Source organism: Pseudomonas sp. R2-60-08W, assembly GCF_003852335.1.
GTDB lineage: Bacteria > Pseudomonadota > Gammaproteobacteria > Pseudomonadales > Pseudomonadaceae > Aquipseudomonas.
The window spans coordinates 1378830-1435838 of sequence record NZ_CP027731.1; the positions used below are offsets into that span (position 1 = coordinate 1378830).

The following is a 57009-nucleotide window of genomic DNA, read 5'->3' on the forward strand; positions in this document are numbered from 1 at the left end:
GCCCAGGCCCTGGCGCTGCAGATGGACCAACTGGAACGCAAGCTGCGGCTCAAGGGGCTGCGTGCGCAGCGGTTGGAGTTGTATCGTTTGAGTCGCCAACATCAAATTGGCGATGATGTATTGCGCGAAGTCCTGGCGGATCTGGATATGAGTGAAGCGAACTTGGGCAGCATCAAGTAGTTTGGGCGTTGATCATTACGCGGATGCCGGTACTGAGCAGTTTGCCGAGCAGTGTTTTATCCTCCGGGTACAGTGACTGCACAAAGCTTTTATCGCCTTCCGATAGTTTGAAGTTGCGCGGGACGGGTTTTCCACTGTTCAGGCGTGAGGTGCGCACCTCATAGTGCATGATGGATTTGTCGTCATAGTTTGAAGTCTTTACCTGCCTGCGCGAAAAGGGTCGGAGGATATCGTTGTGGGCCTTATACGAGGGTTCTCCTCTCGATGCATATTCCTCATAGATGTTCTGCCTGTTCAGGTCCAACGTCCGATCAGGGTGCTGATGCTCATGCTTGAGGCCGAGGGCGTGGCCGAATTCATGCTGGATCGTTGCGGCGACGCTGTCTGGCGAGCGTGTGAAGTCAATGCCCATGGTCGGTTTGGATAAAGGCACCTTCTTTGCGCCGGTGCCCACGTTTGACCATCCCGATCCGTTGTCAGCGTCCGCAGTGATGCGGATATCGCCATTGGGGCTGTTGGTGAACTTGAAGTAGAGATTGGTATGCGGCGCCCATGCGTTGATGTTGTGCTTTACCAACGCTTTTTGTTCTGGGGTCATGTTCAGCAGGGAGATAGTCAGCACCGAATGCTGAGGCCATAGTTTGTCGGGCATGGCGACGCCGCGCTTACTTCTATTGAGCGGCGCGGTGACGCAATGAGCAGAAGGCGAAGTGGGCGAAATCGTGAGAGTCATGGGGTTCACCTAAGTGTTTATATAAACTTAGGTGTAAGGTTTGCGTGTTTCTGTTCCCTCTCAATAGTTGCAAGAAACAACGCTGGAGGCCGCCCCGTTGGGAGCGGCTTGTGTCTCAACCGCGGCGCTGGATGAAATCGCGAATCCGCCCAGCCGCTTCGACACATTCGGCCAGCGGTGCAACCAATGCCAGGCGCACACGCCCGGCGCCTGGGTTGAAGCCATCCACTTCGCGGGACAGGTAAGAGCCCGGTACCACCGTCACATGTTCCTCCACGAACAAATCACGGCAGAAAGCAGCATCGTCCCCGTTCACATTCGGCCACAAATAAAAGCCACCGTCCGGGCTTTGCACGTCCAGCACCGGTTTGAGGATCGCCAGCACTGCGTCGAACTTCTCGCGATACAGGTCACGGTTGGCCTGTACGTGCGCTTCGTCCTGCCAGGCGGCGATGCTGGCCAGTTGGGTTTGCACCGGCATTGCGCAGCCGTGATAGGTGCGATACAGCAGGAAAGCCTTGAGAATCTCAGCATCGCCAGCGACAAAGCCCGAACGCAGGCCCGGCAGGTTGGAGCGCTTGGACAGGCTGTGGAACACCACGCAACGCTTGAAGTCCTGGCGACCCAGTTCGACACAGGCGCTCAGCAGGCCTGGCGGCGGGGTTTGCTCATCGAAGTATAGCTCGCTGTAGCACTCGTCGGCGGCGATCACGAAATCGTATTCATCGGCCAGGGCGATCAGCTTTTTCAGGGTGTCTACCGGAATCAGCGCGCCGGTCGGGTTGCCCGGGGAGCACAGGAACAGGATCTGGCAACGTTTCCAGATGTCCGGCGACACGGCATCGAAGTCCGGGTTGAACCCATTGGTGTCCAGGCACGCCAGGTAATGCGGCTTGGCACCGGCGAGGAACGCGGCGCCTTCGTAGATCTGGTAGAACGGGTTCGGGCTCACCACCAGCGCGTCGTCACCGCGATTGACCACGGCTTGGGTAAAGGCGAACAGCGCCTCGCGTGTGCCGTTGACCGGCAGGATATTGCGCGCCGGGTCCAGCCAGCCTGCAGGTACGTTGAAGCGGCGCTCGCACCAGGCGCCAATGGCCTCGCGTAATGCGGGGATGCCCAGTGTGGTCGGGTACACCGCCATCTGGTCCAGGTTGTTGCTCAGCGCCTCGGCCACGAAACTCGGTGATGTGTGCTTGGGCTCGCCAATCGACAGGGCAATCGGGCGTTTGGCCGGGTTGGGGGTGACACTGCCGAGCAGGGCGCGCAGTTTCTCGAATGGGTAAGGCTGCAGCTGGTTCAGGGCGTTGTTCATCGCAAGTCTCGTCAATTCAGTTGTCGGCACGCGGTCTGGTTGCCGGCGAAAATTCAATGTGGGAGGGGGCTTGCTCCCGATTGCGTTGTGTCAGTCAGCTGATCTTTATCTGATCCAATGCTATCGGGAGTAAGCCCCTCCCACATACGCCGGTGTTCATAGGGTCAGGCGCGTCAGCGCGACGCCGGGTTCCTGGGTCACGCTCAATTGCTCCACGATCGCATCCTGCAAACGGCGGCACAGCTCAGGGTCGGACAGCGGCTGGTTATCGGCGTCGGTGATGAAGAACACGTCTTCCACGCGCTCGCCGAGGGTCGCAATCTTGGCGTTCTGCAGCGACAGATCGAACTCCAGGAAAATCCCGCCGATGCGTGCCAGCAGGCCGGGGCGATCCGGCGCGCTGAGCTCCAGCACGGTTACCGGGCGCTGGGCGTCGTTGGAGATCGTCACCTGCGGCGCAAAGGCAAAGTGCTTGAGCTGGCGCGGTACCCGGCGCTGGATGATGGTCGGGTAATCATCCGGGTTGCGCAGGGCTTCGGTCAGGCCTTCGCGGATCTTCTTCACACGCACCGGATTGTCGCCAATCGAGTCGCCTTCGGTGTCGAGCACAATATAGGTGTCGAGGGTGAACTGGCTGCTGGAGGTGATCACCCGGGCGTCATGAATGTTCAGGTTGAGCTGGTCCATGGCCGCCACGGTTACGGCGAAGAAGTCATGTTGGTCCGGCGCGTAGATAAAAATCTGCGTGCCGCCTTCGAATTCGCGCTGGGTGGTTTCCTTGATCAGGACCAGCGGGCCGCCATCGGCCGGCTGTTGAAGGATGGCGTCGGTGTGCCAGGCGACATCGCCGGCGGTGTGACGCAGGAAATAGTCGTCACCCAGTTGCGACCACAGTTGTTCAACATCGTCCGGGTCGTTGCCGCCGCGCACCAGGATATCCAGGGCCGCGCTTTGGGTGCGGCGGATCTGCTCTTCGCGGTCTACCGGGTTTTCCAGGCCGCGGCGCAGGGCGCGCTTGGTCTCGGTGTACAACTGGCGCAACAGGCTGGCGCGCCAGGAGTTCCATAACGTCGGGTTGGTGGCGTTGATGTCGGAGACGGTCAGCACGTAGAGGTAGTCGAGGCGGGTTTCATCGCCGACGATCTGCGCGAAGTCGTGGATCACTTGCGGGTCGGACAAGTCCTTGCGCTGGGCGGTGGTCGACATCACCAGGTGGTTCTGCACCAGCCAGACGATCAGGCGGCTGTCCCACAACGGCAATTGGTGGCGTTGGCAGAACGCTTCGGCATCCACCGCGCCGATCTCCGAATGGTCGCCATGCCGGCCCTTGCCGATGTCGTGGTACAGGCCGGCCAGGTAGATCAGCTCTGGCTTGGGCAGCTTGGCCATGAGCTTACTGGCCAGTGGGAATTTCTCTGACACCTGGGTGTACTGCAACTTACGCAAGTGCTTGATCAGGTTCAGCGTGTGGGCGTCCACGGTATAGATGTGGAACAGGTCGTGCTGCATCTGCCCGACGATAAAGCCGAACTCCGGCAGGTAGCGCCCGAGGATGCCGTAGCGGTTCATGCGCCGCAGGTTGCGGTGGATGCCGATCTTGCACTTGAACAGTTCGATAAACAGGCTGGTGTTGCGGATGTCATGACGAAACTCATCGTCGATCAGATGACGGTTTTCCCGCAGCAGGCGAATGGTATCGGCGCGCACGCCTTTGATTTCCGGCTGCTGGGCCATCAGCACGAAGATTTCCAGCATGGCGAACGGCGTGCGGCGGAATACGTTGTCGTTGCGCGCCTCGATGTAACCGTCGTGCAGTTGGAAGCGCGAATTGATCGGTTGCGGCGGCGCTTCGTCTTCGGGTGCCAGGATCACTTCTTCGAAGTGCTGGATGATCAGGTCGCTGAGCTGGGCAATGCTCATCACTACCCGGTAGTACTGCTGCATGAAGCTTTCGATGCTGGTCTTCGCGTCTTCGCCTTCAAAACCCAATAGGGTCGCGATGGAGCGCTGGTGGTCGAACAGCAGGCGGTCTTCCGAGCGCCCGGCAAGCATGTGCAGGGCGTAGCGCACTTTCCACAGGAACTCCTGGGACGAGGCCAGCAGCGCGTTTTCGCTCTCCACCAGAAAGCCCTCGCCGGCCAGGGCGCGCAGGTTCAGGGTGCCGTACTGGCGACGGGCCACCCACAAAATCGTCTGGATATCCCGCAGCCCGCCCGGCGAGCCTTTGACGTTGGGTTCCAGGTTGTATTCGGTGTCGTTGTATTTGTGGTGCCGCGCCTTTTGCTCGGCACGCTTGGCCAGGAAAAAATCCTTGCTCGGCCACATGTGTGCGGTGTTGGTGACTTCGAGCATGCGTTGGCGCAGGCGCTCGGGGCCGGCGATGGTGCGGCTTTCCATCAGGTTGGTGATGACGGTCAGGTCGGCGCGAGCCTCTTCGGCGCATTCGTCCACCGAGCGTACGCTCTGGCCGACTTCCAGGCCGATGTCCCACAACAGCGTCAGAAACCGCTCGATGGAATCGCGAAAAATCTCATGGTCGGCGCTGTCCAGGAGAATCAGCAGGTCGATGTCGGAGTAGGGGTGCAACTCACCACGGCCGTAGCCGCCGACCGCGACCAGGGCGATATCCGCCTCGCTGCTCCAGCTGAACTGTTCCCAGGCTTTTTGCAGGATATTGTCGACGAACCAGGCGCGGTCCTCGATCAGCCGGCGTATGTCGCGGCCGCTGCGAAAGCGCTCATCGAGCACCTCGCGGGCCTGGCGGATCGCCTTCTTGAACGCGGCGATAGGGCTCGCCTTCAGCGCCAGTTCGGCCTGGAACTGGCCACGGTCGAAGAGTTCGGGATCCACCTGGGGCATCGATCGGCTTTCCTTTCTATACTATCAGTCATTCACAACATGCTATGGGGAAACCTGGGCAAGCTGTCAGGCCGAAACGCGTGGAATCGTGTCGTCGGCGCGCAGGGTGAAAATCTCGTAGCCGGTTTCGGTGACCAGCAGGGTGTGCTCCCACTGGGCCGAGAGTTTGCGGTCCTTGGTGATGGCGGTCCAGCCGTCGCCCAGCACCTTGGTATCGGCCTTGCCTTGGTTGATCATCGGTTCGATGGTAAAGGTCATGCCGGCCTTGAGTTCCATGCCGGTGCCGGCGCGGCCGTAATGCAGGATCTGCGGCTCTTCATGGAACACGGTACCGATGCCATGGCCGCAGAACTCGCGCACCACCGAGAAGCCATTCTTTTCGGCGTGCTTCTGGATCACTTCACCGATATCGCCCAGGCGGCAGCCTGGCTTGACGATCTCGATGGCCTTGTACATGCATTCCTGAGTCACCTGGGACAGGCGCTCGGCCCAGACCGGCACGTTGCCGACGTGGAACATGCGGCTGGTGTCGCCGAAGTAGCGGTCCTTGATCACGGTGACGTCGATGTTCAGGGTGTCGCCGTCCTTCAACGGCTTGTCCCCCGGGATCCCGTGGCAGACCACGTGGTTGACCGAGGTGCAGATCGACTTGGGAAAGCCTTTGTAGTTCAGTGGGGCTGGGATGGCCTTTTGCACATTGACGATATAGTCATGGCAGATCTGGTTCAGTTCTTCGGTGGTGACGCCGGGCTTGACGTGTTCGGCGATCATTTCCAGCACGTCGGCGGCCAGTTTGCCGGCGATGCGCATGCCGGCGATGTCTTCGGCGGTTTTCAAACTAACGGTCATACAGGCTCTCTCTAGCGCGACGCGCTGAAATCAATACGGTTCACGGGCGTGCGACACTTCGCACACGCCACAAAAAAACGCGATTCTAACAGACGCGGGCGACAAACCATGAGCCCCTGACGATCGCTTCTCTCTATAGAGTGGGGGTATGTCGGCCCCATTCAAAGGGTTGGCGCAAGGAAGCTTGCGGCAAATGTGATTGCGGGTTCCGTTTTCGCCCTTGCTGTGGTATAAAATGCGCCGCTTTCCGGGGATGCCCCGCAGAGCTTAAATCCACACACGTGTCGACACGATGACCTGGGTGCCGGAGGCCTTGAAGCCGCTGGTTGGTCATTGGGATACGTGGAGGCCAAACCCGACTTATTAAGGAACTATCATGTCCCAAGTCAACATGCGCGATATGCTGAAGGCCGGTGTGCACTTCGGTCACCAGACCCGTTACTGGAACCCGAAAATGGGTAAGTACATTTTCGGCGCGCGTAACAAGATTCACATTATCAACCTTGAAAAAACCCTGCCAATGTTCAACGAAGCTTTGACTTTCGTAGAGCGCCTGGCCCAGGGCAAAAACAAGATCCTGTTCGTCGGCACCAAGCGTTCCGCTGGCAAGATCGTTGCTGAAGAAGCGGCACGTTGCGGTTCGCCGTACGTCGATCACCGCTGGTTGGGCGGCATGCTGACCAACTTCAAAACCATCCGTGCTTCCATCAAGCGTCTGCGTGACCTTGAAGTGCAAGCCGAAGACGGTACTTTCGCCAAGCTGACCAAGAAAGAGGCGCTGATGCGCACTCGCGACCTGGAAAAGCTCGATCGTTCCCTGGGTGGTATCAAGGACATGGGCGGTCTGCCTGACGCACTGTTCGTTATCGACGTTGATCACGAGCGCATCGCGATCACCGAAGCCAACAAGCTGGGCATCCCTGTTATCGGCGTAGTCGATACCAACAGCAGCCCGGATGGCGTTGACTACATCATCCCAGGCAACGATGACGCAATCCGCGCTATCCAGCTGTACATGGGTTCGATGGCTGACGCTGTAATCCGTGGTCGCAACCACGTTGCTGGCGGTACCGAGCAGTTCGTTGAAGAAGCTCCGGTAGCCGCAGCTGAGTAATTGACGCCCTGGCGTTGACTCAGTAAGCAAAAAGGGGGCTTGGCCCCCTTTTTGCCACCTCGAAAACCATTTGTTGGCGCCCACTTGTGGCGGCGCATCGTTGCTCTGTAACGTGCAGCAGCCTACAACGGATATTCGGGAAGAATTGATCCCCCGTTCGATCGGGTGGAATGGTTGAAAACCTATCCAAGAGGAATTTGAAAATGGCAGCAATTACTGCAGCGTTGGTTAAAGAACTGCGTGAGCGTACCGGCGAAGGCATGATGGATTGCAAGAAGGCCCTGGAAAAGGCCGACGGCGACATCGAAAAAGCCATTGACGACATGCGTGCTTCCGGCGCCATCAAGGCCGCCAAGAAAGCAGGCAACGTGGCTGCTGAAGGCGCCATCGCTCTGAAAGAAGACGGCAAGTCCGCGGTACTGCTGGAAGTGAACTCGCAGACCGACTTCCTGGCTCTGCAGGACGACTTCAAGGCATTTGTTGCCGCCAGCGTTGAAAAAGCGTTCGCCGACAAACTGACTGACGCCGCTCCGCTGATCGAAGCTCAAGAAGCAGATCGCCTGGTACTGGTCGGCAAGGTTGGCGAAAACGTCAACATCCGTCGCCTGGTGCGCGTTGAAGGTGACGTGGTAGGTGGTTACCTGCACGGCAACAAGATCGGTGTTGCAGTTGTCCTGAAAGGCGGCAACGTTGAACTGGCCAAAGACATCGCTATGCACGTAGCGGCCAGCAACCCTGAGTTCCTGTTGCCTTCGGAAGTTTCTGCCGAAGCGATCGAGCGTGAAAAAGCTGTGTTCCTGCAGTTGAACGAAGAAAAAATCAAAGGCAAGCCAGAAAACATTGTTGAGAACATGGTCAAAGGCCGTATCAGCAAGTTCCTGGCTGAAGCAAGCCTGGTTGAGCAGGCGTTCGTCAAGAACCCTGAAATCAAGGTTGGCGAACTGGCCAAGAAAGCCGGTGCTGAAATCGTTTCCTTCACTTACTTCAAAGTAGGCGACGGTATCGAGAAGCCGGTCGACAACTTCGCTGAAGAAGTTGCTGCCCAGCTGGCTGCCGCCAAGCAATAAGACAGTTTTGAACTGTCGCCCGAAAGAGGCTGCCCGCTCACGCGCGCAGCCTCTTTTCAAATGGGAAGGCGAATTTATTTGGCTTCCCCTCGGAACTGGCTTACAAAGCCGTGTTCCGATGGCGCTGTGATGGCGTCCAGCTAGAGTGAACGCAAGCCGTAAACGGCTCGCCAAGAATTTTTTAAAAAATACGCCGCAGGAGAGATTCGCAATGGCTCAGCAGGGCAGTGGTTATCAGGCTCGCTATAAACGCATTCTACTCAAGCTCAGCGGCGAGGCCCTGATGGGCTCGGAAGAGTTCGGGATCGACCCCAAGGTACTTGACCGCATGGCGCTCGAAGTCGGCCAACTGGTCGGTATCGGTGTTCAGGTGGGCCTGGTGATCGGTGGTGGCAACCTGTTCCGCGGCGCGGCACTGAGTGCTGCCGGCATGGATCGGGTCACTGGCGACCACATGGGCATGCTGGCCACTGTGATGAACGCCCTGGCCATGCGTGACGCCCTGGAGCGTGCCAATATCTCGGCCATCGTGATGTCGGCTATTTCCATGGTCGGTGTGACCGATCACTACGATCGCCGCAAAGCCATGCGCCACCTGAACGCCAAGGAAGTGGTGATCTTTGCCGCGGGCACCGGTAACCCATTCTTCACCACCGATTCGGCCGCATGCCTGCGTGCTATCGAAATCGACGCAGACGTGGTGTTGAAGGCGACCAAGGTGGATGGCGTATACACTGCAGATCCATTCAAAGACCCGCATGCCGAGAAGTTCGATCATCTGACCTACGATGAAGTGCTGGATCGCAAGCTGGGTGTGATGGACCTGACGGCTATCTGTCTGTGCCGCGACCACAAGATGCCGCTGCGCGTATTTAACATGAACAAACCCGGCGCCCTGCTGAATATCGTACACGGCGGCGCAGAAGGGACTCTGATCGAGGAAGGCCAACAATGATCAACGAAATCAAGAAAGACGCCCAAGCGCGTATGCACAAATCCCTGGAGTCTCTGAGCCACGCATTCGGCCAGATTCGTACCGGCAAGGCTCACCCAAGCATCCTGGGCAGCGTGATGGTGCCCTACTACGGTACGGACACCTCCATTACCCAGGTGGCCAACATCACCGTAAAAGACTCGCGCACCCTGCAGGTCGTGGCCTTCGAGCGCAACATGCTCGGGGCGGTCGACAAAGCTATCCAGAGTGCCGGCTTGAACCTCAACCCGACCAACCTGGGCGAATTGTTGTTGATTTCCATGCCTGCCCTGACCGAAGAGACCCGCAAGGGCTTCACCAAGCAGGCGCGCAGCGCGGCAGAAGATGCACGGGTTGCCGTGCGCAACATCCGTCGCGATGCCTTGGGTGACCTGAAGAAGCTGGTCAAGGACAAGGAAATCAGCGAAGACGAAGAGCGCCGTGCCGTTGCCGATATCGATAAGCTGACCAAGGATGCGGAGGCCCAGATCACCAGGGCCACCGAAGAAAAAGAAAAGGACCTGATGGCCGTATAAGGGGTCAGGACGCCTTCATGGAAAAGACCAAGCAGACTGTGCCCTCTGTGGTGCCGCGCCATGTCGCGATCATCATGGATGGGAATAATCGCTGGGCGAAAAAACGCTTTATGCCCGGTGTTGCCGGGCATAAAGCGGGTGTCGATGCGGTGCGCGCTGTCATCGAAGTGTGCGCCGAGGCCAAGGTCGAAGTGCTGACGCTGTTTGCCTTTTCCAGTGAGAACTGGCAACGGCCCGCCGAAGAAGTGAGTGCCTTGATGGACCTGTTCTTCAAGGCGCTGCGGCGCGAGGCCAAGCGCCTCAATGACAACGGCATCAGCCTGCGCATCATTGGTGACCGTTCCCGGTTCCACCCGGAGCTGCAGGCAGCCATGCGTGAAGCCGAGGCTATCACGGCCGGCAGCAACCGTTTCGTGCTGCAAATCGCGGCCAACTACGGCGGCCAATGGGATATCGCCCAGGCTGCGCAACGACTGGCCCGCGAAGTGCAGGCCGGTCATCTGCGGCCCGACGACATCACGCCCGAACTGCTGCAAACCTGCCTGGTGACTGGCGACCTGCCGTTGCCAGACTTGTGCATCCGTACCGGTGGTGAGCACCGCATCAGCAATTTCCTGCTGTGGCAGCTAGCCTATACCGAGTTGTATTTCTCCGACCTGTTCTGGCCGGACTTCAAACACGATGCCATGCGCAATGCGCTGGCCGATTTCGCTTCCCGTCAGCGTCGCTTCGGTAAAACGAGCGAGCAGATCGAAGCTGGAGCCCGGGTTTAAATGCTTAAACAACGAATCATCACAGCACTGATCCTGCTGCCGATTGCCTTGTGTGGTTTTTTCCTGCTCGAGGGTTCCGGCTTTGCACTGTTCATCGGCCTGGTGGTAACCCTCGGCGCATGGGAATGGGCGCGTCTGGCGGGCTTCAGCGATCAATTGCCACGCGTGGCGTACGCCGCGATCGTCGCGCTGTTGCTGTTCCTGATGTACATCCTGCCCGATATCGCGCCCTGGGTGCTGGGGGCGTCGGTACTGTGGTGGGCATTGGCGACGTTCCTGGTGCTGACCTATCCACGCACCAGCGGTCAATGGTCCAGTGTGGCCTGCAAGTTGGTGATTGGCTTGCTGATCCTGCTGCCGGCCTGGCAAGGCTTGGTGGAAATCAAGCGTTTCCCGAATGGCAACGAATTGATCCTGGCGGTCATGGTGCTGGTCTGGGGCGCTGACATTGGTGCCTACTTTTCAGGCCGTGCCTTTGGCAAGCGCAAGCTGGCGCCGGCCGTCAGCCCAGGCAAGAGCTGGGAAGGCGTATACGGCGGGCTGGCCTTGACGCTGCTGATTGCGCTGGCGGTCGGTGTGTGGCGCGACTGGTCGGTGAAAGAGATTGTCCTCGCCCTGTTGGGGACCGCCGTGGTGGTATTCATTTCGGTGGTGGGCGACCTCACCGAGAGCATGTTCAAGCGCCAGGCCGGGATCAAGGACAGCAGCAATCTGCTGCCAGGTCACGGTGGTGTGCTGGACCGTATCGACAGCCTCACCGCCGCGTTGCCGATCTTTGCCGTGTTGCTGTGGATGATCGCTTCGTGAGCCGTCTGCAGCAGGTCACCGTGCTTGGAGCGACGGGCTCGGTCGGGCTGAGCAGCCTGGATGTCATCGCCCGTCACCCCGATCGTTACCAGGTTTTCGCCCTGACTGGCTTTACACGCATGAATGAACTGCTGGCGTTATGCGTGCGTCATTCGCCGCGCTTTGCCGTGGTGCCGCAGGCCGCTGCCGCGCGAAGCCTGCAGGATGATCTGCGGGCCGCCGGCCTTGCCACCCAGGTGCTGGTGGGCGAGGAGGGGCTGTGCCAGGTGTCTGCGGACGCCGAAGTGGATACTGTCGTGGCAGCTATTGTCGGCGCAGCGGGTTTGCGCCCCACACTGGCTGCCGTCGATGCGGGCAAGAAAATCCTGCTGGCCAATAAAGAAGCCCTGGTCATGTCCGGCGCGCTCTTTATGCAGGCCGTGCGCAAGAGTGGGGCGGTCCTGTTGCCCCTGGACAGCGAGCACAACGCGATCTTCCAGTGCATGCCCGCTGATTTTGCCCGCGGCCTGGGCCAGGTCGGCGTGCGCCGGATTTTACTGACGGCGTCCGGTGGTCCCTTCCGGCAGACTCCGGTGGATGAGCTGGAGCATGTGTCGCCCGACCAGGCGTGCGCGCACCCGAACTGGTCCATGGGGCGCAAAATCTCCGTGGATTCGGCGAGCATGATGAATAAAGGGCTGGAACTGATCGAGGCGTGCTGGTTGTTCGATGCGCGGCCTGATCAGGTGGAGGTGGTGATTCACCCGCAAAGTGTGATTCATTCCCTGGTGGATTACGTGGACGGCTCGGTACTGGCGCAATTGGGCAACCCGGATATGCGCACGCCGATCGCCAATGCCCTGGCTTGGCCGGAGCGGATTGATTCCGGTGTGGCGCCATTGGACCTGTTTGCCATCGCGCGCCTGGATTTCCAGGCGCCGGACGAACAGCGCTTCCCGTGCCTGCGTCTGGCCCGGCAAGCAGCTGAGGCGGGCAACAGTGCGCCAGCCATGCTCAATGCAGCCAATGAAGTGGCCGTGGCGGCGTTTCTCGAACGGCGCATCCGCTTTCCGCAGATCGCGAGTATCATCGAGGACGTTCTGGATTCTGAGCCGGTTGTGGCTGTGGATGACCTGGGGGCCGTGTTCGAGGCGGATACAAAGGCTCGGGCCCTGGCCGAGCAATGGCTGGACCGCAACGCGCGTCAGGCTGTAGGCGGGTAAGCGCCTTCAGGCATTGGATTGAAATGCGGAGAAATTAGATGAGTGCGCTCTACATGATTGTCGGCACCCTGGTTGCTCTGGGTGTGCTGGTTACCTTCCACGAATTCGGCCACTTCTGGGTGGCGCGTCGTTGCGGCGTCAAGGTATTGCGCTTTTCCGTCGGTTTCGGCATGCCGCTGGTTCGCTGGCATGATCGTCAGGGTACCGAGTTCGTGATTGCAGCCATCCCGCTGGGTGGCTATGTGAAGATGCTCGATGAGCGCGAAGGCGAAGTGCCTGCGGACCAGTTGGATCAATCCTTCAACCGCAAGACCGTTCGTCAGCGCATCGCCATCGTCGCTGCCGGCCCGATTGCCAATTTCCTGTTGGCGATGGTGTTCTTCTGGGTCCTTGCCATGCTGGGCAGCCAGCAAGTGCGTCCGGTCATCGGCGCGGTCGAGACGGGCAGTATGGCGGCCAAGGCCGGGCTGGTGGCAGGCCAGGAAATTGTTTCCATTGATGGCGAGCCCACCACGGGTTGGGGCGCGGTCAATTTGCAGTTGGTGCGGCGGCTGGGTGAGAGCGGCAGCGTCAATGTGGTGGTGCGCGAGCCGGATTCCAGTGCCGAAAGCCCGCGTGAGCTGGCCTTGGACCATTGGCTTCAAGGCGCTGACGAGCCGGATCCGATCAAGTCCCTGGGCATTCGTCCATGGCGTCCGGCGTTGCCGCCGGTACTCGCCGAACTGGACCCTAAAGGCCCGGCCCAGGCCGCAGGCCTGAAAACCGGCGACCGGTTGTTGGCCCTTGACGGCCAGGCGCTGGGCGACTGGCAGCAAGTGGTCGACCTGGTACGTGTACGCCCTGATACGAAAATTGTGCTGAAAGTTGAGCGCGAAGGTGCTCAAATCGACGTCCCTGTGACCTTGTCGGTGCGTGGTGAGGCTAAGGCTGCCGGGGGTTACCTGGGTGCCGGGGTCAAAGGTGTCGAATGGCCGCCATCGATGGTGCGAGAGATCAGCTTCGGGCCGTTGGCAGCGATTGGCGAGGGTGCTAAACGCACTTGGACCATGAGCGTGCTGACCCTCGAATCCCTGAAGAAAATGTTGTTCGGCGAGCTCTCGGTAAAAAACTTGAGTGGACCGATAACCATTGCTAAAGTGGCGGGCGCTTCTGCCCAGTCGGGTGTCGCGGATTTCCTGAATTTCCTGGCTTATCTGAGTATCAGCCTTGGAGTTCTGAATTTGCTGCCCATTCCAGTGTTGGATGGGGGGCATCTGCTGTTTTATCTGGTCGAGTGGGTGCGTGGTCGCCCCTTGTCGGATCGGGTGCAGGGTTGGGGGATACAGATCGGTATCAGTTTGGTGGTCGGAGTGATGTTGTTAGCTCTGGTCAACGATCTGGGACGACTGTAACGCTTCGCTGAATTGCGAATCTGCCGCATTTTGCGGCAGTTTGTTTATTGCCAGTTGGAATAAGAAAGGACTTCATGAAACGTCTGCTGCTAACTGCGGTTCTCACCGTATTGATGATCGCCGAAGTTCACGCCGAGTCCTTCACCATCTCCGATATTCGCGTCAACGGCCTCCAGCGGGTTTCCGCGGGTAGCGTCTTTGGTGCCTTGCCGTTGAACGTCGGGGAACAGGCTGATGATCGTCGCCTGGTGGAATCCACTCGTGCGCTGTTCAAAACCGGGTTCTTTCAAGATATCCAACTGGGTCGCGAAGGCAACGTCCTGGTTATCACCGTCGTCGAGCGGCCTTCCGTCGCGAGCATCACGATCGAAGGTAACAAGGCTATCTCCACTGAAGACCTGATGAAGGGGTTGAAGCAGTCGGGCCTGGCCGAGGGCGAGATCTTCCAGCGCGCCACCCTTGAAGGTGTGCGTAACGAGCTGCAACGCCAGTACGTTGCCCAGGGCCGCTACTCGGCAAGCGTGGAGACGGAAGTCATCCCACAGCCGCGTAACCGCGTAGGCCTGAAGGTCAATATCAACGAAGGCACCGTGGCGGCCATCCAGCACATCAACGTGGTGGGCAATACCAAGTTCGCGGATGAGGACCTGATCGACCTGTTCGAACTCAAGACCACCAACTGGTTGTCGTTCTTCAAGAACGATGACAAGTACGCCCGTGAAAAACTGTCCGGTGACCTGGAACGCCTGCGCTCCTACTACCTGGACCGTGGCTACATCAACATGGACATCGCTTCGACCCAGGTGTCCATCACCCCGGACAAGAAGCACGTCTACATTACCGTCAACGTCAACGAAGGCGAGAAGTACAAGGTTCGTGACGTCAAGCTCAGCGGTGACTTGAAAGTGCCTGAAGATCAGGTCAAGTCCCTGTTGCTGGTCCAGAAAGACCAGGTGTTCTCGCGCAAGCTGATGACCACCACCTCGGAGCTGATTACCCGTCGCCTGGGTAACGAAGGCTATACCTTCGCCAACGTCAACGGCGTGCCGACCCCGAACGATGAAGACCACACCGTGGACATCACCTTCGTCGTCGATCCGGGCAAGCGTGCCTACGTCAACCGCATCAACTTCCGTGGCAACACCAAGTCCTCGGACGAAGTGCTGCGCCGTGAAATGCGCCAGATGGAAGGCGGTTGGGCGTCGACTTACCTGATCGACCAATCCAAGACCCGTCTTGAGCGCCTGGGCTTCTTCAAGGAAGTCAACGTCGAAACCCCGGCCGTACCGGGTGTGGATGACCAGGTCGACGTGAACTACGCCGTCGAAGAGCAAGCCTCGGGTTCGATCACCGCCAGCGTCGGTTTCGCACAGAGCGCGGGTTTGATCCTGGGCGGTTCCATCACCCAGAACAACTTCCTCGGCACCGGTAACCGTGTATCCATCGGCCTGACCCGAAGCGAATACCAGAGCCGATACAACTTCGGCTACACCGACCCCTACTGGACTGCAGACGGTGTGAGCCTGGGCTACAACGCCTTCTACCGCACCACCGACTACAAAGACCTCGACGTCGACGTTGCAAGCTATGCGATCGACAGCCTTGGTGCCGGCGTCAACGTGGGTTATCCGATCAGTGAGACCTCGCGCCTGACCTTCGGCCTGACTGCGCAGCAGGATGAGATCAAGACCGGTGTGTACACCGTGGATGAAATTTTCGACTTCACCCGTCGTGAAGGCGACAAGTTCCTGAACTTCAAGGCGTCTGCCGGCTGGTCCGAGTCGACCCTGAACAAAGGCGTACTGGCGACCCGTGGCCATTCCCAGAGCCTGACTGCGGAAGTCACCACGCCGGGCAGCGACCTGTCGTTCTTCAAGCTCGACTACCGTGGCCAGTTGTTCCAGCCGTTGAGCGATAACTACACCATGCGCCTGCACACCGAGCTGGGCTATGGCGACGGTTATGGTTCGACCAATGGCTTGCCGTTCTATGAGAACTACTATGCGGGCGGTTTCAACTCGGTACGTGGCTTCAAGGACAGCACCTTGGGTCCTCGTGGTACGCCGAGTCGTGGTCAAGCGTTTACTGGTAACCAGGGCACGGAACCTGACTCGGACAACGACCCGCTTCCGTTCGGTGGTAACGTGCTGATCCAGGGTGGTGCGGAGATTCTGTTCCCGCTGCCGTTCGTCAAGGACCAGCGTTCCCTGCGCACCTCGGTCTTCTGGGACGTGGGTAACGTGTTCGACTCCAAGTGCGAGCAGATCAAGAACCCAAGTGGCTTGAAGTCCAACACCCAGTGCAACGATGTGAGCCTGAGCAATATGGCCAGCTCCGTCGGTGTGGGTGTGACCTGGGTGACTGCGTTGGGCCCGTTGAGCTTTGCTCTGGCCATGCCGATCAAGAAACCGGATAACGCTGAAACCCAGATTTTCCAATTCTCCCTTGGCCAGACGTTCTAAGCGTCTGACCTAAGATAACGACAACGGATTCTGTAGGAGTACATCGTGCGTAAGTTGACTCAATTGGTCCTGCTGGCCACTGTGCTGGTAACCACCCCGGCCTTCGCCGAAATGAAAATCGCCGTGCTGAACTATCAGATGGCCCTGCTGGAATCTGACGCGGCCAAGAAGTACGCCGTGGATGCAGAAAAGAAATTCGGTCCGCAACTGACCAAGCTCAAAACTCTGGAAAGCAGTGCCAAAGGCATCCAGGACCGTCTCGTTGCCGGTGGTGACAAGATGCAGCAAGGCGAGCGCGAGCGTCTGGAGCTTGAATTCAAGCAAAAGGCCCGTGACTACCAGTTCCAATCCAAGGAACTGAACGAAGCCAAAGCAGTTGCTGACCGCGAAATGCTCAAGCAGCTCAAGCCGAAACTCGACAGCGCTGTGGAAGAAGTCATCAAGAAGGGTGCCTTTGACCTAGTGTTCGAGCGTGGCGCCGTGATTGACGTCAAGCCTCAATACGACATCACCCGCCAGGTGATCGAGCGCATGAATCAGCTGAAGTAAACCATGACCGCGACCATCAAGCTCGGCGAGTTGGCCGAGTTCCTGGGGGCCACCTTGCGTGGTTCCCCGGAGAGAGACATTACTGGGCTAGCCACCTTGCAGGAGGCTGGCCCAGCTCAGTTGAGCTTCCTCGCAAATCCTCAATACCGTAAATACCTGGTCGATTGCCAAGCCGCAGCCGTGTTGCTGAAGGCCGCGGACGCCGAAGGGTTTATCGGGGATGCGCTGGTAGTGGACGACCCCTACCTGTGCTACGCGAAAGCATCGCACCTGTTCGATCCCAAGCCTAAGGCGGCTGGCGGTATTCACCCGACAGCAGTGATCGCCGAGGATGCCCAGGTCGACCCTGCGGCCAGCATTGGCGCCTTTGCCGTGATCGAGAGTGGCGCCCGTATTGGTGCTGGCGTCACCGTCGGCGCGCATTGCTTTATCGGCGCGCGTTGTGTAATCGGTGCCGACGGCTGGCTGGCTCCTCGCGTTACCCTTTACCACGATGTGCGTATTGGGCAGCGGGTGGTCATTCAGTCCGGCGCGGTGATCGGCGGTGAAGGCTTCGGCTTTGCCAACGCCAAGGGTGTCTGGCACAAGATCGCCCAGGTGGGCGGCGTGCTGATCGGCGACGACGTAGAGATCGGTGTCAACACTGCTGTCGATCGCGGGGCCCTGGCCGATACCGTGATTGGCAACGGCGTGAAGCTCGACAACCAGATTCAGATCGCCCACAACGTGCAGATTGGCGATCACACCGCGATGGCTGCCTGCGTGGGGATTTCCGGCAGCACCAAAATCGGCAAGCATTGCATGCTCGCCGGTGGCGTTGGGCTGGTGGGGCATATCGATATTTGCGACAACGTCTTCATCACCGGCATGACCATGGTCACTCACTCGATTACCGAGCCAGGGGCTTATTCATCCGGTACGGCCATGCAGCCAGCGGCTGAATGGCGTAAGAGCGCAGCACGTCTGAGGCAGCTCGACGACATGGCGCGACGTCTCAAACAGCTGGAAAAGCGTGTTGCAGACGTGACCCCTGGCGGTAATGCTTCATCAGAAGGCTGATACCATTTCCATATCAAGTGTGCACAGCCGCTAGACTGCCTCCTTGATTTGCTAGCGGGGCGTGCTTTTAGTCCGCCCGCCCCCAATCTTTATTACAGGCTTCCCCCCGAAATGATGGACATCAACGAGATTCGCGAATACCTGCCTCACCGTTACCCGTTCCTGCTGGTGGACCGTGTAGTGGACCTCAATGTTGAGGAAAAGCGCATTCGTGCCTACAAGAATGTCAGCATCAACGAACCATTTTTCAATGGCCACTTTCCTGCGCATCCCATCATGCCGGGCGTGTTGATCATCGAAGCAATGGCCCAGGCTGCCGGTATCCTTGGTTTCAAAATGCTCGACCTCAAGCCTGCCGACGGCACGCTTTACTATTTCGTGGGCTCCGACAAGTTGCGTTTTCGCAATCCGGTCACCCCGGGTGACCAGTTGATCCTGGAAGCCAAGTTCATCAGCTGCAAGCGCCAGATCTGGAAGTTCGAATGCCAGGCTTCGGTGGATGGCAAGCCAGTATGCTCTGCCGAGATCATCTGCGCGGAACGCAAACTATGAGTTTGATTGACCCTCGCGCAATCATCGATCCGTCGGCCGTACTGGCCGCCGACGTTGAGGTCGGCCCTTGGTCGATTGTCGGCGCAGGTGTGGAAATCGGCGAGGGGACTGTCATCGGGCCGCACGTGATCCTCAAGGGTCCGACCCGCATTGGCAAACACAATCGTATCTACCAGTTTTCCTCGGTAGGCGAAGACACGCCGGACATGAAGTACAAGGGTGAAGAAACGCGCCTGGTAATCGGTGACCACAACATCATCCGTGAAGGCGTGACCATCCACCGTGGCACCGTGCAGGATCGGGCCGAGACCACGCTGGGGGATCACAACCTGGTGATGGCCTATGCCCATATCGGCCACGATAGCGTGATCGGTAACCACTGTATCCTGGTCAACAACACCGCCTTGGCCGGGCATGTGCATGTGGACGACTGGGCGATCCTGTCCGGTTTTACCTTGGTGCACCAATATTGCCATATCGGCGCCCACAGCTTTTCCGGCATGGGCACCGCCATTGGCAAGGATGTCCCTGCATTCGTCACGGTGTTCGGCAACCCCGCTGAAGCCCGCAGCATGAATTTTGAAGGGATGCGCCGTCGCGGCTTCAGCGACGACGCGATCCAAGCCCTGCGCCGCGCCTACAAGACGGTTTACCGTCAAGGGCTGACGGTTGAGCAGGCCCTGACCGAACTGGCCGAGCCGGCAGCGTCGTTCCCGGAAGTCGCGGTGTTTCGTGACTCGATCCAGGCGTCGACTCGCGGCATCACCCGCTGACCATGGCTAAGTTGCGTATCGCACTGGTCGCCGGCGAAGCTTCCGGCGATATTCTCGGCGCCGGCCTGATGCGGGCCCTCAAGGTCCAGCACCCTGCCATTGAATTCATCGGCGTCGGCGGCCCATTGATGCAGGCCGAAGGCCTCACCTCCTACTTTCCGATGGAGCGCTTGTCGGTCATGGGTTTGGTAGAAGTACTGGGGCGCCTGCGTGAGTTGCTCGCGCGTCGCAAGCTACTGATCAAGACGTTGATCGAAGAAAAGCCCGACGTCTTTATCGGTATCGATGCCCCGGACTTCACCCTCAACATTGAACTCAAGTTGCGCCAGGCCGGGATCAAGACGGTGCACTATGTCAGCCCGTCCGTGTGGGCGTGGCGGCAAAAGCGCGTGCTCAAGATTCGTGAAGGCTGCGACTTGATGCTGACCCTGCTGCCGTTCGAAGCGCGGTTCTACGAAGAGAAGGGCGTGCCGGTGCGGTTTGTCGGGCATACCCTGGCCGATGCCATTCCTTTGCAGGCCGACCGTGCCGCAGCGCGTGCCGAACTGGGGTTGCCCGACGGCCCGCTGGTCGCGCTGATGCCGGGTAGCCGGGGCGGTGAAGTCGGGCGCCTGGGCGGCCTGTTTTTTGATGCCGCTGAACGTCTGCAAGCGCTCAAGCCGGGGATTCGTTTTGTGCTGCCGTGCGCGAGCCCGCAGCGTCGCGCACAAATCGAAACACTGCTTGAGGGGCGCAACCTGCCGTTGACCCTGCTCGACGGTCAGTCGCACCTGGCCCTGGCCGCATGCGATGCCGTACTGATCGCCTCGGGCACCGCCACCCTGGAAGCCTTGCTGTACAAGCGTCCCATGGTTGTGGCCTATCGCCTGGCGCCGCTGACCTTCTGGATTCTCAAGCGGATGGTCAAGAGCCCGTATATTTCTTTGCCCAATCTGCTGGCCCAACGGTTGTTGGTGCCGGAGTTGTTGCAGGACGATGCTACGCCCCAGGCACTTGCACAGACGCTGCTACCCTTGATTGACGGTGGCGAAGAGCAGACCCGTGGTTTCGATGCTATTCACCGCACTCTGCGGCGTGATGCCTCGAACCAGGCGGCTGATGCCGTGTTGAACTTGATCGGCCATAGACAGGAAGCCTTATGAGTACGCAGATGGGCCTGGATTTCAGCCTGGTTGCACAGGCCCACGAACTGGTCGCCGGTGTCGACGAAGTCGGGCGCGGCCCGCTGTGCGGTGCGGTCGTAACGGCGGCAGTGATTCTCGACCCGAGCCGTCCGATCCTTGGTCTCAATGACTCGAAAAAGCTCACCGAAGCCCGCCGTGAAAAACTCTATGACGAGATCTGTGAGAAAGCCCTGAGTTGGCATATCGCCCGGGCGGAAGTGGAAGAAATCGATACGCTGAACATCCTGCACGCCACCATGCTTGCCATGCAACGTGCGGTTGAAGGGCTGCATATCACGCCCAGGCTGGCGATGATCGACGGCAATCGTTGCCCTCAGCTGGCGATGCGCGCTGAGGCCGTGGTCCAGGGCGACAGCAAGGTGCCGGCGATTGCGGCGGCGTCGATTTTGGCCAAGGTCAGCCGCGACCGCGAAATGGCGGCGTTCGACTTGATTTACCCCGGCTACGGCATGGGCGGTCACAAAGGCTACCCGACGCCCGTTCATCTGGAAGCCTTGGCGCGACTCGGCCCTACGCCGATCCATCGCCGCTCGTTCGGCCCGGTGCGCCAGGCTTATGAGCTGCGCGAGAGCCTCAGCGAGGTGTAGTCGCGAGGCTGATGTTTTGCTCAAGGCCCGGTACAATCCCGGGCCTTGTTGTTTCCACGTTACTGCACAGGATCACTATGCCGGCTTCATTCGTTCATCTACGCCTGCACACTGAATACTCCCTGGTCGACGGCCTCGTACGGATCAAACCGCTGGTCAAGACCCTGGTGGGCATGAACATGCCAGCGGTAGCGGTTACCGACCAGAACAACATGTGTTCCCTGGTCAAATTCTACAAAAACGCCATGGGCGCAGGTATCAAGCCGATCTGCGGCGCCGACCTGTGGCTGTCCAACAAGGATCCGGATAACCCCCTGAGCCGCATCAGCCTGCTGGCGATGAACGGCGTGGGTTATCGCAACCTGACCGAACTGATTTCCCGTGGCTTCATCGATGGTCAGCGCAACGGCTCGATCATCATCGAGCGCGAGTGGGTCGCACAAGCCAGCGAAGGCTTGATCATGCTCTCGGCCGCCAAAGAGGGCGAGATCGGTATCGCGCTGCTCGGCGGCAACCCGCAGGAAGCCGAAGTGCTCGCCCGCGAGTGGATGCAGGTGTTCCCTGACCGCTTCTACCTGGAAGTGCAGCGCACCAATCGCCCCAACGATGAAGAGCACCTGCACGCCGCCGTGGCCCTGGCCGACAAGCTGGGCGCGCCGCTGGTGGCAACCAACGATGTGCGTTTTATCAAGAAGGAAGATTTCGAGGCCCACGAGACCCGCGTGTGCATCGGCGAGGGCCGGGCCCTGGATGACCCGCGTCGCTCCAAGAACTACAGCGAAGAGCAGTACCTCAAAAGCGCCGAGGAAATGGCCGAGCTGTTCAGCGACTTGCCCGAGGCCTTGGAAAACTCCGTCGAGATCGCCAAGCGCTGCAATATCGAAGTGAAGCTGGGCAAGCACTTCCTGCCCAACTTCCCGATACCCGATGGCATGACCATCGACGAGTACTTCCGCAAGGTCTCGTTCGACGGCCTGGAAGAGCGGCTCAGCGTGCTGCTGCCTAAGGACACCACCGAAGACTACGAAGCCAAGCGCCAGGTCTACGTCGACCGGCTGAATTTCGAGCTGGATATCATCATCCAGATGGGGTTCCCCGGTTACTTCCTGATCGTGATGGACTTTATCCAGTGGGCCAAGAGCAACGGCGTACCGGTCGGTCCGGGCCGGGGGTCAGGTGCTGGCTCGCTGGTGGCCTACGTGCAGAAGATCACCGACCTCGACCCGTTGGAATATGACCTGCTGTTCGAACGTTTCCTCAACCCGGAACGGGTTTCCATGCCCGACTTCGACGTCGACTTTTGCATGGACGGTCGCGACCGCGTGATCGAATACGTGGCCGAAAAATACGGTCGCAATGCGGTCAGCCAGATCATCACCTTCGGTTCCATGGCGGCCAAGGCAGTTATCCGCGACGTGGCACGGGTGCAGGGCAAATCTTACGGCCTGGCCGACCGCCTGTCGAAGATGATCCCGTTCGAAGTGGGCATGACCCTGGAAAAAGCCTACGAACAGGAAGAGATTCTGCGCGACTTTATCAAGGTCGATGAAGAAGCCGCCGAAATCTGGGACATGGCACGCAAGCTCGAAGGCGTGGTGCGTAACGTCGGTAAACACGCCGGTGGCGTGGTGATTGCGCCTACCAAGCTGACCGACTTCTCGCCGATCTACTGCGATGAAGAGGGCGGCGGCCTGGTGACCCAGTTCGACAAGGATGACGTGGAGGCGGCCGGCCTGGTGAAGTTCGACTTCCTCGGCCTGCGCACCCTGACGATCATCGACTGGGCGCTCAAGACCATCAACCGCGACCGCGCCAAGGTCGGCGAGGAACCGCTGGATATCGCCTTTATCCCGCTGGACGACAAGCCGACCTACAGCCTGCTGCAAAAAGCCGAAACCACTGCGGTGTTCCAGCTTGAGTCGCGCGGCATGAAGGAGCTGATCAAAAAGCTCAAGCCCGACTGCCTGGAAGACTTGATCGCACTGGTGGCCCTGTTCCGTCCTGGGCCGCTGCAATCGGGCATGGTGGATGACTTTATCAACCGTAAGCACGGCCGCGCCGAACTGGCGTACCCGCACTCCGATTACCAGTACGAAGGCCTCAAGCCGGTACTGGCGCCCACCTACGGCATCATCCTGTATCAGGAACAGGTGATGCAGATCGCCCAGGTGATGGCGGGTTACACCCTCGGCGGTGCGGACATGCTGCGTCGCGCCATGGGTAAAAAGAAACCCGAAGAAATGGCCAAGCAACGCGGCGGTTTCATCGAGGGCTGCGCCACCAACAATATTGACGCGGATCTGGCCGGTAACATCTTCGACCTGGTAGAGAAATTCGCCGGTTACGGCTTCAACAAATCCCACTCCGCTGCGTACGGCCTGGTTTCGTACCAGACCGCCTGGTTGAAAGCCCACTATCCGGCGCCGTTCATGGCCGCGGTACTCTCGGCGGATATGCACAACACCGACAAGGTCGTGACCTTGATCGAGGAAGTGCGCACCATGAAGCTGCGCCTCGACGCGCCGGACGTGAACGCCTCGGAGTTCAAGTTCACGGTGAACGACGAAGGCCGCATCATTTATGGCCTCGGCGCGATCAAAGGCGTGGGTGAGGGGCCGGTGGAAGCCATCACCGAGGCGCGTCAGGACGGGCCTTTCAAGGATCTGTTCGACTTCTGCGCACGGGTTGACCTCAAGCGTATCAACAAGCGCACCCTCGATGGCCTGATCCGCAGCGGTGCGCTGGACCGTCTCGGCCCGTATTTCCATGATGAGCCGAAGGCTTACCAGGCCAATATCGACCGCAACCGCGCGGTGTTGCTCACCGCCATGGAAGAAGCGATCAAGGCCGCCGAACAGACTGCCCGTACCCATGACAGCGGCCACGCCGACCTGTTTGGCGGACTGTTCGTCGAAGAAGATGCGGATGTGTATGCCAACCACCGCAAGGCCAAGGAGTTGACTCTCAAGGAACGTCTCAAGGGTGAGAAAGACACCTTGGGCCTGTACCTCACGGGTCACCCGATTGACGAGTACGAGGGTGAGATTCGCCGTTTCGCCCGTCAGCGCATCATCGACCTGAAGCCGGCCCGGGATACCCAGACGGTTGCCGGCATGATCATCGCCTTGCGGGTGATGAAAAATAAGAAGGGCGACAAGATGGGTTTTATCACCCTCGACGACCGCTCGGGCCGGATCGAAGCGTCACTGTTTGCCGACGCGTTCCACTCCGCCCAGTCGCTGCTGCAGACCGATGCCATGGTGGTGGTGGAAGGGGAGGTCAGCAACGACGACTTCTCCGGCGGCCTGCGCCTGCGCATCAAGCGCGTGATGAGCATGGAAGATGCGCGTACCAACCTGGCCGAAAGCCTGCGCCTGAAGGTCAAGACCGAAGCACTCAAGGGCGATCAGCTACGCTGGCTGGGTGACCTGCTCAAGCGTCACCGTGGTGCATGCCCGGTAACCATGGAGTACACCGGCAACGACGCCAAGGCCATGCTGCAGTTTGGCGAGACCTGGCGAATTGATCCCGCTGACGGCTTGATTCAGGCATTGCGTGACCAGTTCGGCCGTGACAACGTCTTTCTCCAATACCGCTGATGGCCAGGCGCTTGCTTTTCCCTGAAGAGTATTCGCCTGATCTCGGCCAAACATTTAATCTCGACCTAAACGCGCCTCTCCCTTAAGGTAGGGCGCGAATAGACAACCGGCTGGCCAGGCACCCCTTGGCCGTCGACCCAAGACGGACGCTTATGAACCCGAATTTTCTTGATTTCGAACAGCCGATCGCTGACCTGCAAGCCAAGATCGAAGAGCTGCGCCTGGTCGGCAATGACAATTCGCTGAATATCGGCGATGAGATCGCCCGCCTGCAAGACAAGAGCAGCACGCTCACCGAAGACATTTTCGGCAAGCTGACCAGCTGGCAGATCGCGCGCCTGGCTCGCCACCCGCGCCGTCCGTACACCCTGGACTACATTCAGCACATCTTCACCGAGTTCGACGAGCTGCATGGCGACCGCCACTTCTCCGACGACGCGGCCATCGTGGGCGGTATCGCTCGGCTGGACGACCAACCGGTGATGGTGATCGGCCATCAGAAAGGCCGTGAAGTGCGCGAAAAAGTGCGTCGCAACTTCGGCATGCCGCGTCCGGAAGGCTACCGCAAGGCTTGCCGCCTGATGGAAATGGCCGAACGCTTCAAGATGCCAATCCTGACCTTCATCGACACCCCGGGTGCCTACCCAGGTATCGATGCCGAAGAGCGCAACCAGAGCGAAGCGATTGCCTGGAACCTGCGCGTCATGGCGCGCCTGAAAACCCCTATCATCGCGACTGTGATCGGTGAAGGCGGTTCCGGCGGCGCATTGGCCATTGGCGTCTGCGACCAACTGAACATGTTGCAGTATTCGACCTACGCGGTGATTTCGCCGGAAGGTTGCGCCTCCATTCTGTGGAAAACCGCCGAAAAGGCGCCGGACGCTGCTGAGGCCATGGGCATCACCGCTGATCGCCTCAAGGGCCTGGGGATCGTTGATAAAGTCATCGCCGAGCCACTGGGCGGCGCGCATCGTGATCCGGCTGCGGCTGCGGCGACTATCCGTGCCGAACTGGGCTCGCAACTGGCGATGCTCAAGAAGCTGGATAACGAAGCGCTGCTGGCCCGTCGTTACGAGCGCCTGATGAGCTACGGTCTCTAAGCCGACGCCGTAACTCCATGTGGGAGGGGGCTTGCCCCCGATTGCTGAGTGTCAGTCACCGCATCTGGTGGCTGGTCCACTGCCATCGGGGGCAAGCCCCCTCCCACATTTGCTTTGTATGTGTTCGGCCAACGTATTCTAGGGTTGCGGCGGTACTATCTGATGAAGCCACTTTTATCCGCCAAACTCCTGAAAACCCTGGCCCCCTGGTGCAACGCCCCGGCCTGGCATGTCGCTTTTTCGGGTGGCCTCGATTCCACCGTCCTGTTGCATCTCTTGGCCTCTCTGGCAAACATTCCTCCTCTGCGTGCTGTGCATGTTCACCATGGTTTGCAAACTGCCGCTGACGCCTGGCCCGGCCATTGTCAGCGAGTATGTGACGGCTTGAACGTGCCCTTGCGGGTGATGCGCGTGCAGGTACCGCCCGGCGCCAGCCTTGAGCGCGCGGCCCGTGATGCGCGTTATCTGGCCTTTGCCGAGGTGACCGGGGTAGGGGAGGTGCTGCTCACCGGCCAGCATCGCGACGATCAGGCTGAAACCCTGTTGTTCCGCCTGTTGCGCGGCGCCGGGGTGCGTGGGCTTGCGGCAATGCCCGCGCATCGCGCTTTGGCGCAAGGTCATCTGGTGCGCCCGCTGCTGAATGTCACCCGTGTCGAGCTGGAAGCCTACGCCCAGGCCCATCATTTACAGTGGATCGAAGACCCTTCGAACGCTGATCCGCGTTTCTCCCGTAATTATCTGCGGCACCGCGTCTTCCCGGTGCTGGCGCAGCGCTGGCCTCAAGTGGTGTCAAGCCTGGCCCGCACGGCTGAACATCTGGAGCAAGCCCAAGGCTTGCTCGATGAGCTGGCCGCCATGGACCTGCAGCGCGCCGATCAACCTTCGTTGTTTTCCTGGTTGCCTTTGCGCTCCCTGGCTATTACGCCCTTGCGCGAGCTTTCCGATGCACGCCAGCGCAACGCGCTGCGCCATTGGCTGGCTCCACTCACCCGCCTGCCCGACAGCGACCACTGGGCTGGCTGGTATTCCATGCGCGATGCCAAGGATGATGCACAGCCCCTATGGCGTCTGGCTGACGGCGAGTTGCACCGCAGCGGCGAGCGCATCTGGTGGCTGCCCTCTACATGGTCGGAATTTTCCGACGCATCGGTGAGCTGGCCCGATCCGCAAAAACCATTGGAGTTACCCGGCAATGGTCAGTTGAAACTGATTGGCGGGGCGCCTGAAGGTCCGCTGGAAATCCGCTACCGCCAGGGCGGTGAAGTCATCGAAGTGCCAGGTCGTGGCCGGCGCGACCTGAAGCGCCTGCTCAATGAGTGCGGCATGCCCGGGTTTGTCCGTGGCAGATTGCCGCTGCTGTATCGGGGCGAGCGATTGCTGGCTGTCCCAACGCTTGCGGGGCTATGGGCCAGCACGTCGAACGACTGGCAATTGCATTGGTTGCCACAGACCTGCGATCAAGGTTTGAGCTGATAGAGCCTTTCCGGTAGACTACGCTCCCTTCTTGATACAACTTCTGTGGATTCGCCTGAATCGCAGCAGTTGCCGATTACCAAGCAGTCTTTGCTGGGCGATTCCAAAAAATGTGTAGCGATCAACGTACCGGTGTTCCATTGCTGGTCTGTCACAACGCGGCGGTTTTTTTGAAAGGTGCACTGTGATTAATGCAGGTGATCGGGGGCTTCGGCCTCTCTTCGCTTTCCCCGGCGGCTCGTACCGCTTTAACGCAGACTTCTAGGGTTTTTCATGACGCGCTACATATTCGTCACGGGCGGTGTTGTTTCTTCATTGGGGAAAGGCATTGCCTCCGCTTCATTGGCGGCCATCCTGGAGGCGCGGGGGCTTAAAGTCACCATGCTCAAGCTGGACCCGTACATCAACGTCGACCCGGGCACCATGAGCCCGTTCCAGCACGGTGAAGTGTTCGTCACCCATGACGGCGCCGAGACCGACCTGGACCTGGGCCACTACGAGCGGTTCATCCGCACGACCATGACCCAGAACAACAACTTCACCACCGGCCGTGTCTACGAGCACGTGCTGCGCAAGGAGCGCCGTGGTGATTACCTGGGTGCAACCATCCAGGTGATCCCGCACATCACCGACGAAATCAAGCGCCGCATCATCAAGGGTGCAGGCGATGCCGACGTGGCGATGGTCGAGATCGGTGGCACCGTGGGTGACATTGAATCCCAACCGTTCCTCGAAGCCATTCGCCAGTTGCGTTTCGAAGTCGGCGCCAAGCGCGCGATGCTGATGCACCTCACCCTGGTGCCGTACATCGCCACTGCCGGCGAAACCAAAACCAAGCCAACCCAGCACTCGGTCAAGGAACTGCGTTCCATTGGCCTGCAGCCGGACGTGCTGGTCTGCCGCTCCGATCACCCGATCGATATTTCCTCGCGTCGCAAAATCGCGCAGTTCACCAACGTTGAAGAACGTGCGGTGATCGCCCTGGAAGACGCCGACACCATCTACAAGATCCCGGGCATCCTGCATTCCCAGGGCCTGGATGATTTTGTGGTCGAGCGTTTCGGCCTGCAGTGCAACGGCGCGGACCTGTCCGAGTGGGAAGCCGTGGTCGACGCCAAGCTCAACCCTGAGCATGAAGTCACCATCGCCATGGTCGGCAAGTACATGGAACTGCTCGACGCGTACAAATCCCTGATCGAAGCGATGAGTCACGCCGGCATCAGCAACCGTACCAAGGTCAACCTGCGCTACATCGATTCCGAAGACATCGAGAACCAGGGCACCGCGCTGCTCGAAGGTGTCGACGCGATCCTCGTACCGGGCGGTTTCGGCCTGCGTGGCGTGGAAGGCAAGATCACCGCCGTGCAATACGCTCGCGAGAACAAGGTGCCCTACCTGGGTATCTGCCTGGGCATGCAGGTGGCCGTCATCGAGTTCGCCCGTAACGTGCTGGGCTGGAAAGACGCCAACTCCACCGAGTTCGATCACACCAGCGGCCACCCGGTCGTGGGCCTGATCACCGAGTGGGAAGACGCCACCGGTGCCGTCGAAACCCGTACCGAAGCCTCCGACCTGGGCGGCACCATGCGCCTGGGCGCACAGGACTGCCTGCTGGAAGCCGGTTCGCTGGTACACGACTGCTACGGCAAGGACGTGATCGTCGAGCGTCACCGTCACCGCTACGAAGTGAACAACAACCTGCTGCCGCAGATCAAAGAAGCGGGCCTGAAGATTTCCGGCCGCTCCGGTGACGGCAAGCTGGTTGAAGTGGTCGAGGCACCGGATCATCCGTGGTTCGTGGCCTGCCAGTTCCACCCCGAGTTCACCTCGACGCCGCGCGACGGTCACCCGCTGTTCAGCGGTTTCGTCAAAGCGGCACTGACGCAACATCAGAAGAAGGCATAACCCTGATGGCCCAGAAGATCATTCGCGTAGGCGACATCGAAATTGCCAACGACAAGCCCATGGTGCTGTTCGGCGGCATGAATGTACTGGAAAGCCGCGACATGGCGATGCAGGTCTGTGAAGAGTACGTGCGGGTTACCCAGAAGTTGGGGATCCCCTATGTATTCAAGGCCAGCTTCGACAAGGCCAACCGTTCGTCCGTGACCTCCTATCGCGGCCCGGGCCTTGAAGAAGGCATGCGGATCTTCCAGGACATCAAGCAAGCCTTCGGCGTGCCGATCATCACCGACGTCCACGAGCCCGAGCAGGCGGCCGTGGTCGCCGAGGTGTGCGATATCATCCAGTTGCCGGCCTTCCTGTCGCGCCAGACCGACCTCGTGGTCGCCATGGCCAAGACTGGCGCGGTGATCAATATCAAGAAAGCCCAGTTCCTCGCGCCTCAGGAAATGAAACATATCCTGAGCAAATGCGTGGAAGCGGGTAACGACCAGTTGATCCTGTGCGAGCGTGGTTCGAGCTTCGGCTACAACAACCTCGTGGTGGACATGCTCGGTTTCGGCATCATGAAACAGTTCGAATACCCGGTGTTCTTCGACGTGACCCACGCGTTGCAAATGCCCGGTGGTCGCGCCGATTCCGCCGGCGGTCGCCGTGCCCAGGTGCTGGACCTGGCCAAGGCGGGCATCAGCCAGTCCCTGGCCGGCCTGTTCCTGGAAGCCCACCCGGACCCGGACAACGCCAAGTGCGACGGCCCCTGTGCCCTGCGCCTGGACAAGCTGGAGCCGTTCCTGGCCCAGCTCAAGCAGTTGGACGAACTGGTCAAGAGTTTTCCGACGGTAGAGACCGCGTAAGCGTCGTTTCTCCGGTAGAATTTCCCACGCTTTATGCTCAGGCCCCAGGCCTGAGCCTTGTCGTCTGCAAGCCTGCCCTGTTGTTCCACCCTTGCGGTCGGTCAAAAGATTTCCTTCAGCTGCGTCGTTTTCGTCAACTTTGGAGTGTTTACAACAATGGCAAAAATCGTCGACATCAAAGGTCGTGAAGTTCTCGACTCCCGTGGCAACCCCACCGTCGAAGCCGACGTGCTTCTCGATAACGGCATCATCGGCAGCGCCTGCGCGCCGTCCGGTGCTTCCACAGGTTCCCGTGAAGCGCTGGAACTGCGTGATGGCGACAAGAGCCGTTACCTGGGCAAGGGTGTACTCAAGGCGGTAGCCAATATCAATGGCCCGATCCGTGACCTGTTGCTGGGCAAGGACCCGCTGGACCAGAAAGCTCTGGACCACGCGATGATCAAGCTCGACGGCACCGAAAACAAAGGCAGCCTGGGCGCCAACGCGATCCTCGCCGTGTCCCTGGCCGCCGCCAAGGCCGCCGCCCAGGACCAGGACCTGCCGCTGTACGCGCACATCGCCAACCTGAACGGCACCCCGGGCGTGTACTCGATGCCGGTGCCGATGATGAACATCATCAACGGTGGCGAGCACGCCGATAACAACGTCGACATCCAGGAATTCATGGTGCAGCCGGTTGGCGCCAAGACCTTCTCCGAAGGCCTGCGCATGGGCACCGAGATTTTCCATCACCTCAAGGCTGTGCTGAAGGCCCGAGGCCTGAGCACTGCAGTGGGTGACGAAGGTGGTTTCGCACCAAACCTGGCGTCCAACGAAGATGCACTGAAAGTGATCTCCGAAGCTGTGGCCAACGCCGGCTACACACTGGGCACCGACGTGACCCTGGCCCTGGACTGCGCTGCCAGCGAATTCTATGAAGATGGCAAGTACAACCTGTCCGGCGAAGGCCAGGTGTTCAATTCCGAAGGCTTTGCCGAATACCTGAAGGGCCTGACCCAGCGCTACCCGATCATTTCGATCGAAGACGGCCTGGATGAGTCCGACTGGGACGGCTGGAAAATTCTCACCGACAAGATCGGCGAAAAAATCCAGTTGGTGGGCGACGACCTGTTCGTGACCAACACCAAGATCCTGAAAGAAGGCATCGACAAGAAGATCGCCAACTCGATCCTGATCAAGTTCAACCAGATCGGCACCCTGACTGAAACTCTGGAAGCCATCCAGATGGCCAAGGCTGCGGGCTACACCGCCGTGATCTCGCACCGCTCCGGCGAAACCGAAGATTCGACCATTGCCGACCTGGCCGTGGGCACCTCGGCGGGCCAGATCAAGACCGGTTCCCTGTGCCGTTCCGACCGCGTGTCCAAGTACAACCAATTGCTGCGCATCGAAGAGCAATTGGCGGGTAAAGCCAAGTACAACGGTCGCAGCGAGTTTCGCGGCTGAGCAGTAAATGGTAAAAAGTCGGCCGATTGCGTCGGAAATCTCACGACAGTGGGCATTTCGGCGCTAATCTGCTGACTGACAAGCACAAGCCTGGTTTATCCAGGCTTCGTGCTATCAGTTGCTGCAAAAGGTTTGCATGACTGTCTTTTTTCACTGGATACCCGGATTTCGATGCGCAGTCCCAATTGGTTGTTCCTCGTCTTGCTCTTGTTGCTGGCTGGCCTGCAGTACCGCCTATGGGTCGGTAACGGCAGCTTTGCGCAGGTGGAAGAGCTGACCCAGCAAATTGCCGACCAGCACGCCGAAAACGAACGTCTGCTGGAGCGCAACCGCGTGCTCGATGCCGAAGTGCTTGAGCTGAAAAAAGGCACGGAGACCGTTGAAGAGCGGGCGCGTCATGAACTGGGCATGGTCAAGGAGGGCGAAACCCTCTACCAGTTGGCCCAATGAACACCGAGTTACCGGCCTTCTGGGCCGTGATTCCGGCCGCGGGTGTTGGTGCCCGTATGGCCGCCGACCGTCCCAAGCAGTATCTGCAACTCGGCGGGCGCACCATTCTCGAACACAGCCTTGGCTGTTTCCTTGACCACCCTGGGCTGCAAGGGCTGGTGGTCAGTCTTGCGGTTGATGACCCCTATTGGCCCAGCCTGGCGTGTGCCGCCGACCCGCGTATTCAGCGTGCGGATGGCGGATCGGAGCGCTCAGGTTCCGTGCTCAATGCGCTGCTTCAGCTCAATGCTCTGGGCGCCAGTGATGAAGATTGGGTGTTGGTGCACGATGCAGCGCGGCCCAATCTGAGCCGTGATGATCTCGACAAGCTATTGGGTGAACTGGCTGACGATCCCGTGGGTGGCCTGCTGGCCGTGCCGGCCCGTGACACCCTCAAGCGCGTCGACAAACAGGGCCGTGTCGTCGAGACCGTCGATCGCAGCCTGATCTGGCAAGCCTTCACGCCCCAGATGTTCCGCCTGGGCGCCTTGCACCGCGCGTTGGCGGACAGCCTGGTGGCCGATGCGGTGATTACCGACGAAGCCTCGGCCATGGAGTGGTCCGGCCAGGCACCACGCTTGATCGAAGGGCGTTCGGACAACATCAAGGTGACGCGGCCGGAAGACCTGGAGTGGCTGCGGTTGCGCTGGGCTAACCGCAGGTAGTCAGTCGCACCGCGTCGACTCCCACATTTGATTGGGTTCGCAGATCAAAATGTGGGAGGGGGCTTGCCCCCGATGCGGCCTGGCCAGGCAACAAATAATCACCCGCTGTACTCCGGCCTTCCAGCCAACCCTTCCTTCAAAAAATCCACCAACTTCCTGACCTTCGGCGATAAATGCCGCTGCTGCGGATACAACGCCCACACCGCCGTATTCGGCGGCTGATGCGCCTCCAGCAGCGACACCAGCGCGCCGCTGTGCAAGTGCTCCAGCACGTAATAGTCCGGCAACTGGCACAGCCCCATGCCCTGCAGCGCGGCATCCAGCACCGCCTGCCCACTGTTGCAGCGCCAGTTGCCCTGCACCCGCTGGGAAAATTCGCGGCCGTCCTGGGCCAGTTGCCAGATGTCCGAACTGCCGATCAGGCAGTTGTGCCGACTCAATTCCGACAAACTGTGTGGCCGGCCATACCGGGCCAAGTAGGAAGGTGACGCACACAAATACATGCGGCGCGCAGCCAGGCGGCTGGCAACCATGCGTGAGTCTTGCAGGCGCCCGAGGCGAATTGCCAGGTCGAGCCCCTCGTGCACCAGGTCCAGCGGGCGGTTGCTCAGCTCGATATCGACGCGCAACTGTGGATAGAGCGCCATGAACGCGGTTACCAGCGGCACAATGAAACGTTCGCCATAGGCCACGGCGCAGGTCATGCGCAACATGCCCTTGGGTTCGCTGGTCAGGTCGCCCACCGCACGTAACGCTTCTTCGCGACCGTCCTGCAAGCGCTGGCAATGTTGCAGGAACGTCTGGCCCGCTTCGGTCAGCGTCACCTTGCGTGTACTGCGATACAACAGGCGGGTTTGCAGCCGTTCTTCCAGGCGCGCCACCTGGCGGCTGATATGGGACGACGAGACCCCCAGGCGCTCGGCCGCAGCCGTGAATTGGCTGCACTCGGCCACAGCGACAAACTCATCGATGCCCTCCCAGCGATTCTCCAGCATGGTTATTGTCCCTGTACGGCAATAATGTTTTGCTTTCGTCTGGATTATTAATCAATCAGCCATGTTTTACACTGGTCCAATCAACTTTTACTCCATGGAGAAACCCCGGATGATCAAGTCCCGCGCCGCCGTAGCCTTCGAAGCCAAGAAACCCCTTGAGATTGTGGAAGTCGATGTCGCCATGCCCAAGGCGGGCGAAGTGCTGTTGCGCGTGGTCGCGTCCGGTGTGTGTCATACCGATGCCTACACGCTTTCAGGCGCAGACCCGGAAGGGATTTTCCCGTCGATCCTTGGTCATGAAGGCGGTGCAGTGGTCGAGGCCATTGGCGAAGGCGTAACCTCGGTGGCCGTCGGCGACCATGTGATCCCGCTGTACACCCCGGAATGCGGTCAATGCAAATTCTGCCTGTCCGGCAAGACCAACCTGTGCCAGGCCATCCGTTCCACCCAGGGCAAAGGCTTGATGCCTGACGGCACTACGCGTTTCTCCTACAAGGGCCAGCCGATTTTCCACTACATGGGGACCTCGACGTTCTCCGAGTACACCGTGCTGCCGGAAATTTCCGTCGCCAAGATTCCTAAAGAAGCGCCGCTGGAAAAGGTCTGCCTGCTGGGCTGTGGCGTGACCACCGGTATCGGCGCGGTGATCAATACCGCCAAGGTCAAGCCGGGTGACACCGTGGCCATCTTCGGTCTGGGTGGTATCGGTCTGTCGGCGGTGATTGGTGCGGTGAAAGCCAAGGCCGGCCGCATCATTGCCATCGACATCAACCCGGCCAAGTTTGAAATCGCCAAGCAACTGGGCGCGACCGACTGCATCAACCCGAAAGACTATGACCGCCCGATCCAGGACGTGATTGTCGATTTGACCGATGGCGGCGTGGACTTTTCCTTCGAGTGCATCGGCAATGTCCAACTGATGCGTGCGGCCCTGGAGTGCTGCCATAAAGGCTGGGGCGAGTCGGTGATCATTGGCGTGGCCGGTGCCGGCCAGGAAATCGCCACCCGTCCGTTCCAACTGGTGACCGGTCGCGTCTGGCGCGGCTCGGCCTTCGGCGGCGTACGCGGGCGTACCGAATTGCCAAGCTACGTGGAAATGGCCCAGACCGGCGAGATCCCGCTGGACACCTTCATCACCCACACCATGGGCCTGGAAGATATCAACAAAGCGTTTGACCTGATGCATGAAGGCAAGAGCATTCGTACCGTCATCCATTTCTGAGGTCGGCCATGAGTCTGGAAAACCTGTCCTGCCAGAAAAGCTTCGGCGGCTGGCATAAACGCTATAAGCATCATTCCGCTGTGCTTGATTGCGACATGACCTTTGCCGTCTACCTGCCGCCGCAGGCAGAGCAGGGTGGCAAGCTGCCGGTGCTGTATTGGCTGTCCGGCCTGACCTGCACCGACGAGAACTTCATGCAAAAGGCCGGTGCCCATCGTATGGCCGCCGAGCTGGGCTTGATCATCGTGGCGCCGGATACCAGCCCGCGCGGCCCCGGTGTGCCGGATGACCCGGATAACGCCTGGGACTTTGGTCTGGGCGCCGGGTTCTATCTGAACGCCACCCAGGAACCCTGGGCCAGGCATTATCGGATGCATGACTATGTGGTGCAGGAATTGCCGGAGTTGGTGGAGGCGCATTTCCCTGCGTCAGACAAGCGCGGCATCAGCGGCCACTCGATGGGCGGCCACGGTGCGTTGGTCTGCGCGCTGCGCAACCCTGGGCGTTACCAGAGCGTGTCGGCGTTTTCGCCGATCAACAATCCGATGGACTGCCCCTGGGGCCAAAAAGCCTTCTCCCGTTACCTGGGAGAAGAGCGCTCGAAGTGGCGCGAATGGGATGCCTGCGTGCTGATCAGCGAAGCGTCGGAACAGTTGCCGCTGTTGGTGGACCAGGGCGATCGCGACGATTTCCTCGCCGTGCAGCTCAAGCCCGAGGCCTTGCAGCAAGCCGCCAAGGCGGCCGGTCATCCGCTGGAACTACGGCTGCAACCCGGCTACGACCACAGCTACTTCTTTATCGCCAGCTTCATCGATGACCATTTGCGCCATCATGGTCGTGCTTTGCTCGGTTAATGTGAGGCAAAAGTAGGTAGAATCACGCCCTGAATTAAATCGGGGCGTTTTTTTATGCGTATTGGCCACGGCTACGATGTGCACCGTTTCGCTGAAGGCGATTTCATCACTTTGGGCGGCGTGCGTATCGCGCACCACCATGGGCTGCTGGCTCATTCTGACGGCGACGTTGTGTTGCACGCCTTGAGCGATGCGTTGCTCGGCGCAGCGGCGTTGGGTGATATCGGCAAGCACTTTCCGGACACCGATCCAACCTTCAAGGGCGCCGACAGCCGTGTGTTGCTGCGCCATGTCGTCGGCTTGATCCACGCCAAAGGCTGGAAGGTCGGCAACGTCGATAACACCATCGTGGCCCAGGCGCCGAAAATGGCCCCGCATATCGAATCGATGCGCGCCCTGATTGCCGCAGACCTGCAAATAGAATTGGACCAAGTCAACGTGAAAGCCACCACCACCGAAAAGCTCGGGTTTACCGGTCGTGAAGAGGGCATCGCCGTGCACTCTGTCGCCTTGTTGCTGCGCGCATGAACGAACTTGAGTTGCTGGGCCCGCGTGCCTATGGCGAAGCGTTGGGCAGCGCGGTCCTGAAGGCCACGGCCGAAGATTTCCAGGTGGACGAAGTGCTCGATATCCCGCTGACTGGCGAAGGCGAGCACCTGTGGTTGTGGGTGGAGAAGCGCGGCCTGAATACCGAGGAAGCGGCGCGGCGTATCGCCAAGGCGGCTGGCGTGCCTTTACGCACTGTCAGCTATGCCGGGCTCAAGGATCGCCAGGCATTGACCCGCCAGTGGTTCAGCGTGCAATTGCCCGGCAAGGCCGATCCGGACATGCGTGCCGCCGAGAACGACACCCTCCGGATCCTGAAAACCGCGCGGCACAAACGCAAGCTGCAGCGCGGTGCACATGCGGCCAACGGCTTTACCTTGCGCCTGACCCAGTTGCACGGCGATACCGCCGCCATCGACGCGCGTCTGAAACAGATTGCCCAGCACGGTATTCCCAACTATTTCGGTGCCCAGCGCTTTGGCCATAATGGCGGCAATGTCGTCGATGCCCATGACTGGGCGGCTCGCAAGGCCCTGCCGGAGCAGCGCAATGTACGTTCGCGGTTGCTGTCCACCGCCCGTAGCTTGCTGTTCAACAAAGTGTTGGCGGCGCGTGTCGCCGACGGCTCCTGGCAGCGCGCCCAAGTCGGCGACTTGCTGGCCTTCACCGACAGCCGCAGCTTTTTCCCGGCCGGTGAGGCTGAATGCAGCGATCCGCGCCTGGCGATCCTCGACTTGCATCCCACCGGCCCGCAGTGGGGGGAGGGCGAGTCTCCGGCGAAAGGTCTTACCTATGAATTGGAACAATCTGTCGCCGCCGCAGAAGCTGATCTGCGTGATTGGCTGGTGAATGCGGGAATGAGCCAAGAACGTCGCATTCTGCGGCTGCCCATTGGCGGGTTGACGTGGCATTATCCCAGGCCTGACATTCTGCAATTGGAATTCGTCCTGCCGGCTGGATGCTTCGCCACTGTATTGGTGCGCGAACTCGTTGATCTAGTGCCGGTGGGGCCGACGGACAACCCATGCGTATTCTGATATCAAACGATGACGGTGCCACCGCACCCGGCCTCGCCGCGCTTCATGCTGCGCTGGCGGATTACGCCGAATGCGTGGTGGTGGCCCCCGACCAGGACAAGAGCGGCGCCAGCAGTTCGCTGACGCTCGACCGTCCGTTGCACCCCAAGGTGCTGGCCAATGGCTTTATCAGCGTGAACGGCACCCCCACCGACTGCGTGCACCTGGCGATCAACAGCTTGTTGGAGCACGCGCCGGACCTAGTGGTGTCGGGCATCAACCTGGGCGCGAACCTGGGCGACGACGTGCTGTATTCCGGCACCGTGGCGGCCGCCCTTGAAGGGCGCTTTCTCGGCGGTATCGGGTTCGCCTTTTCCTTCGCCTCACGGCAACTGGATAACCTGGCGACGGCGGCGTACTACGCGCGCAAGTTGGTGCAAGCGCACGCGTCCCTGAACCTGCCGCCGCGCACTGTGCTTAACGTCAATATCCCCAACCTGCCTCTTGACCATATTCGCGGTATCCAGCTGACGCGGCTGGGGCACCGTGCCCGTGCGGCGGCACCCTTGAAGGTGGTCGACCCGCGTGGCAAGGAAGGCTATTGGATCGCAGCGGCCGGCGATGCCGAGGATGGTGGCGAGGGCACGGACTTTCATGCGGTGATGCAAGGCTATGTATCGATTACCCCGTTGCAATTCGATCGCACCTTCAGTGATGCCTTCAGTGGACTTGATGGCTGGCTGGAGGGACTGCGCTGATGGCTCGTGAACAAGACGACTTGCTGCGCCGTGGCATCGGGATGACTTCCCAGCGCACGCGCGAGCGTTTGATCCAGCGTCTGTACGAAGAAGGCTTGTCCAACGCGCAGGTGCTGGAAGTGATCCGGCGCACGCCTCGGCACCTGTTTGTCGACGAAGCCCTGGCGCACCGCGCCTACGAAGACACGGCGTTGCCGATCGGCCACAACCAGACCATCTCCCAGCCCTATATGGTCGCCCGCATGAGTGAGCTGTTGCTGGCCGCCGGGCCGTTGGACAAGGTGCTGGAAATCGGCACCGGCTCCGGCTATCAGACCGCCGTGTTGTCTCAGCTGGTCGAACGGGTGTTCTCGGTTGAGCGCATCAAGGTGCTGCAGGACCGCGCCAAGGAGCGCCTGGTCGAGCTGAACCTGCGTAACGTTGTGTTTCGTTGGGGCGATGGCTGGGAAGGCTGGCCGGCATTGGCGCCCTATAACGGCATCATTGTCACTGCGGTGGCCACCGATGTGCCGCAAGCGCTGCTCGATCAACTGGCGCCCGGCGGTCGGCTGGTCATCCCGGTGGGCTCCGGCGAAGTGCAACAATTGATGCTCATTATTCGCGAGGACGATGGCTTTTCCCGGCATGTGCTCGGGGCTGTGCGCTTCGTGCCGCTGCTCAACGGCCCGCTGGCCTGATCATTTATTTTCAGACAATGAATTCCACAGGCGCAGATGTGTCTTACAGCGGGGTCTATAGATTCAACGGGGGAAGGCGCCGGAGTTAAACATGATGAAGTTTTCGTTTCACTCGTGTGCCGGTAAAAAGCCAATGCCCAGTTATACTTGCGTCATCTTTCAAGCCTGATACAGGCGTTAACGTTCAGCCACCACAAAGGGAGCGGCGGGTGAGTCTCACAGGTCCTGCGCAGCGAATGAGTAAAACAAGCTTTCAGCGACTGGTGCTTGGCCTTGTCTTGAGTTCCTTACTGGCAGCCTGCTCGAGCACGCCATCCGGCGGTGCGCGGGTGGTTGACCGCACCAATGCGGCACCGCAGAAGCCGACGGTGACCACCGGCCAATACGTCGTGCGCAAGGGCGATACGCTGTTCTCGATTGCCTTCCGTTATGGTTGGGATTACAAGGCCCTCGCAGCTCGTAACAACATTCCCGTGCCCTATACGATTCATCCGGGGCAGACAATTCGTTTCGATGGCCGCGCCGGTTCGGCGCCCACGGCAGTTGTGACAAAGTCGGGATCTTCGGCTTCTTCTTCGAGCAAAACCACGGTTATCACCAGGCCTGCAGGTACCGCCGCACCTTCGGTGGCGAGCAAGCCGGCACCCGCGCCGTTGCCACCTGCAGGGCCGGCGCCGACCGGTTGGGGATGGCCTTCAAACGGCGTGTTAATTGGAAAATTCTCTTCAAACGGCAGTTTGAATAAAGGCATTGATATCGCCGGGGATTTGGGACAGCCTGTTTTGGCTGCGTCTGATGGGACAGTGGTGTACGCCGGGAGTGGTCTACGGGGCTACGGCGAGCTGGTCATCATCAAACACAGCGATACCTACGTCAGTGCCTACGGTCATAACCGCAGGTTGTTGGTTCGGGAGGGGCAGCAGGTCAAGGTCGGACAGACAATTGCCGAAATGGGTTCAACGGGTACAGACCGGGTGAAACTGCACTTTGAGATTCGCCGTCAAGGGAAACCTGTAGACCCACTGCAATTCCTACCCCGTCGTTGATGTGTTGCCAGCCTGTTCCCTCACGTAGAAGGAACAGGCTCCAGCGTTGCCAAGGATAAAGGCGTCGCTTGAGCTTGAGGTCGAACTCACCAAAGGACTATAACAATGGCTCTCAGTAAAGAAGCGCCGGAGTTTGACATCGACGATGAGGTTCTCCTTATGGAGACCGGTATCGCTACGGAACCGATGTCAGATAATGAGGGGGCATCACCACCCTCAGTTCGCACCAAATCCAAAAACTCCTCCGCGTTAAAGCAACACAAGTATATTGATTACACACGGGCGCTCGACGCGACCCAGTTGTACCTCAATGAAATCGGCTTTTCCCCTCTGCTCACCCCCGAAGAAGAAGTTCATTTTGCGCGTCTGTCGCAGAAGGGCGATCCGGCTGGGCGCAAACGCATGATTGAAAGCAACCTGCGCCTGGTGGTTAAAATCGCCCGACGCTACGTCAATCGCGGATTGTCGCTGCTGGACTTGATCGAGGAGGGCAACCTGGGCTTGATCCGGGCGGTGGAGAAGTTCGACCCTGAGCGGGGCTTTCGCTTCTCGACTTATGCCACCTGGTGGATTCGCCAGACCATCGAACGGGCGATCATGAATCAGACCCGCACGATCCGGTTGCCGATCCATGTGGTCAAGGAGCTCAACGTGTACCTGCGGGCAGCGCGTGAGCTGACACAAAAACTCGATCATGAACCTTCGCCTGAAGAAATCGCCAACCTGCTGGAAAAACCGGTAGGGGAGGTCAAGCGCATGCTTGGCTTGAATGAGCGGGTGTCTTCGGTCGATGTCTCGCTGGGTCCGGATTCGGATAAAACCCTGCTGGACACCCTGACAGATGATCGCCCGACAGATCCGTGCGAGCTGTTGCAGGATGATGATCTGTCTCAAAGCATCGACCAGTGGCTGTCGGAGCTCACCGATAAGCAGCGCGAGGTGGTGATCCGCCGCTTCGGCCTGCGCGGCCATGAGAGCAGCACCCTGGAGGACGTAGGCCTGGAGATCGGCCTGACCCGTGAGCGGGTGCGGCAGATTCAGGTAGAGGGGCTCAAGCGCTTGCGCGAGATCCTTGAGAAGAACGGCTTGTCGAGTGAGTCGTTGTTTCAATAAACAACGCTGCTTGAATGCCGAATGTGGGAGGGGGTATAAGCCCCCCTCCCACATTTTTTATGCCGATCGTTTGCTGATCGTTCCCACGCTCTGCGTGGGAATGCAGCATCAGGACGCTCTGCGTCCCATGGCGTGACGCAGAGCGTCACAAGAGTCATTTCCACGCAGAGCGTGGGAACGATCGGCATAAAAAAACCCCGCTTTTGAGGGCGGGGTCTTTTCGACTAAATCAGTACAAGTTAGATAACTTGAACTTCTTCAGCTTGCATGCCTTTCTGACCGCGGGTAGCGATGAAAGAAACCTGTTGGCCTTCTTTCAGGCTTTTGAAGCCGTCGGATTGGATAGCTTTGAAGTGAACGAACAGGTCGTCACCGGATTGTGGAGTGATGAAGCCGAAGCCTTTTTCATCGTTGAACCACTTAACGGTACCAGTTTGGCGATTAGACATGGTGTAACTCCTTGAACAAAGTTAACTGCGACTCAGGAAAAGCCCTGGCCGAGACTGAGTGCAAAGAGCAGGAAAAATTCTTGGAGATGGTTGGATCGAAATTCAACATATCGTGTAGAGATTCTCAGTGACACAAGCAACACAGTGACGCCACCTTAACCCTTTTTCCGGAACGTGCCAATGGTATTTCCGAAGGTTTCTCTATTTTCGTGACTGGCGGTGGTATTTATCGTCGCCGAAAGTCGCGCCAAGAGCCCCGGCCCCGTTGGCTGCGGGTAATGGAGGCGGGTGCATTCGTCATTAAAAGTCCTGCGCCCTTTGAACCCCACAGCCGGCCCCGGTAAGATGCCCCACAGAATTTTTTCACCTCGCATTCAGGACACCGCCATGAGCATCAAATCGGACAAGTGGATTCGCCGCATGGCGCAGGAACACGGCATGATCGAACCGTTCGTCGAGCGCCAGATTCGTGGCGAAGGCGACGCGCGCGTGATTTCCTACGGCGTTTCCAGCTATGGCTACGACGTGCGTTGCGCCGATGAATTCAAGGTGTTCACCAATATCAACTCGGCGATCGTCGATCCGAAGAACTTCGACGAAAAAAGCTTCGTCGACGTCAAGAGCGATGTCTGCATCATCCCGCCAAACTCCTTCGCCCTGGCCCGCACCGTGGAGTTCTTCCGTATCCCGCGTGACGTATTGACCATCTGCCTGGGTAAAAGCACCTACGCCCGTTGCGGCATCATCGTCAACGTAACCCCGCTGGAACCCGAGTGGGAAGGCCATGTGACCCTGGAGTTCTCCAACACCACCACCTTGCCGGCGAAAATCTACGCCAATGAAGGCGTGGCACAGATGCTGTTCCTGCAGTCCGACGAGGCGTGCGAAGTGTCCTATAAGGACCGTGCCGGCAAGTATCAGGGCCAGCGTGGCGTCACGCTCCCACGCGCTTGATCGAAAGCTCCTACGCTCCAAGGGAATTAGTCTGCGGAAAGTGACTCTATCTAGGTGTACTGCCTCGGCGCGTGTGAAACGCGTCGAGCCACGCTTGAGGAGTGCCCTATGAAGATCAACCCGCGAATCAGCGCAGAACTTGCCCGGCTTGAACCCAACCAGATTGGTGTTCTGGCCTGGTCCTTGATGGCCGACCCTGCTTATGCGGGCGGCATCCCCGGCCAACCTGAACCGGACTATCCGCAGCCTACCGAACCGGGTGAGCCAACCCTGCCGGATGAGCCGCCTCCCGCACCTGTTGCCTGACCCAGCACGCACGCCTGTGCGTCACTGAACCGGCCAGACCTCATGATCGCCGATCACAAAGATTCGGCGCTCATCGTCCAGCTCCACGGCGTAACCGCCGGTAAAGGCGCCAAACGCCGGCAGCAGGCTGACGCGTTTGCCAATCTGGAAGCACGGCAGGCGCAGGCTCTGCCGGCCCTTGCCGCGCAAGCGATACACCGGATGGACATGCCCCGCCAGCACATGATGGCTGGGGTGGGTGTCCGGTTCGTGCTGTAGCGCGAATGGCCCTATCAATAGTGGCTCCGTCACTACCTCGATGTTCAGATCGGCAGGCGGATCGCCTGCGCGTTGATCGTGATTGCCGCGAATCAACGTGATCGGCAACTCGGCGTGGCGCGCTCGCCAGGCCCTGAGTGCGCCCAGGGTGCCGCTGGCGTGGGAGCCTGGGCCGTGGAGGAAATCTCCGAGGAAGATCACCCGAGCGCAGGCAAAGGCCGCCAGCAACCGATCCAGGCGCTGCAGGTTTTCGCTCGTAGTGCCCTGGGGCACGGGTTGCCCGAGGCTGCGGTAGGCCGAGGCCTTGCCGAAGTGAGCATCGGCGATCAGCAGGTATTGGCGCGCCGGCCAGTACACCGCCTTGTCCGCCAGCAGCCACAATTGCTCACCCTCAAGCGTTACCGAACACACCATCAAGCGTTCCCTCTGTCCGCGACTTTTTCCAGGTCCTTGACCATCCGCGCAATGCGCTCCGAGAGTTTTTCAGAACTCAGGCTTTCGCGCATTCGCTCCACCAGCAGCGGAAAGGCCAGGGGGGTTGGCCGCTGGATCATATGCAGGTCCAGTTGCAGTGCCGACAAGCGAAGCAATGTCTCTTCCAGGCGCTGAATGTCCAGTTCGTTGCGCAGGACTTCTTCCCCTGCCTGGGTCAGCAGCAGATTGTGCGGATCATATTGTTTGAACACTTCGAAGAACAGGCCACTGGAGGCCTGCACCTGCCGGGTGCTTTTCGGCGCGCCGGGGTAACCGGCGAACACCAGCCCGGCGATGCGTGCGATTTCGCGAAAACGCCGCAACGCCAGTTCACCGGCGTTAAGGCTGGCTGCCACGTCCGTGAGCAAATCCTGTGGGCTGAGCAGCGCCTCGGTCAACACGTCGGGCCAGTGCACCTCGGTGGCGCTCAGCAATTCCAACCCATAATCATTGACTGCAATGGAAAAGGTCACGGGTTGCTGCCGGCTGACTCGCCACGCCAGCAGACTCGCCAGCCCCAGATGCACCTGACGCCCGGCGAAGGGGTAGAGAAACAGGTGCCAGCCTTCGCGCGACTTGAGAAACTCCGCCAGCAAGTGATCACGGGTCGGCAGGCCGGACCAACGCAGTTGTGTCAGCAGCAATGGCTGCACCGCCTGCATCTCCGGGCCGTCGAAGCGCCCCTGGGCCGCCGCGTCGAAGCGCTCGATCACCGCCTGCGCCAGCTCGTTGGAAAGCGGCATGCGCCCGCCATTCCAGCGCGGCACGGCGGCTTTTTTCGCGGTGCTGCGGCGAACATAGGCGGTCATGTTTTCCACGCGCACCAACTCGAGCAGGCGTCCGGCGAACAGAAAGCCGTCGCCCGGCTTGAGTCGCGCAATAAAACCTTCCTCGACACTGCCGAGGTTTTTGCCGCCACCGCCCTTGCTCCAGTACTTCAGGTGCATACTCGCATCGCTGACAATGGTGCCCACGCTCATGCGATGGCGGCGCGCCAGTCGGGCATCGGGAACGCGCCAGATGCCCTGTTCGTCGGGTTCTACGCGGCGGTAATCCGGGTAAGCGGTGAGCGACAGTCCGCCATGGCGCACAAAGGCCAGGGCCCAGGTCCAATCGGCGTCGGTAAGATCGCGGTAGGCCCAGGCCCCGCGGACCTCCGCCAGCAGCGCATCCGGAGTAAACCCGCCGCCCAGGGCCATGCTGACCAGATGTTGCACCAGCACATCCAAGGGTTTGTGGGGCGATTCGCGGGCTTCGATGCGTCGCTGGGCAATCGCATCCTTTGCGGCGGCGGCTTCCACCAGCTCCAGGCTGTGGGTCGGCACCAGGGTCACCCGTGATGGCCGCCCCGGTGCATGCCCCGAGCGGCCGGCACGTTGCATCAGGCGCGCCACACCTTTGGCCGAGCCGATCTGCAACACCCGCTCCACCGGCAGGAAATCCACGCCCAGGTCCAGGCTGGAGGTGCACACCACCGCCTTGAGTTGGCCGTCTTTGAGCGCACGTTCCACCCAGTCCCGGGTCTCGCGCGACAGCGAACCGTGATGCAGCGCAATCAGGCCGGCCCACTCCGGCCTGGCCTCCAGCAGCGCCTGGTACCAGATTTCCGACTGCGCCCGGGTATTGGTGAACACCAGGCAACTGCTACTGGCGTCCACTTCGGCCACCACTTGCGGGAGCATTTTCAAACCGATATGGCCGGCCCAGGGAAAGCGTTCGGCGATGGGCGGCAGCAGTGTGTCAACCAGCAACTGTTTGGGCGATTGCCCCTGCACGTTGACGCCGCCACCCTGTGGGACCAATACATCCAGTGCGTGGGCCTGATTACCCAAGGTCGCGGAAATGCCCCAGACCAGCAAGTCGGGATGCCAGCGTCGCAGCCGTGCCAATGCCAGTTGCAGTTGCACACCGCGCTTATTGCCGATCAGTTCATGCCATTCGTCCACCACCACCATGCGCAAATGCGCCAGGCTGACCTCACTGTCGGCGCGCGCAAGCATCAGCGTCAGGCTTTCCGGGGTGGTAATCAGCGCTGTGGGCTGGCGGCGGGTCTGACGGGCGCGTTCGCCGCTGCTGGTGTCGCCCGTGCGCAGGCCAACGCTCCAGGGGATCTGCAAGGCCGCCAGCGGCGCCTCAAGCGCGCGTGCGGTGTCGGCGGCCAAGGCGCGCATAGGTGTGATCCACAATACGGTCAGTGGTTCGGCCGGCGCCTTGCGCTTGCCGGTTGCGGGCGGGCGCGTGATGGCGAAACGATTGAGGGCGGCGAACCACAGCGCGTAGGTTTTACCCGCGCCGGTATTGGCATGCAGCAAGCCGGATTGACCGTCCTTGACGGCCTTCCACACTTCTTTCTGGAATGCGAACGCACGCCAGCCACGGGTGGCAAACCATTGTTTTGCGAATTCGACGGGTTTTGCCATGCGGCAGCTGACGCTCTGGAGGCTCTATTGCACAGACCCTCCAGGCGTCACAAAGGTTTACTTCAAGTTGCCGCTCAAAAACTGCTGCAGGCGCTCGCTCTTCGGATTGCCCAGCACGTCCGCCGGCGCACCTTGCTCTTCCACCCGGCCTTGGTGCAGGAACAGCACCTGGCTGGAAACCTTGCGCGCAAAGCTCATTTCGTGGGTCACCATGATCATGGTGCGGCCTTCCTCAGCCAGGCCCTGGATGACCTTCAATACTTCACCGACCAACTCCGGGTCCAGTGCCGAGGTGGGTTCGTCGAACAGCATCACCTCGGGCTCCATCGCCAGCGCGCGGGCAATCGCTACCCGTTGCTGCTGGCCGCCGGACAGGAACGCCGGGTATTGATCGGCCACCCGCGCGGGTAGGCCGACTTTGTCCAGGTAGCGCCGGGCGCGGTCTTCGGCGTCTTTCTTGCTGCACCCCAGCACCCGGCGCGGGGCCATGGTGATGTTTTCCAGCACGCTCATATGGCTCCACAGGTTGAAGTGCTGGAAGACCATCGCCAGCCGCGTGCGCAAGCGCTGCAACTCGGCATCGTCGGCCACGCGCATGCCGTGGCGGTCGCTGACCATGCGGATGGTTTGTCCGTCCAGGGTCATGGCGCCGTCGTTGGGCGTTTCCAGGAAGTTGATGCAGCGCAGGAAGGTGCTCTTGCCCGAGCCGCTGGCGCCGATCAGGCTGATCACGTCACCGGTCCTGGCCTTGAGCGAGACACCTTTGAGCACTTCATTGTCGCCATAGCTTTTATGCAGGCCTTCAACGGTCAATTTGTACATGGGGCGTGCATCCTCAAGGCGAAAGTAAGTAGCCGCTACGGTAGGCCTCAGTGCCGGCGACATGGCTGATCACCATCCCGGCAGTGGCCATGCGGCGTAGCGAGCGGGCATAAAGCAGGCCGGCATGTTGGCAGTGCACGGGCGTTACGCGGTCAGTGATGGGGTCGATGATTTCTGCGATCAGTTGCCCGGCTTCCAGGTATTCCCCCGGCAAGGCACTGAACACCAGCAAGCCGCCCACGGGTGTGGTCACCGGCTCCACACCCGCCAATGGCGTGGCCGGGTAGGGCAGCGCGGGCAGGGGCGTCGCGTCGCCTTCAATCGCACCGAAGTGAATCAGGTAGTCGATGATCGCCTGGCAGTCCAGGGCCGCGAGGCCGTGGTTGACGTCGCCTTGGCCGCGCAACTCGACGGTCACGGAAAAGCTGCCCAGGGGGATCGGGAAGCGCGCGCCGAAGCGTTGCCGCAACTGCCACCACACCAGGGTGAAACATTCATCAAAGGACTGCCCGCCGGAGTCGGTGGCCAGCAGGTTGGCCTCCGAGCCCAGGTAACGCGCCAACGGTTCCACCTGTGGCCAGGCCTCAGGCGTGGTGTAGAGGTGCGCCACGGCTTCGAAATCGCAATGCAGGTCCAGCACCATGTCGGCATCGCACGCCAGGCGTTGCAGCACCAGGCGTTGGGATTGCAATTGCGTCGACGCGGTTTGCCTGGCGAGGGCGTCGGATAACGCGGCGCGGATCAATCGGGCGTTGTGCTGGGGGTCATCGCTCAGCGAGTCTTCAACCTGATCACCGACTGCGTCGCTGAGGTCGACGAACAGGCGATTGAAATTCTGCCCGCTTTCCAGCTCGTAGCGGCCCAGAGGGATGTCCATCAGCACCTGTTCCAGCCCCACCGGATTGGCGACCGGCACCAGGACGATTTCGCTGCGTAAGCGCCCGGCGGCAGCCAATTGGGCCAGGCGCGCCTTCAGGTGCCAGGCCACCAGCATGCCCGGCAGTTCATCGGCATGCAGGGACGATTGGATGTAAATCTTGCGGTCGGCCTGTTCCGGGCCGAAATGGAAACTGTGAATCTGCCGCGCTGTGCCAGGCACCGGCGCAATCAGATCATGTTGCTGATGACGCATGAAAGCTCCTTAATGGCTCGGCCCGAGGAAGGCCAGCCAGCGGCGTTCGGCCAATCGGAACAGGCCGACCAGAGCGAAGGTCACGGCCAGGTAGATCAAGGCGGCGATGCCGAACGATTGAAAGGTCATGAAGGTGGCCGAGTTGGCGTCCCTGGCGACTTTGAGGATGTCCGGGATGGTGGCGGTGAACGCCACGGTGGTCGAATGCAGCATCAGGATCACCTCGTTGCTGTAGTAAGGCAACGAACGGCGCAGCGCCGACGGCATGATCACATAGGCATACAACTTCCAACCGCTCAGCCCGTAGGCCTTGGCCGCTTCGACTTCGCCGTGGGCCATGCTGCGGATTGCCCCGGCGAAAATTTCCGTGGTGTAGGCGCAGGTGTTGAGGGCGAAGGCCAGGACCGTGCAGTTCATCGCATCGCGAAAGAACGCATCGAGCACCGGTTGCGCACGCACGGCGGCGATGCTGTAGATGCCGGTGTAGCAAATCAACAACTGGATATAGAGCGGCGTGCCGCGAAACAGGTAGGTGTAGAACTGCACCGGCCAGCGCACCAGGCGCCTGCGCGAGACACGGGCGATAGACAGCGGAATCGACACCACAAACCCGATCACCAGTGCCGCGCTGAGCAGCCACATAGTCATGGCCAGGCCGGTGATGTGCTGGCCGTCGCTATAAAGGAAGGGGCGCCAGTATTCCTGCAAAAGCTCGATCATCGCACGGCCTCCCGTGAGCCTGCGGCGTAGCGACGTTCGAGACGGCGCAGGACGAAGTTGGACGCGCTGGTGATCAACAGGTAGATCAGCGCGGCGAGTACCAGGAAGTAGAACAGTTGGTAGGTGCTCTTGCCGGCATCCTGGGCGGCTTTCACCAGGTCGGCCAGGCCGATGATCGACACCAGGGCGGTGGCCTTGAGCATCACCATCCAGTTATTGCCGATGCCCGGCAGGGCAAAGCGCATCATCTGCGGGAAGGTCACGTAGCGAAACCGTTGCCCGCGCTTGAGCCCATAGGCGGTGGCCGCTTCCAGCTGGCCGCGGGGCACGGCGAGAATCGCGCCGCGAAAAGTCTCGGTGAAATAGGCACCGTAGATAAAACCCAGGGTGATGACCCCGGCGCTGAATGGGTCTATCTCGATGTACTCCCATTCCATAACGTCGGTCAGGCCGGTCAGCCAGGTTTGCAGGCTGTAGAAAATCAGCAGCATCAACACCAGGTCGGGTACGCCGCGAATCAAGGTGGTGTAGAGCTGGGCGGGGATACGCAGGAAGGGCAGGCTGGACAGTTTCGCGCTGGCACCGAGCAGGCCCAGCAACACGCTGACCGCCAGGGACAGCACCGACAATTTAAGGGTCATCCAGGTGCCTTGCAGCAGCAGCGGGCCGAAACCCTTCAAGCTGAACGCGCTCAGCCCGAGGGTTTGCAACAGATCTTCGAACATAAATCAGGACCTATGGCGATAAAAAAGCGCCCCTTCAAAAAAGGGGCGCCCCAGGCATTATTTGCCGCTGTACAGGTTCAGATCGCCAAAGTGTTTCTTCTGAATAGTGGCGTAGGTGCCATCATCGTGTAACGCTTTGATACCTTTATCCAAAAGAGCCTTGAGCTCAGTGTTACCTTTTTTGATACCGATCGCGGTTTTCGACGGCAGCAGCGGGTCATCGATTGCTGCGCTGACTTCGTATCCAGCACCGGCTGGGGACTTCAGAAAACCCAGTTCAGCCTGCAGCATATCCTGCACTGAGGCATCGAGACGGCCGGACGTCAGGTCCGCATATACCTGATCCTGGTTGGCGTAGGCCTTGGTGGTCACGCCGGCTTTGTCCAGCACAGCCTTGGCGTAGGCTTCCTGGATGGTGCCTTGCTCGTAGCCCACGGTTTTGCCCTTGAGCGACTCCGGCGTCGAGTACCCGGCGCCTTTCTTGAACACCAGCGAAGTTGGCCCCGAGAACAGCTCGTTGGAGAAGTCGATCGCCTTCTCACGTACCGGGGTCACGGTCATGGACGAAATCACACCGTCGAACTTGTTGGCTTTCAGGCCGGGAATCATGCCGTCGAAATCGCTTTCAACCCATTTGCATTTGACCTTCAGCTCTGCACAAATCGCATTGCCCAGGTCGATGTCGAAGCCCACCAGGCTGCCGTCGGCGGCTTTGGATTCGAATGGCGCGTAGGAGGGATCGACACCGAAACGCAATTCCTTGTATTCCTTGGCGGTTGCAACACCTGCAGCCATGCACAGAGCCAGTGCAGAAAGGGTCAGCAATGCTTTTTTCATTATGTATTCCCTGGAAACCAAGATAAGCGCTTGTGGCGCATTTAGGACTGTTACTGAACGGTGTCAGACGGATCCCAAGTAGCAATTTCTGCACCATAGTTCCGAATGATCGTTTTAAAAGGTGGGATGAGGGATTTCTGAGCGTAGGAAATGCCCATTAGCGGGCACTGATAGAGTAGTGCACCATTTAGGATCGAACGGAAATCCAAATGTGGGAGGGGGCTTGCCCCCGATGGCGGTGTGTCAGTCACAGCATCTGCGTCTGACCCACTGCTATCGGGAGCAAGCTCCCTCCCACATTTGAACTGGGTCAGGCCAGTAAGTCCTGCAGCGTCGCGAGATTGTCGGCTTCCTCCACCGGTTTGTCCTGGCGCCAACGCAACATCCGTGGGAACCGCACCGCAATTCCGCTTTTATGCCGCTTGGACAGGGCGATGCCTTCGAAACCCAACTCAAACACCATGCTCGGCGTAACGCTGCTGACCGGGCCGAATTTTTCCACCGTGGTTTTGCGCACAATCGCGTCGACCTTGCGCATTTCTTCGTCAGTCAGCCCGGAATAGGCCTTGGCGAACGGCACCAGGGTGCGCTCGCTGCCCGGCGGGCCGTCCCACACCGCGAAGGTGTAATCGCTGTACAGGCTGGCGCGCCGACCGTGGCCGCGCTGAGCGTAGATCAACACCGCGTCGACGCTGAACGGGTCGACCTTCCACTTCCACCACAGGCCCATATCCTTGGTGCGGCCCACGCCGTAGAGGCCTTTGCGGTCCTTGAGCATCATGCCTTCCACACCCAGGCTGCGGGAGGCTTCGCGCTGCTCGGCCAACGCCTGCCAGGTTGGCCCCTCAAGCAGCGGCGAGGGCAATAACACCGGTTGGTTACACGCTGCGATCACGCTTTCGAGCTGCGCACGCCGTTCAGCCAGAGTGTGGTTGCGCCAGTCGTCGCCTTGAAACTCCAGCAGGTCATAGGCAAGCACCGCCACCGGCGCATCCTCCAGTACCTTTTTACTCAGGGTTTTGCGGCCGATGCGCTGCTGCAGTAGGGCGAAGGGTTGCACCGCGTCCTTCCAGACCAAGATCTCACCGTCGATCACCGTGCCATCCGGCAAGCCACTGACCAGGCTGTGCAGCTCGGGGAAACGCTCGGTCACCAGCTCTTCGCCGCGCGACCACACCCACAGACGCCCCTCACGCTTGACCAGTTGCGCGCGTATGCCATCAAACTTCCATTCCACCTGCCAGTCGGCGGGGGAGCCGAGCAGGGCATCGAACTGCTCCACTGGTTGCGCCAAGCCATGGGCGAGAAAAAACGGATAGGGCTGACCGCCACGTTGCGCATGTTCGTCGGCCGATTCGGCAGCGATCAACTTGAGGTAGCCCCCAGCCGTAGGGCGATTGGACAAATCGGTGTAGCCCACCAGCCGTTGCGCCACGCGCTTGCTGTCGAGCCCGGCCATGGCGGCAAGCGCGCGGGTCACCAGCAGCTTGGACACGCCCACGCGAAAGCTGCCGGTGATCAACTTGATGCACACCATCAGGCTCGGTTGATCCAGCTGCGCCCACAGCGCAGGCAGGCGTTCGGCCAGTTCAGCAGGCGCAAGGCCGCGCAGCGGCAGCAGTTTTTCTTCCAGCCACACCGCCAGGCCGTCTTCGGAGGTGTAGGTCGATTCGGGTAGCAGCAGGGAAATCGTCTCGGCCAGGTCGCCGACGGACTGGTAACTCTCTTCGAACAACCACGGCTCGATGCTCGCCGCTTGGGTCGCCATATCCCTCAGCAGACGGGTCGGTACCAGTTGCCGCGGCCGCCCGCCGGAGAGGAAGTACACCGCCCATGCCGCATCCTCCGGCGGTGCCTGCTGAAAGTAGTCTTGCAGCGCCGCGAGCTTGGCGTTGCTGGAGGTCGTCGCGTCGAGGTTAGCGTACAGCTCGGCGAAGGCTTTCATGCGCTGGCCTCCTCTTCGTCATCGCCATATTCGGTGCTGAAACCCTGGGCATCCAGGCCTTTTTCGCGCAGATGGCGCACCAGTACGCCGACCGAGCCGTGGGTGACCATCACCCGTTCGGCGCCGGTCTGTTCGATGGCCCACAACAGTCCGGGCCAATCGGCGTGGTCCGACAGCACAAAGCCACGGTCGACCCCGCGCCGCCGCCGAGTCCCGCGCAGGCGCATCCAGCCGCTGGCGAACGCGTCGCTGTAATCGCCAAAGCGGCGTATCCAAGTGCTGCCGCTGGTGGAGGGCGGGGCGATGATCAAGGCCTGGCGCAGCAGCGGGTCGTTTTTTTTGAAGTCGCCGGCGTACAGCGTTTCCGGAATGTACACCCCGGCTTCGCGGTACACCCGGTTCAACGGCTCGACGGCGCCATGGCTGAGGATCGGGCCGATGCTGGCATCGATGCCATGCAGAATGCGCTGGGCCTTGCCGAAGGAATAGCAGAACAGCACGCTGGCTTTGCCGGCGGCGATATTGGCCTGCCACCAGTCATTAATGCCGGCAAAAATCTGCGCCTGCGGCTGCCAGCGGTAGATCGGCAGGCCAAAGGTTGATTCGGTAATAAAGGTGTGGCAGCGCACCGGTTCGAACGGCGCGCACGTGCCGTCGGGTTCGACCTTGTAGTCGCCGGACGCGACCCAGACTTCGCCCTGGTATTCCAGGCGCACCTGGGCTGAGCCCAACACATGCCCGGCCGGATGAAAACTCAACGTCACACCGTGGTGCACCAACTGTTCGCCGTAGGCCAGGGTTTGCAGGTTGATGTCCTGGCCCAGGCGCGAACGCAGGATGCCTTCGCCGGGGGCGGCGGCCAGGTAATGTTGATTGCCGGTGCGGGCGTGGTCGCCGTGGGCATGGGTGATGACGGAGCGTTCCACCGGGCGCCAGGGGTCGATGTAGAAATCCCCGGCGGGACAATAGAGGCCTTCGGGTCGGGCAATGACAAGGTCCATGGGGTGACCGAGGAGGTGGGCTTATCATTTAGGAGGATATGACGGTGGGAGAAGTTCTATCTGAATGCATGGGGTCCAAATGTGGGAGGGGGCTTGCTCCCGATGGCAGGGTGTCAGCCACTGATGTAGTGGCTGATCTATCGCTTTCAAGGATCGTTCCCACGCTCCAGCGTGGGAATGCAACCCGTGACGCTCTGCGTCACCTGTGCACGGTAGCTGAAACTTAGCTCGGTTCGCGCGACGCGGAGCGTCGCAAAAGGCATTCCCACGCAGAGCGTGGGAACGATCAGAGCGCCGGGTTACTTGCCAGGTGTCAGGGTCAACCTGGTCTTGCCATACACCTTGTCAAAGTTCTGCGGCTGCATCGGGAAACTCAGGTATTGCGCCTTGAGCGACGGGTCGATGCCGTTGGCATAGTTCGGGCTGGCCGGGTTGCCGGACTGGCCGGTGCCGCCCTGGCCCATCATCGGTTCCGGCTGGCCGAAGTCGACAATCATGCGCAACGCCGACGTCTGGGCCGCGTTGAAGTCCTGCCCCCAGCGGTACGGTGCCGGGTTCAGGGTGTTGTGGTCGCCACCACTGGCCAACGGGCCACGGATCACCTGGCCGCTGGTGGTTTTCCAGGTGGTGGTGTGCAGCTTGCCCCATTGCCAGGCCTTGTGATCAGCGCCCAGCAAGCTGTCGCCGGTGCTGATCGTGGCGGCCAGAGTGCGTGCGAGGATCGCCGGCTTGTCTTCTTTGTGCGGCGTGCGCGTGTCATCCCACAGCGGGCTGTCTTCACGGCCCAGCAAATGGTCTGCGGTGGCTGAGTAGGACAGGCTGGCGTTGCTGACAAAGGCTTTCCAGCTGGCGCTCTGCTCCGGACCGAGTTTGTCGAGGAAGATCTGTCTGGCGCTCTCTTGCAGGAACAGCTCGTAGAGCGCCGCGTCGGCGGACGTTGGCGCAAGGCGACCATCGAAGGTCATCAGGCGGCCCAGTGCTTCGCGCGCCTTGGCCTGTTCGGCCGCAGGCAGCGCATCGATTGCCTGTTTCAGCGGCTGAGCCATGCCCGGCGCCTGGAACATGCCTTTGAGTTTGGCGGCAAAGAGGGTGGTCTGGTCGTATTGCATGGCGATCAGACTGCGGCTGTCATGCTTGCCAGCATTGGCCAGTTGCGCCAGGCGCTCGCTGCGCTCCGGCGCATCCCAGGAATTGGACAGCTGCATGCCATAGCCACGCGGTGCGGTGCGCTGGTTGGCGGTGCCGATCCAGCCTTGCGCCGGGTCCTGGTCATAGGGATGCAGCATGGCGTCGGCGTAACCGTCCCAGTCAAAGCGCGTATCCCAGCCAGGCGAGGGCAGCAGGCCTTCGCCTTCGCGGCGGTTGGGGAAGCGGCCGGTGACTTGCCAGCCGATGTTGCTGGCGTCGGCGAAGATCATGTTCAACGCAATGGCGCGAATTTCTCGGGTCGCGTCCGAGGCCTTACCGGCGTTTTGCGCGCGGGACAGGTCGAAGAACGCATCCAGGCTCTTGTCGTCCTTCAAGTCGGCGGTTTGCAGGGCCAGGCCATAACCACTGGTGAGGGCCTGGCTGCTGTTGAGCAAGGCGCCGTGGCGGGTTTCGTACACCACTTCGCGAATCGAGCGTTGACCTTTGATGAAGAAGGTCTCGTTACGCACACCGGCCGGTAGCCATTTTCCGTTGTTCTCGTAGTACAACGCGTTGCCCTGGCGTTTGACCTTCTCCAGGAACAGGTCCTGGGTATCACCCTTGACCGCGCTCATGCTCCACGCGACCTTGCCGTTGAAGCCCGACAGCAGGGTCGGCAGGCCGGCAATCGACGCGCCGGCCGCCTGATATTTCGGGGCACGGATCTGCACATAGCTCCAAGGTGACGGCGCTTGCGGCTGGGCGGCGAGGTCGTTGGCCAGCAGGCTTTTGCCGCTGCGGCTGCGTTGCGGCCCGATGGCCCAGTTGCTGGACGTGGTCACGCCCAGGGCATTGAGGCTGTTGAGTTGCTGGCTGACCGTGTCCAACCCGGCGAGGCCGGTGATCTGGCTCAGGTTCACGCCCTTGAACTTATCGGCTTCGGCCAGCGGGATCGCCTCGTCCGGCGCGCTTGGAATAAGCCAGGCGAGCTTGTCGACACCGACTTTCTGCGCCAGCACCAGCGACGAAATTTCTTCCTGCAGGTTGCTCGACTCGCTGAAATTCAGCAGGCAGAACAGCAGCGCCGAATCTTCCGGTTTCCAGTACTCAGGCTTGTAGCCGGTCTGGGCCAGGTCTGTCGGCAGCTTGTCGCGGTAGCGGAATAGGTAGGCGTTAACGCCTCGTGCGTAGACTTCAAAGAACCGCTTGAGCCGTGGCGATGAGGCGTTGTACAGCTCGCCGGCGCTCTTTTTGAGGTTGACCGCGCGCATGAAACGGTCGACATCGAGTACCTCAGGGCCGGACATTTCCGCCAGACGGCCTTGGGCCAGTAGCCGCAGGGTGACCATCTGGGTGATCCGGTCGCTGGCGTGCACATAACCGAGGCTGAACAGCGCGTCGTGGAAGGTGTTGCTTTCAATCAGCGGCATGCCTTGGGCATTACGGCGTATCGACACGTTTTGCGCCAAGCCCTTGATCGGCTGTACGCCGGCCATGGGGGGCAGGGTGTCCTGGGTGCTCTGGAGCTGGCAGCCGGCCAGGCTTAACGCACTGGCCACTGCCGCGGCAACGCCGAACCGGGGAAGAAAATGTGTAAGGGCTGGCGAGGCCATGGCAAAGCTCCTGCGGGGGGTAGCGTCATTAAAGGCGCTACGTTAGTGAGCGCGGCGAAACGACGCAAGCGGGAGTTTTGTAATTACGTGAGTACTCAGGCTTATGCGCAAATCAATGTGGGAGGGGGCTTGCTCCCGATAGCGGTGTATCAGTCGACATAGGCATCGACTGGATGACCGCTATCGGGAGCAAGCCCCCTCCCACATTGGATATTGGGTAGCTTAAGCGCCGTGGCACTTCTTGAATTTTTTCTCGCTGCCGCAGGGGCAAGGGTCGTTGCGACCAACATCTTTCAAGGCGTTGCGCACCGGCTCCTGGTGAGCGTGGCCGCAGTTCGGGCCGTGGACATGGCCGTGGTCGTGATCATGGTGATCGTGACCATGATCGTGAGCATGATCGTGGTTGCAGTCAGGACCATGGACATGGGGTTGCTGAGTCATCGATGTCGCTCCGGAATAAAATCGCCGGGGATTATCTCGCCATTGTGGGCCACCTGCACGTCATTACCGATGAATAATCCGGTTTTCAGCTCGCCTTCCAGGCGATAGGGCACGGGGCGGTCGGGATTCTTCAGCATCTGCACTACATCGCGTATGCGTGGCCACAGGTTGGTGCGCACCGACACCCGGAAGAATTTATGACTGCGCGGCGGCACGGTCAGCCATTCGTTGGACTCACCTTCGGTCAGCACCAGATCGCCAAGGGTGACCTTGTAGATCAGGCCACGCACGGTCAGGTCAGCGTCGTCGCGGTTGTCCACGCGAAAGTAGAGCTTGAACTTCTGTTCCAGCAGCTTGGCCCGCACCACTTCGACATTCACCAGGGAGACGTGGGGCGGCGGCGAATCGTCTTCGAACCACGAGGCGCAGCCGGTCAGGCCCAAGGTTAACGCCAGCATCAAGCTGAAGGTGCGAAGCATTGGCGTTATCCCTGTCAGGTCGTTAAAAGTAGCTGGAACAGCACTTCTTGAATTTCTGTCCGCTGCCACACAAACATACATCATTACGCCCGGCCTTCACCTCCACCGTCGGATCGATGAAGTACCAGTGCCCCTCGTTCTGTACGAAAGAAGAGCGTTCACGGTGGCTGTGTTCACCAGCACTGTCGTGCCAGCGCGCCGTGAACGTGACGAAGGCGTGCTCCGGCTGGCCACCGAACACCTCTGAGCTTTCCACCTCAAGGCCGAGCCAGGTGCTTTGAGCGCTCCAGGCGGCAATCGCGTTGCGATCGAGGCCCGCTTGTTGCGCCGGCAGGGTGGTGCTCACCAGATAGTCCACCAGGCCCAGCACGTAGGCGCTGTAACGCGAACGCATCAGCGCCTCGGCAGAGGGCGCCGGGTGGCCGGCGTGGTAATGGCCGCAGCAGGCGTCCAGCAGATTGCCACTGCCGCAGGGGCAAATGGATGTACTCATCGTGTTACCACCAATACTTTCCAAAATTTTCCGGATTGGCCCAGAAGCGGGCGTTGAGCCAGTCCGGCACTTGTTTATAGTCAAGCAGATCG

Annotated in this window: 54 protein-coding genes (2 of these 54 running past the window's edge); 34 read left to right on the forward strand and 20 right to left on the reverse strand. The window is 60.2% G+C overall.

The features are described 5' to 3' along the window. Positions 1 to 180: the final stretch of a Na+/H+ antiporter gene (locus tag C4J90_RS06180; RefSeq protein ID WP_124361603.1), read on the forward strand. 1464 nt of this gene lie to the left of the window's left edge; only the last 180 of its 1644 coding nucleotides appear in the window; the start codon falls outside the window, past its left edge; the stop codon is at positions 178 to 180. On the opposite strand, the gene C4J90_RS06185 is transcribed toward C4J90_RS06180, so the two are convergent. The 4 genes from C4J90_RS06185 to map form a co-directional block, all read right to left on the reverse strand. Next, positions 173 to 913 (reverse strand): M12 family metallopeptidase, encoded by a 741-nt coding sequence (locus C4J90_RS06185; RefSeq protein WP_124419427.1) that lies wholly within the window; start codon positions 911 to 913, stop codon positions 173 to 175. The two genes, C4J90_RS06180 and C4J90_RS06185, sit on opposite strands and share 8 nt — an antisense overlap. Positions 914 to 1028: 115 nt before the next feature. Beyond that, complete coding sequence (gene dapC, locus C4J90_RS06190) at positions 1029 to 2228, reverse strand: succinyldiaminopimelate transaminase (protein ID WP_124419428.1); 1200 nt, start codon at positions 2226 to 2228, stop codon at positions 1029 to 1031. Positions 2229 to 2384: 156 nt separating this feature from the next. Further along, positions 2385 to 5087 carry a [protein-PII] uridylyltransferase gene (locus C4J90_RS06195; protein ID WP_124361606.1) on the reverse strand — a complete coding sequence of 901 codons (2703 nt, stop codon included), beginning with the start codon at positions 5085 to 5087 and terminating at the stop codon, positions 2385 to 2387. A gap of 66 nt (positions 5088 to 5153) precedes the next feature. Next, positions 5154 to 5936: a type I methionyl aminopeptidase gene (gene map, locus C4J90_RS06200; protein ID WP_005785707.1), complete on the reverse strand. Its 783-nt coding sequence runs from the start codon at positions 5934 to 5936 to the stop codon at positions 5154 to 5156. A gap of 376 nt (positions 5937 to 6312) precedes the next feature. Between map and rpsB the strand changes: the two genes are divergently transcribed. The 23 genes from rpsB (at position 6313) to ispD (ending at position 32493) form a co-directional block, all read left to right on the forward strand. Continuing rightward, positions 6313 to 7050: a 30S ribosomal protein S2 gene (gene rpsB / locus C4J90_RS06205; protein ID WP_048719953.1), complete on the forward strand. Its 738-nt coding sequence runs from the start codon at positions 6313 to 6315 to the stop codon at positions 7048 to 7050. Between the two features lie 203 nt (positions 7051 to 7253). After that, complete coding sequence (gene tsf / locus C4J90_RS06210) at positions 7254 to 8117, forward strand: translation elongation factor Ts (RefSeq protein ID WP_124361608.1); 864 nt, start codon at positions 7254 to 7256, stop codon at positions 8115 to 8117. A 211-nt stretch (positions 8118 to 8328) separates the two neighbouring features. Next, entirely contained in the window at positions 8329 to 9072 is a 744-nt protein-coding gene (pyrH, locus tag C4J90_RS06215) for a UMP kinase (RefSeq protein WP_003172271.1), read from the forward strand. Next, the gene (gene frr / locus C4J90_RS06220; RefSeq protein ID WP_124419429.1) at positions 9069 to 9626 is read left to right on the forward strand and encodes a ribosome recycling factor; all 558 of its coding nucleotides are present in this window, start codon (positions 9069 to 9071) and stop codon (positions 9624 to 9626) included. The genes pyrH and frr overlap by 4 nt, the downstream gene beginning before the upstream one ends. A 17-nt stretch (positions 9627 to 9643) precedes the next feature. Continuing rightward, complete coding sequence (gene uppS / locus C4J90_RS06225; protein ID WP_057723202.1) at positions 9644 to 10399, forward strand: polyprenyl diphosphate synthase; 756 nt, start codon at positions 9644 to 9646, stop codon at positions 10397 to 10399. Next, on the forward strand, positions 10400 to 11206 hold the full coding sequence (locus tag C4J90_RS06230) for a phosphatidate cytidylyltransferase (RefSeq protein WP_124361610.1): 807 nt from the start codon (positions 10400 to 10402) through the stop codon (positions 11204 to 11206). It begins immediately after the preceding gene. Continuing rightward, positions 11203 to 12408, forward strand: coding sequence for a 1-deoxy-D-xylulose-5-phosphate reductoisomerase (gene ispC / locus C4J90_RS06235; RefSeq protein WP_124419430.1), 1206 nt, complete (start codon positions 11203 to 11205; stop codon positions 12406 to 12408). Before C4J90_RS06230 ends, ispC begins: the two co-directional genes overlap by 4 nt. A 38-nt stretch (positions 12409 to 12446) precedes the next feature. Further along, positions 12447 to 13799, forward strand: a complete 1353-nt coding sequence (gene rseP / locus C4J90_RS06240; RefSeq protein ID WP_124361612.1) for a sigma E protease regulator RseP — start codon at positions 12447 to 12449, stop codon at positions 13797 to 13799. 74 nt (positions 13800 to 13873) lie between these two features. Then, on the forward strand, positions 13874 to 16261 hold the full coding sequence (gene bamA, locus C4J90_RS06245) for an outer membrane protein assembly factor BamA (RefSeq protein ID WP_124414011.1): 2388 nt from the start codon (positions 13874 to 13876) through the stop codon (positions 16259 to 16261). Between the two features lie 45 nt (positions 16262 to 16306). Continuing rightward, complete coding sequence (locus tag C4J90_RS06250; protein WP_003172279.1) at positions 16307 to 16810, forward strand: OmpH family outer membrane protein; 504 nt, start codon at positions 16307 to 16309, stop codon at positions 16808 to 16810. Between the two features lie 3 nt (positions 16811 to 16813). Beyond that, complete coding sequence (gene lpxD / locus C4J90_RS06255) at positions 16814 to 17869, forward strand: UDP-3-O-(3-hydroxymyristoyl)glucosamine N-acyltransferase (protein WP_124361614.1); 1056 nt, start codon at positions 16814 to 16816, stop codon at positions 17867 to 17869. 111 nt (positions 17870 to 17980) lie between these two features. Beyond that, positions 17981 to 18421, forward strand: a complete 441-nt coding sequence (gene fabZ / locus C4J90_RS06260) for a 3-hydroxyacyl-ACP dehydratase FabZ (RefSeq protein ID WP_003172281.1) — start codon at positions 17981 to 17983, stop codon at positions 18419 to 18421. Continuing rightward, entirely contained in the window at positions 18418 to 19194 is a 777-nt protein-coding gene (gene lpxA / locus C4J90_RS06265) for an acyl-ACP--UDP-N-acetylglucosamine O-acyltransferase (RefSeq protein WP_124361615.1), read from the forward strand. The genes fabZ and lpxA overlap by 4 nt, the downstream gene beginning before the upstream one ends. Before the next feature lie 2 nt (positions 19195 to 19196). After that, positions 19197 to 20336 carry a lipid-A-disaccharide synthase gene (gene lpxB / locus C4J90_RS06270; RefSeq protein WP_124361616.1) on the forward strand — a complete coding sequence of 380 codons (1140 nt, stop codon included), beginning with the start codon at positions 19197 to 19199 and terminating at the stop codon, positions 20334 to 20336. Then, positions 20333 to 20965 carry a ribonuclease HII gene (rnhB, locus tag C4J90_RS06275; RefSeq protein ID WP_124419431.1) on the forward strand — a complete coding sequence of 211 codons (633 nt, stop codon included), beginning with the start codon at positions 20333 to 20335 and terminating at the stop codon, positions 20963 to 20965. The genes lpxB and rnhB overlap by 4 nt, the downstream gene beginning before the upstream one ends. Positions 20966 to 21042: 77 nt before the next feature. Next, positions 21043 to 24564: a DNA polymerase III subunit alpha gene (gene dnaE, locus C4J90_RS06280; protein ID WP_124361618.1), complete on the forward strand. Its 3522-nt coding sequence runs from the start codon at positions 21043 to 21045 to the stop codon at positions 24562 to 24564. 152 nt (positions 24565 to 24716) lie between these two features. Further along, on the forward strand, positions 24717 to 25664 hold the full coding sequence (locus C4J90_RS06285; protein WP_016976871.1) for an acetyl-CoA carboxylase carboxyltransferase subunit alpha: 948 nt from the start codon (positions 24717 to 24719) through the stop codon (positions 25662 to 25664). Between the two features lie 162 nt (positions 25665 to 25826). Continuing rightward, the gene (tilS, locus tag C4J90_RS06290; protein WP_124419432.1) at positions 25827 to 27137 is read left to right on the forward strand and encodes a tRNA lysidine(34) synthetase TilS; all 1311 of its coding nucleotides are present in this window, start codon (positions 25827 to 25829) and stop codon (positions 27135 to 27137) included. 273 nt (positions 27138 to 27410) lie between these two features. Continuing rightward, entirely contained in the window at positions 27411 to 29042 is a 1632-nt protein-coding gene (locus tag C4J90_RS06295; protein ID WP_124361620.1) for a CTP synthase, read from the forward strand. A gap of 5 nt (positions 29043 to 29047) precedes the next feature. Beyond that, positions 29048 to 29893 carry a 3-deoxy-8-phosphooctulonate synthase gene (kdsA, locus tag C4J90_RS06300; RefSeq protein ID WP_124366122.1) on the forward strand — a complete coding sequence of 282 codons (846 nt, stop codon included), beginning with the start codon at positions 29048 to 29050 and terminating at the stop codon, positions 29891 to 29893. A gap of 156 nt (positions 29894 to 30049) precedes the next feature. After that, positions 30050 to 31339 carry a phosphopyruvate hydratase gene (eno, locus tag C4J90_RS06305; RefSeq protein WP_017844757.1) on the forward strand — a complete coding sequence of 430 codons (1290 nt, stop codon included), beginning with the start codon at positions 30050 to 30052 and terminating at the stop codon, positions 31337 to 31339. Positions 31340 to 31510: 171 nt separating this feature from the next. Beyond that, positions 31511 to 31789 (forward strand): cell division protein FtsB, encoded by a 279-nt coding sequence (gene ftsB, locus C4J90_RS06310; RefSeq protein WP_057723188.1) that lies wholly within the window; start codon positions 31511 to 31513, stop codon positions 31787 to 31789. Beyond that, positions 31786 to 32493 carry a 2-C-methyl-D-erythritol 4-phosphate cytidylyltransferase gene (ispD, locus tag C4J90_RS06315; RefSeq protein ID WP_124419433.1) on the forward strand — a complete coding sequence of 236 codons (708 nt, stop codon included), beginning with the start codon at positions 31786 to 31788 and terminating at the stop codon, positions 32491 to 32493. The genes ftsB and ispD overlap by 4 nt, the downstream gene beginning before the upstream one ends. A gap of 98 nt (positions 32494 to 32591) precedes the next feature. Here the strand turns inward: ispD and C4J90_RS06320 are convergent, their stop codons facing one another. Next, positions 32592 to 33488, reverse strand: a complete 897-nt coding sequence (locus C4J90_RS06320) for a LysR substrate-binding domain-containing protein (protein WP_124366125.1) — start codon at positions 33486 to 33488, stop codon at positions 32592 to 32594. A 109-nt stretch (positions 33489 to 33597) separates the two neighbouring features. On the opposite strand from C4J90_RS06320, the gene C4J90_RS06325 reads away from it, so the two are divergent. From C4J90_RS06325 to rpoS, 8 genes are all read left to right on the forward strand, one after another. After that, positions 33598 to 34710, forward strand: a complete 1113-nt coding sequence (locus tag C4J90_RS06325; RefSeq protein WP_065880066.1) for an S-(hydroxymethyl)glutathione dehydrogenase/class III alcohol dehydrogenase — start codon at positions 33598 to 33600, stop codon at positions 34708 to 34710. A gap of 8 nt (positions 34711 to 34718) precedes the next feature. Then, positions 34719 to 35564: an S-formylglutathione hydrolase gene (fghA, locus tag C4J90_RS06330; protein WP_124369890.1), complete on the forward strand. Its 846-nt coding sequence runs from the start codon at positions 34719 to 34721 to the stop codon at positions 35562 to 35564. Between the two features lie 54 nt (positions 35565 to 35618). Then, positions 35619 to 36092, forward strand: coding sequence for a 2-C-methyl-D-erythritol 2,4-cyclodiphosphate synthase (gene ispF / locus C4J90_RS06335; RefSeq protein ID WP_012722614.1), 474 nt, complete (start codon positions 35619 to 35621; stop codon positions 36090 to 36092). Continuing rightward, positions 36089 to 37147, forward strand: coding sequence for a tRNA pseudouridine(13) synthase TruD (truD, locus tag C4J90_RS06340; protein ID WP_124419434.1), 1059 nt, complete (start codon positions 36089 to 36091; stop codon positions 37145 to 37147). The genes ispF and truD overlap by 4 nt, the downstream gene beginning before the upstream one ends. Next, on the forward strand, positions 37135 to 37884 hold the full coding sequence (gene surE / locus C4J90_RS06345; protein ID WP_124361626.1) for a 5'/3'-nucleotidase SurE: 750 nt from the start codon (positions 37135 to 37137) through the stop codon (positions 37882 to 37884). Before truD ends, surE begins: the two co-directional genes overlap by 13 nt. A 41-nt stretch (positions 37885 to 37925) precedes the next feature. Beyond that, on the forward strand, positions 37926 to 38561 hold the full coding sequence (locus C4J90_RS06350) for a protein-L-isoaspartate(D-aspartate) O-methyltransferase (protein ID WP_170827533.1): 636 nt from the start codon (positions 37926 to 37928) through the stop codon (positions 38559 to 38561). Between the two features lie 209 nt (positions 38562 to 38770). Further along, a complete protein-coding gene (locus C4J90_RS06355; RefSeq protein WP_124361627.1) occupies positions 38771 to 39607 on the forward strand; it encodes a peptidoglycan DD-metalloendopeptidase family protein in 837 nt (278 codons plus the stop codon). Between the two features lie 105 nt (positions 39608 to 39712). Beyond that, complete coding sequence (rpoS, locus tag C4J90_RS06360) at positions 39713 to 40720, forward strand: RNA polymerase sigma factor RpoS (RefSeq protein ID WP_124361628.1); 1008 nt, start codon at positions 39713 to 39715, stop codon at positions 40718 to 40720. Positions 40721 to 40959: 239 nt separating this feature from the next. Here the strand turns inward: rpoS and C4J90_RS06365 are convergent, their stop codons facing one another. Then, a complete protein-coding gene (locus C4J90_RS06365; RefSeq protein WP_002554837.1) occupies positions 40960 to 41169 on the reverse strand; it encodes a cold-shock protein in 210 nt (69 codons plus the stop codon). A gap of 387 nt (positions 41170 to 41556) precedes the next feature. Here C4J90_RS06365 and dcd point away from each other — a divergent pair, with 387 nt between their 5' ends. Together dcd and C4J90_RS06375 are read left to right on the forward strand one after the other, a co-directional pair. After that, positions 41557 to 42123 carry a dCTP deaminase gene (gene dcd, locus C4J90_RS06370; protein ID WP_048719838.1) on the forward strand — a complete coding sequence of 189 codons (567 nt, stop codon included), beginning with the start codon at positions 41557 to 41559 and terminating at the stop codon, positions 42121 to 42123. A gap of 108 nt (positions 42124 to 42231) precedes the next feature. Beyond that, positions 42232 to 42429 carry a hypothetical protein gene (locus C4J90_RS06375; RefSeq protein WP_065886112.1) on the forward strand — a complete coding sequence of 66 codons (198 nt, stop codon included), beginning with the start codon at positions 42232 to 42234 and terminating at the stop codon, positions 42427 to 42429. A 21-nt stretch (positions 42430 to 42450) separates the two neighbouring features. Here the strand turns inward: C4J90_RS06375 and pdeM are convergent, their stop codons facing one another. The 14 genes from pdeM to C4J90_RS06445 form a co-directional block, all read right to left on the reverse strand. Continuing rightward, positions 42451 to 43101 (reverse strand): ligase-associated DNA damage response endonuclease PdeM, encoded by a 651-nt coding sequence (pdeM, locus tag C4J90_RS06380; RefSeq protein WP_124419435.1) that lies wholly within the window; start codon positions 43099 to 43101, stop codon positions 42451 to 42453. After that, positions 43101 to 45581, reverse strand: a complete 2481-nt coding sequence (locus C4J90_RS06385) for a ligase-associated DNA damage response DEXH box helicase (protein ID WP_124419436.1) — start codon at positions 45579 to 45581, stop codon at positions 43101 to 43103. The genes pdeM and C4J90_RS06385 overlap by 1 nt, the downstream gene beginning before the upstream one ends. Before the next feature lie 57 nt (positions 45582 to 45638). Beyond that, positions 45639 to 46403, reverse strand: a complete 765-nt coding sequence (locus C4J90_RS06390) for an ABC transporter ATP-binding protein (RefSeq protein WP_065951958.1) — start codon at positions 46401 to 46403, stop codon at positions 45639 to 45641. 13 nt (positions 46404 to 46416) lie between these two features. Then, positions 46417 to 47535: a succinylglutamate desuccinylase/aspartoacylase family protein gene (locus tag C4J90_RS06395; RefSeq protein WP_124419437.1), complete on the reverse strand. Its 1119-nt coding sequence runs from the start codon at positions 47533 to 47535 to the stop codon at positions 46417 to 46419. Between the two features lie 9 nt (positions 47536 to 47544). After that, positions 47545 to 48255 (reverse strand): ABC transporter permease, encoded by a 711-nt coding sequence (locus C4J90_RS06400; protein ID WP_124419438.1) that lies wholly within the window; start codon positions 48253 to 48255, stop codon positions 47545 to 47547. Beyond that, positions 48252 to 48980: an ABC transporter permease gene (locus C4J90_RS06405; RefSeq protein WP_124369896.1), complete on the reverse strand. Its 729-nt coding sequence runs from the start codon at positions 48978 to 48980 to the stop codon at positions 48252 to 48254. The genes C4J90_RS06400 and C4J90_RS06405 overlap by 4 nt, the downstream gene beginning before the upstream one ends. 57 nt (positions 48981 to 49037) lie before the next feature. After that, on the reverse strand, positions 49038 to 49817 hold the full coding sequence (locus C4J90_RS06410; protein WP_122683522.1) for a transporter substrate-binding domain-containing protein: 780 nt from the start codon (positions 49815 to 49817) through the stop codon (positions 49038 to 49040). Positions 49818 to 50127: 310 nt separating this feature from the next. Continuing rightward, positions 50128 to 51762, reverse strand: a complete 1635-nt coding sequence (locus tag C4J90_RS06415) for an ATP-dependent DNA ligase (RefSeq protein ID WP_124419439.1) — start codon at positions 51760 to 51762, stop codon at positions 50128 to 50130. Further along, positions 51759 to 52763 carry a ligase-associated DNA damage response exonuclease gene (locus tag C4J90_RS06420; RefSeq protein ID WP_124366136.1) on the reverse strand — a complete coding sequence of 335 codons (1005 nt, stop codon included), beginning with the start codon at positions 52761 to 52763 and terminating at the stop codon, positions 51759 to 51761. The genes C4J90_RS06415 and C4J90_RS06420 overlap by 4 nt, the downstream gene beginning before the upstream one ends. Positions 52764 to 53062: 299 nt before the next feature. After that, a complete protein-coding gene (locus C4J90_RS06425; protein WP_124419440.1) occupies positions 53063 to 55504 on the reverse strand; it encodes a penicillin acylase family protein in 2442 nt (813 codons plus the stop codon). 222 nt (positions 55505 to 55726) lie between these two features. Further along, positions 55727 to 55945, reverse strand: coding sequence for an SEC-C metal-binding domain-containing protein (locus C4J90_RS06430; RefSeq protein ID WP_124369900.1), 219 nt, complete (start codon positions 55943 to 55945; stop codon positions 55727 to 55729). After that, positions 55942 to 56424, reverse strand: coding sequence for an LEA type 2 family protein (locus C4J90_RS06435; protein WP_124361638.1), 483 nt, complete (start codon positions 56422 to 56424; stop codon positions 55942 to 55944). The genes C4J90_RS06430 and C4J90_RS06435 overlap by 4 nt, the downstream gene beginning before the upstream one ends. Positions 56425 to 56446: 22 nt before the next feature. Next, the gene (locus tag C4J90_RS06440) at positions 56447 to 56917 is read right to left on the reverse strand and encodes a YchJ family protein (protein WP_124361639.1); all 471 of its coding nucleotides are present in this window, start codon (positions 56915 to 56917) and stop codon (positions 56447 to 56449) included. 4 nt (positions 56918 to 56921) lie between these two features. After that, positions 56922 to 57009, reverse strand: partial view of a DUF6231 family protein gene (locus C4J90_RS06445; protein WP_124419441.1) — the final stretch only. The gene runs 410 nt beyond the window's last position; only the last 88 of its 498 coding nucleotides appear in the window; its start codon lies beyond the right edge, outside the window; the stop codon is at positions 56922 to 56924.

Excerpts from the sequence above, each read along its gene's own strand:
- C4J90_RS06185 (WP_124419427.1), bottom strand. The coding sequence starts at position 913 with ATGACTCTCACGATTTCGCCCACTTCGCCTTCTGCTCATTGCGTCACC.
- dapC (WP_124419428.1), bottom strand. The coding sequence starts at position 2,228 with ATGAACAACGCCCTGAACCAGCTGCAGCCTTACCCATTCGAGAAACTG.
- C4J90_RS06195 (WP_124361606.1), bottom strand. The coding sequence starts at position 5,087 with ATGCCCCAGGTGGATCCCGAACTCTTCGACCGTGGCCAGTTCCAGGCC.
- map (WP_005785707.1), bottom strand. The coding sequence starts at position 5,936 with ATGACCGTTAGTTTGAAAACCGCCGAAGACATCGCCGGCATGCGCATC.
- rpsB (WP_048719953.1), top strand. The coding sequence starts at position 6,313 with ATGTCCCAAGTCAACATGCGCGATATGCTGAAGGCCGGTGTGCACTTC.
- tsf (WP_124361608.1), top strand. The coding sequence starts at position 7,254 with ATGGCAGCAATTACTGCAGCGTTGGTTAAAGAACTGCGTGAGCGTACC.
- pyrH (WP_003172271.1), top strand. The coding sequence starts at position 8,329 with ATGGCTCAGCAGGGCAGTGGTTATCAGGCTCGCTATAAACGCATTCTA.
- frr (WP_124419429.1), top strand. The coding sequence starts at position 9,069 with ATGATCAACGAAATCAAGAAAGACGCCCAAGCGCGTATGCACAAATCC.
- uppS (WP_057723202.1), top strand. The coding sequence starts at position 9,644 with ATGGAAAAGACCAAGCAGACTGTGCCCTCTGTGGTGCCGCGCCATGTC.
- C4J90_RS06230 (WP_124361610.1), top strand. The coding sequence starts at position 10,400 with ATGCTTAAACAACGAATCATCACAGCACTGATCCTGCTGCCGATTGCC.
- rseP (WP_124361612.1), top strand. The coding sequence starts at position 12,447 with ATGAGTGCGCTCTACATGATTGTCGGCACCCTGGTTGCTCTGGGTGTG.
- bamA (WP_124414011.1), top strand. The coding sequence starts at position 13,874 with ATGAAACGTCTGCTGCTAACTGCGGTTCTCACCGTATTGATGATCGCC.
- lpxD (WP_124361614.1), top strand. The coding sequence starts at position 16,814 with ATGACCGCGACCATCAAGCTCGGCGAGTTGGCCGAGTTCCTGGGGGCC.
- fabZ (WP_003172281.1), top strand. The coding sequence starts at position 17,981 with ATGATGGACATCAACGAGATTCGCGAATACCTGCCTCACCGTTACCCG.
- lpxA (WP_124361615.1), top strand. The coding sequence starts at position 18,418 with ATGAGTTTGATTGACCCTCGCGCAATCATCGATCCGTCGGCCGTACTG.
- lpxB (WP_124361616.1), top strand. The coding sequence starts at position 19,197 with ATGGCTAAGTTGCGTATCGCACTGGTCGCCGGCGAAGCTTCCGGCGAT.
- rnhB (WP_124419431.1), top strand. The coding sequence starts at position 20,333 with ATGAGTACGCAGATGGGCCTGGATTTCAGCCTGGTTGCACAGGCCCAC.
- dnaE (WP_124361618.1), top strand. The coding sequence starts at position 21,043 with ATGCCGGCTTCATTCGTTCATCTACGCCTGCACACTGAATACTCCCTG.
- C4J90_RS06285 (WP_016976871.1), top strand. The coding sequence starts at position 24,717 with ATGAACCCGAATTTTCTTGATTTCGAACAGCCGATCGCTGACCTGCAA.
- tilS (WP_124419432.1), top strand. The coding sequence starts at position 25,827 with ATGAAGCCACTTTTATCCGCCAAACTCCTGAAAACCCTGGCCCCCTGG.
- C4J90_RS06295 (WP_124361620.1), top strand. The coding sequence starts at position 27,411 with ATGACGCGCTACATATTCGTCACGGGCGGTGTTGTTTCTTCATTGGGG.
- kdsA (WP_124366122.1), top strand. The coding sequence starts at position 29,048 with ATGGCCCAGAAGATCATTCGCGTAGGCGACATCGAAATTGCCAACGAC.
- eno (WP_017844757.1), top strand. The coding sequence starts at position 30,050 with ATGGCAAAAATCGTCGACATCAAAGGTCGTGAAGTTCTCGACTCCCGT.
- ftsB (WP_057723188.1), top strand. The coding sequence starts at position 31,511 with ATGCGCAGTCCCAATTGGTTGTTCCTCGTCTTGCTCTTGTTGCTGGCT.
- ispD (WP_124419433.1), top strand. The coding sequence starts at position 31,786 with ATGAACACCGAGTTACCGGCCTTCTGGGCCGTGATTCCGGCCGCGGGT.
- C4J90_RS06320 (WP_124366125.1), bottom strand. The coding sequence starts at position 33,488 with ATGCTGGAGAATCGCTGGGAGGGCATCGATGAGTTTGTCGCTGTGGCC.
- C4J90_RS06325 (WP_065880066.1), top strand. The coding sequence starts at position 33,598 with ATGATCAAGTCCCGCGCCGCCGTAGCCTTCGAAGCCAAGAAACCCCTT.
- fghA (WP_124369890.1), top strand. The coding sequence starts at position 34,719 with ATGAGTCTGGAAAACCTGTCCTGCCAGAAAAGCTTCGGCGGCTGGCAT.
- ispF (WP_012722614.1), top strand. The coding sequence starts at position 35,619 with ATGCGTATTGGCCACGGCTACGATGTGCACCGTTTCGCTGAAGGCGAT.
- truD (WP_124419434.1), top strand. The coding sequence starts at position 36,089 with ATGAACGAACTTGAGTTGCTGGGCCCGCGTGCCTATGGCGAAGCGTTG.
- surE (WP_124361626.1), top strand. The coding sequence starts at position 37,135 with ATGCGTATTCTGATATCAAACGATGACGGTGCCACCGCACCCGGCCTC.
- C4J90_RS06350 (WP_170827533.1), top strand. The coding sequence starts at position 37,926 with ATGACTTCCCAGCGCACGCGCGAGCGTTTGATCCAGCGTCTGTACGAA.
- rpoS (WP_124361628.1), top strand. The coding sequence starts at position 39,713 with ATGGCTCTCAGTAAAGAAGCGCCGGAGTTTGACATCGACGATGAGGTT.
- C4J90_RS06365 (WP_002554837.1), bottom strand. The coding sequence starts at position 41,169 with ATGTCTAATCGCCAAACTGGTACCGTTAAGTGGTTCAACGATGAAAAA.
- dcd (WP_048719838.1), top strand. The coding sequence starts at position 41,557 with ATGAGCATCAAATCGGACAAGTGGATTCGCCGCATGGCGCAGGAACAC.
- C4J90_RS06375 (WP_065886112.1), top strand. The coding sequence starts at position 42,232 with ATGAAGATCAACCCGCGAATCAGCGCAGAACTTGCCCGGCTTGAACCC.
- pdeM (WP_124419435.1), bottom strand. The coding sequence starts at position 43,101 with ATGGTGTGTTCGGTAACGCTTGAGGGTGAGCAATTGTGGCTGCTGGCG.
- C4J90_RS06385 (WP_124419436.1), bottom strand. The coding sequence starts at position 45,581 with ATGGCAAAACCCGTCGAATTCGCAAAACAATGGTTTGCCACCCGTGGC.
- C4J90_RS06390 (WP_065951958.1), bottom strand. The coding sequence starts at position 46,403 with ATGTACAAATTGACCGTTGAAGGCCTGCATAAAAGCTATGGCGACAAT.
- C4J90_RS06395 (WP_124419437.1), bottom strand. The coding sequence starts at position 47,535 with ATGCGTCATCAGCAACATGATCTGATTGCGCCGGTGCCTGGCACAGCG.
- C4J90_RS06400 (WP_124419438.1), bottom strand. The coding sequence starts at position 48,255 with ATGATCGAGCTTTTGCAGGAATACTGGCGCCCCTTCCTTTATAGCGAC.
- C4J90_RS06405 (WP_124369896.1), bottom strand. The coding sequence starts at position 48,980 with ATGTTCGAAGATCTGTTGCAAACCCTCGGGCTGAGCGCGTTCAGCTTG.
- C4J90_RS06410 (WP_122683522.1), bottom strand. The coding sequence starts at position 49,817 with ATGAAAAAAGCATTGCTGACCCTTTCTGCACTGGCTCTGTGCATGGCT.
- C4J90_RS06415 (WP_124419439.1), bottom strand. The coding sequence starts at position 51,762 with ATGAAAGCCTTCGCCGAGCTGTACGCTAACCTCGACGCGACGACCTCC.
- C4J90_RS06420 (WP_124366136.1), bottom strand. The coding sequence starts at position 52,763 with ATGGACCTTGTCATTGCCCGACCCGAAGGCCTCTATTGTCCCGCCGGG.
- C4J90_RS06425 (WP_124419440.1), bottom strand. The coding sequence starts at position 55,504 with ATGGCCTCGCCAGCCCTTACACATTTTCTTCCCCGGTTCGGCGTTGCC.
- C4J90_RS06430 (WP_124369900.1), bottom strand. The coding sequence starts at position 55,945 with ATGACTCAGCAACCCCATGTCCATGGTCCTGACTGCAACCACGATCAT.
- C4J90_RS06435 (WP_124361638.1), bottom strand. The coding sequence starts at position 56,424 with ATGCTTCGCACCTTCAGCTTGATGCTGGCGTTAACCTTGGGCCTGACC.
- C4J90_RS06440 (WP_124361639.1), bottom strand. The coding sequence starts at position 56,917 with ATGAGTACATCCATTTGCCCCTGCGGCAGTGGCAATCTGCTGGACGCC.